This window comes from Bacillus ndiopicus (genome assembly GCF_000612805.1).
In the GTDB taxonomy this organism is placed as follows: domain Bacteria; phylum Bacillota; class Bacilli; order Bacillales_A; family Planococcaceae; genus Metasolibacillus; species Metasolibacillus ndiopicus.
Genome location: NZ_HG964406.1, coordinates 287,819 through 345,489 on the forward strand (window position 1 = coordinate 287,819; position 57,671 = coordinate 345,489).

Below are 57,671 nucleotides of genomic sequence, written 5' to 3' on the forward strand. Positions count from 1 at the left end.
AAAAATAAAGCATTTCATCACCTTCAAAAAGGACACTGTGTTATAAACATGCCAAAGCGAATTTGCGCCCTCTATTTTATAGCGCTCTGTTCTTCTCATAAGCTTTACCCTTTCACAATTGTTAATAAATCTGTCATATGCTGTAGCATATAGGTTGGAGAAAATTGCTGTAAATAATCCTCTCCCTTAAAAGACCATGCTACACCAGCAGTTTTTACTCCCGCATTATGTCCCGCTTCAATATCATGTGAATTATCACCAATCATAATAACATCCTCTTTTGCTAATTGCATTTTTTGCAATGCTAATAAAATTGGCTCTGGATGTGGTTTTACATGCTGTACACTATCATACCCAATAATATGCTCAAATAATTGCTCAATACCTAACACATTTAAGCCACGCTTAACCATTTCACTACGCTTCGTTGAAACAATGGTCAATCTTATGCCTTGTGCATGTAGTTTCTCTAATGTAGAAACGACACCATCATATTGAGTTACGAGCTGATCATGATGCTCCAAGTTCCATTTACGATAGCTTGCAACCATTTCATCTACAGCATCTGGTGCAATTTCATTAAACGTTTCATGTAATGAAGGTCCGAGAAATTTTATGCAATCTTTTGGCGAATATTGCCCAGGAAATTTTTCTTCTAATACATGCATAAATGTTTGAATAATTAATTCATTCGTATTCAATAAAGTACCATCAAAATCAAATAATAATGCTTTTACCATCGTTAATCGCTCCTTATTTATCTAAATAACGTACAACAGGCTTCACTGTCATTCGACGATAAATAATTAGTGCTAAGCCTATTACAACACCGAGAATCGACACAACTTGTGCAGATCGTAAATCGCCGATTAAATACAAGCTGTCTGTACGCAGCGATTCGATAAAGAAACGCCCGATAGAATACCAAATAATATAAAAGAAAAACATTTCTCCACGACGCCAATTAAATTTACGTGCAATTATTAAAATAATGAAGCCAACTATATTCCATAACGATTCATATAAAAACGTTGGGTGTACATAAGAGCCTAAATCTTCAATATACATTTGCTCGATAAGCCAATTAGGTAAAAATAAATTTTCTAAAAAGCTGCGTGATACTTCCCCACCATGTGCTTCTTGGTTGATAAAATTGCCCCAACGTCCAATAATTTGACCGACTAAAATACTTGGTGCAGCAATATCTGCAATACGCAAAAAGCTTACATTACGTCTTTTAGTAAATATATAAGCAGTAATAAATGCCCCAATTAGCGCTCCATGAATCGCTATACCACCATTCCATATTTCAATAGCTCTCATTGGGTTTGCCTTGTAAACATCCCATTCCATCCCTACATAATAAATGCGTGCACTAAGAATGGCAATTGGTACTGCCCAAATAAGCATGTCCGCAATAAAATCTTGGTGAATACCAAGTCGAACTGCCTCTCGCTGTGCTAAAAAATAAGCTAATACGATACCAAGTGCAATTAAAATACCATACCATCGAACTGATATAGGACCGATTGAAAATGCAACCGGGTTAATCGTCATCATAATAAATTCCATTACTTTACTCCTTTACTACTTAAAATCGTCCATTTCTCCATTTGATGCGATAACTGCATCTAATCTACGGGAAAATTCCTCCGCTGCGTTAACTCCCATTTTTTTCAATCGATAATTCATCGCAGCTACTTCAATAATAACCGATACGTTACGTCCAGGCTGCACAGGGATTGTTAGCTTAGTTAGCTCTGTATCGATAATTTTCATTTTTTCTTCATCAAGCCCTAAACGGTCATATACTTTATCAGGGTCCCAAATTTCCAGCTCTACTACAAGCGTAATCCTTTTATATGGTCTAATAGCACTCGCACCAAATAGCGTCATAATGTTAATTATACCAATACCACGAATTTCTAATAAATGCTCTAATAATGGTGGCGGGCTTCCAATAATCATATTTTCAGATTCTTGACGAATTTCTACAGAATCGTCTGCTACAAGGCGATGTCCTTTTTTTACAAGCTCTAGTGCGGTTTCACTTTTCCCTACACCACTTTTACCAAGAATAAGGACGCCGATTCCATAAATATCAACGAGCACCCCGTGAATTGCAGTTGTAGGTGCTAATTCGCTTTCTAAATAATTAGTTAACCGACTCGAAAAATGAGTTGTCGTTTGCTTTGAAACTAATACAGGTACATGATTTTCATTTGATGCCTCAATTAATTCTTTCGGCACTTCCATATTTCTCGAAATAATAATAGCTGGTGTATTGCGTGCACATAGAAGACGCATACGCTCACTTTTCACACTTTCAGGAAGCATTTCAAAAAAAGAAAGCTCTGTTTTTCCAAGTAGCTGTACACGATTTGCTGGGTAGTGAGTAAAATAACCAGCCATCTCTAGCCCTGGTCTTGATATATCGCTCATTGTAATGTAACGCCCAATGCCTTCATGACCACTAATAATTTGCAAATTAAACTTTTCAATTACATCCCTTGTCGTAACTTGAACCATTGGCACAACCTCTCGTTCCTCTATAGTCTTTCTTTATTGTAACATGTTCCAGCTATATTACGGAAAGTGAAGCTCCATAACACACAAAAAAGCCGCTCAGAAAATAGATTCCAAACGACTTTCCATTCATTATTTTTGCTCAGCAAGCCACGCAGCCGCTTTTTCGGCTTCTTCACCTTTAATTAAACCTGGAGGCATACCGTTTGATGTACCATTTAAAATAACATTTAAAATTTCTTCCTCTGATAAACGAGCACCTACATCATTTAATGAAGGTGTATTACGCATACCTTGTAATTGACCACCGTGACAGCTCGCACAGCTTTGCATCACAATTTTTTCACCTTCTGCTTGTGGTGTAGCACTACTATCTTCCTTTTCATTTCCACCGCATGCAACTAAAAATAATGCAGAACCAAAAGCTGCTGTTAATAATAGTTTTTTCATTTAATTTTCTCCTCCTACAAATTACTCCACACAAGTATAGCAAACTTATACACGTTTGAAACCTTCTCCAAGTACCTCATATGCATCTGAAACAACTACAAAAGCAGTTGGGTCGACCATCTTAACAACTTGTTTCAATTTAGTGAACTCAGTCTGATAAACAACAACCATTAACAATGTTTTCTCTTCTCCAGTGTAACCACCGAAGGCAGGGAGTTTTGTTACGCCACGATCCACTTCCTTGTATATTGCATCGCGCATTTCTTTCTCTAGATTAGTAATAATATAAGCCATTTTCGATTGGCTAAAGCCTAGCTGAATAATATCAATTGTTTTCGTCGTTACATATAAACCGATGATCGCATAAAGCCCCTTTTCTAAATCAAATACAAGTGCCGCACTAACAGCAATAATGCCATCAATCATTAATACGCTCGTACCTAAAGTAAGCCCAGTAAATTTTGTAATAATTTGCGCTAATAAATCCGTACCACCTGTCGAAGCTTTTCCTTTAAAAACAAGTCCAAGCCCTGAACCAACAACGATTCCTCCAAAAATGGCTCCTAGTAGCGGATTTAACGTCCACGGCTCCCAGCCACTTGTTGCTATAACAAAGGCTGGTAAGGCAATTGTACCAATAAATGATTTAACACCGAATTTTTTTCCTAAAATCAATACCCCTGCAATAAATAAAGGAATATTAAATGCATACTGAACAATACCTGCATTCCAACCGAATAAACCATTTAAAATCGTACTAATACCACTTACGCCACCTGAAGCAACTTGGTTTGGTAATAAAAAGACATTAAAACCAATTGCAATTACTGCTGCTCCTACAATAACAAATAGATATTCGCTAATTGTATCTTTCACTGTCGACTGTTCACTATTGTTCACAAGGCTTCCTCTTTCTTCATACAAATTTCTCTTTCTTACAAAAATAGTTAACTAATAACCTCTCTTGCCCATTGCTCTGCCTCATCATAAATTTGAAAAACTGTTTCTTGCTTCAAGCCCAATTGAGGTGACAATTCTATTAATTTGTCCCAATCTAATTTATACAATGCTTCACTAAATTGTAAATAAGGCGTCATCTCTGTTTCTACGCCATTAATTGTTTGAAGGATTTCCTCTGATAATGGCATTTTTCTTAAAATTAAATACATTGGGCGCTTTAACAATGCATCAATTAACGATAATAAGCCAATTAAGAAATATTCTGAAAAATTCTTTTTGTAATTAAGTTTTGCAATTTTTTCACATGCTTTTGCGCGAAATAAAGAAGCTGCTACTAATTCATTAAATGCATCTGTTTTTTCGAAATTTTTCAATTCACGCATTGCTAGTAAGTAAACAAGCTTTCGTAGCTCTGATAGCCCTAATAATACAATTGCTTGTTTAATAGACCGCACTTTAGACTTTCTGCGATTTTTTGAACTGTTAATCAGCTGTAAAAGCTTATAGGAAACTGAAATTTCCCTCTCAATATTTGCGGCTAAAATATTGATATCTGGTTCTTCATCTTTTAAAATCGAGATAATTTGGAAATAATTTATTATGTTAGCTGGGATATCGATTGCCTTCATAATTTGCGGCTTTTCAAAGAAGTATCCTTGAAACAACACATAACCAGAATGTATGGCAACATCATATTGTTCACGTGTTTCTACTTTTTCTGCCAAAAGCTTAATATGAGGGAATTTCGACTTTACTTTATTTTCAATTTCCATCCGGTTTAATAATGGAGTAATTAAAAAATCTACCTTGATGTAGTCTATATAATTAAATAACTCATCATAAACAGTTACCCCATCCTTCAAAATAAAGTCATCAAGTGCTATTTTAAAGCCTTTTTCCTTCAGCTCTTTTACACGTTTAACGAGACTCTGTGTTATATTAACGTCCTCCAAAATTTCAATTACAACTTCTTTCGGACTTATATAATCTACTAAAGGACTAAATAATAGCTTCTCTGTAAAATTAATAAATGCAGGTGCACCTTCTGTTACTTTATCTATGCCGATTGTTAAAAATGAATTAATAATAACATCGATTGTTGCCGCATCTGCATCTGTTCCCTCTAGCGGAAATGCATTCATATTTTTACTGCGATATAGTAATTCATAAGAGACAACTTGTTCTTTTTCATTAAAAATCGGTTGCTTACCAATAAAAACTTCCACGCTAAACTCCTCGCTTTTTTATTACTTAATAATTTTATTCATTGTAACCAAACACTCGGACGACTACTTCATTTACAAATGGGATTACTGAAATATGTATACAGCTTTTAATTTACTGATTACAAAATAATATTATTTTCAAAAAAATTATAATATCAATTATATTGAATCTTAATTTAAAAGCCCTTCCTATCAATTAAAATAGGTGCTAACGTACAAATAATAGCAAATTAATAGTCATATTTCAGCAAAATTTTTTAGTTCATTTAATGTTGTTTCTATTATACTTCACACATTGCTCAATTGCTAATTGCCTATATATTCCGAGACATGTAATATAATATTATAGCATATTTAAGGGGGAATTTTTTATTTATGAGCATCATTGAGTATGAGCAACAACAATCTATTGCCTATGTAAAACTAAATCGACCTGATGTCCTAAATGCTTTTAATTTCGAAATGTTAACAGAGCTTCAAGCTATTGTAGAATCAATTCGTATACACCCTGATATTCGCCTTGTCATTATTACAGGCGCTGGCGATAAAGCCTTTTCTGTCGGCGCTGATTTGAAAGAGCGTCAAACGCTACCTGAACCTTTAGTAAAACGAAATTTAAATAAATTCGCTGAGGTATTTAATGCGATTGAAGCATTGCCACAGCCAACTATTTGTGCGCTTAATGGCTACGCCTTTGGTGGTGGCCTTGAATTAGCTCTTGCCTGTGATTTTCGTCTCGCTGCGGAAAATGCTGTTGTCGGTCTAACAGAAACAAAGCTAGGAATTATCCCTGGCGCAGGTGGAACACAGCGTTTACCACGATTAATTGGAGAAACGAAAGCCTTAGAGTTTATTTTGACAGCCAAAAAAATATCCAGTGAGGAAGCGTTAGCTTGTGGATTATTTACTCAAGTAGTAGAGTCGAACAATTTAATGCAGGCTGCTGAAAGCTTTGCAAATGCCATTTTACAAAATGCTCCTATCGCCTTACAGCAAGCAAAATTTGCTGTTAAGCAAGGGATGAAGGTTGACTTGCAAACAGGCCTACAAATCGAGCGTAAAGCATATGAAATTACATTACCAACTGAAGATCGCTTAGAAGCATTAAATGCTTTTGTTGAAAAGCGAGCTCCACAATTTAAAGGGAAATAAACAAAACTAGGAAGTGCAAAAAACGCACTTCCTAGTTTTACTTTTACTCTGCAAAAATCGTTGACCACTCTGCACGTTTTTCAAGCATTTCACGCGCTAATTGTTGTGCACCTTCTAAGCTATGGTTTGCAGCCCAACCACATTGTACTTCATTACATGCTGGCACTTCTGTTGCGTTCACAACATCTTGTAATGTTTTCTCTAAAACATCTAAAATTTCATCGTAATTATCGTGGTTAATGACAGATAAATAGAAGCCTGTTTGGCAGCCCATGGGACTAAGGTCAACAACATGGTCAGAGTGATTGCGAATATTTTCCGCCATCAAATGCTCTATTGAATGAAGAGCATCCATTTTCATAAACGCTTTATTCGGCTGTTTGAAGCGGATATCATATTTATGTACAACATCCCCGTTTTTCCCCTCTTTTACCCCAGCTAAACGTACATACGGAGCAGCTACTTTTGTATGGTCTAAATTAAAGCTTTCTACATTCATCTTTGTCATTTTTCATAACCTCGCTTATTTATTTTTTTCTTCTTGAATTAATTGCACCAATAACCGCTGGTATCACAGAAATGAAAATAATTAATAATAGGACTGTCGAAAAGTTTTCTTTAACAACAGGGATATTACCGAAAAAGTAACCAAGTAATGTACAAATGAATACCCAAGCAAGCGCCCCTACAACATTATACATGATAAAATATTTGTAATTCATACGGCTTGCCCCTGCCACAAACGGAATAAATGTCCGAATAAACGGCATAAAGCGCGCAATGACGATTGTTTTACCACCATGCTTGTTGAAAAATCGCTGCGCTGCGTCCATCCGCTCTTTATTAATTACTCTCCCTAAAAAACTATCAGGTGGAATGGATAAACCAACTGCTCGCCCGATATGGTAATTCACTGTATCTCCAATAATCGCAGCTGCAATAAATACCGCCATTAATAATGGTAAATTAAAGGAGCCTAACGCCGCAAACGTACCTGCTGCAAATAGTAAGGAGTCCCCAGGTAAAAACGGCATTATAACAACGCCCGTTTCAACAAACACAATCGCAAATAAAATTCCATAGGACCAGCCACCAAATTGCTGAATAATTTCCTGCAAATGCTGGTCAATGTGCAAAATAAAATCTATCAAGCCTTGAATAATCGCCATTTATATACTCACTTTCTAATTAATTTATACTCTCTCATTTTAGCATAATATGATTTACTATGCCTTTTATAACATTAATTAGAACGAACTTTTTCATAATATGTTTCAGATAGAAAAAAACTGCATCTTCAAATTTATGAAGTGCAGTTTTTCTTTATTCTTCAAGGGGCTTCAATCCAAATAGGAAGCGTATTTTTCAAGTGCCTGCTGTTTAACCATATCCTCACGTGCCCATTCGGATAATTTTTCTGTAGCATAGCTTGTATTTGCCTTTTGTACAGCCTCTCGTAAAGCGCTCGTTTCATTTTGCAAAGGTACTTTCCTGTAATTATATAATAAGAATCTTTCATTGATTTTCTTAAGAATAACAAGTATTCATTAACTCATAACCCGCGATATAATACGTAATATCTTCGCGTTTATTGTATGCCTCGTTTTCTAAAATTGTTATTTCCATACCACTTTGGACTTCATCACCACTTATAACTTTTTGGACCAAAAAATTAGATAAAGTATAAGCAACATCGATTCGGTCTTCTTGAACAACCTTCTTTCCAATAGCAATCATTTCCGCCCTTTTTCTATAGATGCTAAATCTGGCGTTACATCTGCTTTGGCATCTACAATTAAATTTCGCCCAAATAAACGTTCTTCCATCCCATTATTTATTTCCAAAGATGAACCATCCAATTATAGAAATACATATAACTCCAATAATAATTACTAAGCTTTTTTTCATCAGAGTGCACTACTTTCTAAATTGCAGATTCACATCAACAATTTTCCCCTATAAAAGTGGTATTTAATATTTTCTACCATTATTACTTTATATAAAAAAACAGATTCAGAAAATAGAACTTTTCCGAATCTGCTTTTTTATTTAGGTAAAGATTTTTATATTAAATATACTTCTCAAACCAACCAACAATTTGCTCAAGGCGTTGGATACGTAGGTTTGGTGTTCCTGTGCGTGATAAATTGTGATCGCAATCAGGGAAACGCACGAAGCCTACTTCTTTGCCCATTGATTTTAACGTAATGTAGAATTGCTCTGCCTGCTCGATCGGGCAGCGGAAGTCCTTTTCACTGTGTAAAATTAATAACGGTGTTTCTACATTTTTCGCATATTTTAATGGAGAATGATTCCATAGCTTTTCTACGTCCGTCATATCGCCACCAATTTGCCAATCTGTGAAGTAGTAGCCAATATCTGATACACCAAAGAAGCTGATCCAGTTTGAAATCGAACGCTGTGTTACTGCGGCTTTAAAGCGATTTGTATGCCCTACCGCCCAGTTTGTCATAAAGCCACCGTAGCTACCACCTGTTAAGCCTAAGCGCTCCGCATCAATCCAGTCATAATTTGCTAATGCATAGTCTGTTCCTAGCATAATATCCTCAAAGTCGCCACCGCCGTAATCACCACGAACAGCATCTACAAATGCTTGGCTATAGCCATGGCTTCCACGTGGGTTCACATATAGTACACCATAGCCTTGTGCCGCTAGTAGCTGCATTTCATGGAAGAATGTATTCGCATATAATGTATGAGGTCCACCATGAACTTCTACAATTAGTGGATACTTTTCGCCTTCAACATAGTTCGCAGGCTTCATAATCCAGCCATGTACATCCCAATCCTTAGCGCCTTTATAAACAATTGGCTCTGCTGCTGATAGTGTTATTTCTGCAAGGAAAGCATCATTGAAATGCGTTAACTGCTTGCGCTCACCTGTTGTAATATTATGCTTAAATAATTCACCAGGGAATGTCGGATTGGATACAGCAATTATTGCTTCATTACCGCTTTTCGCTACCGCATAGCCGTAAACATGCTCCATTTCAGGTGTTGCAGGATAAAGCTCCCCTTCTAATGTCGCGTAGTATAAACGAATATCGCCCATTATTGATACTTGGAAATAAAGTGCATTTGTTTCTGTCCATACAACTGCTGGAGCTGCCGCGCCTTGCTGTAAATCTGCAACCGCATAATCACCAACAGGTGCATCTAAACCTTCCGTTAAAGCAATTGTTTGTGCTGTTTCTGTATCATATACATACACTTTGGAATGCGTAGCATTTTTAAATGTTGCATCGCCACCTACATACGCAATATAGCGGTCATCAAACGAATAAGTCGCACCGCCATAGTAGCCGTCCTGATTTACTAAAACTGTTTCTTCCTTTGTCGCAATATCAACTATGTATAATGGTTGACGGAATTCGAAATCTTGATTTTCTGAGCGATTCACACCGATTACAAGCTTTTTCCCATTATGAGAAACACCGCTTAATGAATAATCATGATTACCTTCAGTAAATTGTGTAATTGTGCCATCTAGCGTTACTTCAGCAATATGTGTACTCATTCCTTGCTTGCGTAAACCATTGCCACCTACACCGTCCATTTTATGCTTCATTCTATCAACAATATAAGCTTCTGGTAGCTTTTTATCTTCTTTTTCAACTGCATCGGTAAATGCTGTACCATTTTTTAAGCTTGCTGTTACCCATAGCTTTTCACCGCATGGGCTCCAAAGGTAAGAGCTAACTCCATAAGGGAAATCAGCTACTTTTTTAGCCTCTCCACCGTTGCGATTTAAAATATAAAGTTGATTTTTTTCTTCACGACTAGATAAAAAGGCTACTTGCTTACCATCTGGTGACCATTTTGGACTGCTGACGCGCTCCTTACCAAATGTCCATTGTGTTACTTCTTCACTAGCAAGCTCTACATGGAAAAGGTGCGCATAGTATTTATTATCTTCTTTATCAATCAATGTGCGTACAAACACAGCCTCCTGTTCATTTGGTGCTAACACTGGGGCTGTTACAGATTGCAATGCGTATAAATGCTCTTTTGTTAAAAATTCTGTCATTTAATATTCCTGCTTTCTTGTTGTTATTTCGACCTTCGTAATATTAAGTTTACCACGATACAAATATGTGTCAATATTCTAATAATTATTACTAAAGACTTTTTTTCGGTATCATCACATTTAATCGCATCGATAACAGAGAATAATGCAGAATTCGAGTTATTGTATCTATAGACTAATTTGAAAATATATCAGTGGCTTCTTTGATTTATCGGCGACTTTTTGAATATATCAGCGGCTTTCTTTGATTTATCAGCGAAATTTAAAATATATCAGCGACTTTCTTTGATTTATCAGCGAAATTTAAAATATATCAGTGACTTTCTTTGATTTATCAGCGAAATTTAAAATATATCAGCGACTTTCTTTGATTTATCAGCGAAATTTAAAATATATCAGCGGCTGCCCCCAATTTAACAGAAAAAAAGCTGTCGGGAAAGTTATTGCTTTTTCCGACAGCCTAAACTTCATATTTGCTAAAACAGGTGTTGATTATTTCACTGCCTGTTCTTTTAATGAACGACGTAAAATTTTTCCAGTTGTATTTTTCGGAAGCTCATCGATAATTTCGATGACTTTTGGTACTTTATATTTTGCAATATGCTCGGCACAATATTGCTTTAGCTCCTCAATCGTTGTGCTTTGCTCTTTTAGCACAACATACGCACATACCGCTTCGCCGAAATCGGGATCTGGCAAGCCAATGACAGCGGCCTCCACAATATTCGGATGTGCATAAAGCACTTCCTCAACTTCACGTGGATAGACATTGTAGCCACCTACAATAATCATATCTTTTTTGCGATCAACGATGTAGAAATAATCTTCCTTATCTTTTCTCGCTAAATCGCCTGTATAAAGCCAGCCGTCCTGAATTGCCGCTGCTGTGTCCTCAGGCATTTTATAATAGCCCTTCATAACGTTTGGTCCGCGCACGATTAATTCTCCAACTTCACCAACAGGGACTTCATTCCCTTCAGGATCAACAACTTTATTTTCAACATTAACAATCGACTGACCAATTGAACCCGGCTTGCGCTCTTTATCTAATGGATTAAAGCACGTTACTGGCGAGGCCTCTGATAATCCGTAGCCTTCTGAAATGCGAACATTAAACTTCTGTTCGAAATTATGCAATAGCGATACAGGTAAAGAGGCACCACCTGATACTGCTAAGCGCAATGTTTTAAATGCCGCCACATCCCCTTCAGCAAATTGGTAAAGGAAATTATACATTGTTGGCACACCTGCAAAGACTGTTGCCTCTTGTGCTTTGGCAAGCTCAAAAATTTCGGCTGGGCTAAAGCGTGGTGCTAATAAAATTGTAGCACCTTGTACTAAAGGCGCGTTAACTACAACCGTTAATGCGAAAACATGAAATACTGGCAATGTCGCAATAAATTTGTCTTTATCAGTTACTTTCAAATATGTACCTACATCACGTGCATTTGAATATAGGTTACCATGTGTTAAAATAGCCCCTTTTGGATAGCCTGTTGTACCCGATGTATATAAAATAACTGCATTATCATCTGTTTCTAATGCTACTGGTTGTGCTGTGCCTTCTGTTGTTCTTAATAAAGCTGTAAAAAGAACTGTTTTTGCTTTTGCATTATCACTTAATGCAGCAACTTTCTCCCCTGTGTCTGCTGCTGTTTCGCAAATAATATACTTTTCTACGTTCATAAATACTTGTACACCTTTGTCTACAAGCGGTAACAACATATCAAGTGCCACAACTATTTTGACATCACCGTTTTGAATAATGTATGAAATTTCATCTGGTGTATAAATTGGATTAATCGGAATTACTGTTGCACCGATACGCATCGCACTATAAAGAGAAATTAAAAAATGAGGCGTGTTCCCCAATAATAACGCCACATGATCTCCCTTTTGTACCCCCATATCTTGCAAAGCTTTTGCAAAACGACCTACTGTTTGCTCAAACTCGCTATAGCTTGTATTCTTCCCCATAAAATGATAAGCCGTTTTTTCTGGTTGTTCGAGAGCTTGCTGTCTTACCTTTTCAACTAAATTCAATACACCCATCCCCTTTATCAATTGTGTGCATAGTTAATGCTTTTAGACGAAATTCTTCCTATTTCAGCTAATACCCCTCTGCTGAATCTGAAAAATGAATTATCATTCATTTTATATTATTTTAAAATAAAAATTTCGATATTACAATAGTTTTCAAGCGATTGTGCAAAAATTCTGTCGATAATACCATTTTATGATCGTACATGTGCAATATAGCGCCATCTAATCAAATAAAAATAAATGACTTGAATCATAACTATAAAGGTGAATGCCAGGACAATCTCTTTCCCAAGCGATACATTCATTACATTTTTTAAAATAGCTTGTAATACTAAAAAAGCGAATATACTATGCACAAGTGCTAGCCCCCAAGGTAAGAAAAATTGTGGAAATAAATAGCGTGTAATTAGGTTTTTTTGCTCGCTATCTGTTAGCCCCATGCGCTTTAATACGTCAAACTGTTTCTTTTCTCGCTCTAAGCTCGTATATAGCTTGAAGTAAATGAAACTCCCTGCTGCCAGTAAGAATACCGCAACAACTAACAAGCCAACTAAAGTAAACAATGAATAGGCAGCTAGTATATAAGAATAATTTAACCCCGCATTTTCAAAGTAAAATGGCAGTGTATAAGAATCCTTTAAATACGCCTCAGCAACAGCATAATGTAGCTCTAAACCAATATTGGCGGCTTCTGCCCAATTGGCTATATCAAATGCATACAAATGATAGCTTGGCATAACAATATCTGCGAGCTCAAACGGTTTAGTAATTCTTTCAAAATCCTCATCGCTTACGATAATGGCATTGCGACTAATAATCGCATCAGGGAAAATAAGCTTTGGATAAACGCTATTTATAACAAGATCAACATTATTTTCTTTTAATGTTGTTCGCACAGTTGTATTTTCAAGCTCTTTTATCGAATCATCTGAATAAGCGATGAACATTGCTTCTCCTTGCTCAAGACGTACCATCGAATAACCATATGAGAAGAGTAACTGATTAATATCCGTTGCACTAAATACTTCGACAGAGTTGGAAGTATGTGTAGATGTTTGCCTCTTCACAACAAAACGCGTTAAATTATACGATAATCCAGCTTCCTCCAGCTCATAAATCAATGAAGAAATATGTGCAACTTCATACGGATTATCTACATTTCCTTTATAAATAATGCCTAAAGGATTTAGCTTATCGTATTGAGATGTATAAGATGATAAAGCAGATAACACACCTACACATAAAAAGGCTAGTGTTGAAACAAGAGTTACAACGACAAACATCTTTCGATTGCTATACATAATATGCCCTTGCTCAGCAAGTGATAGCATTCGTGTTTTTCTCCAATATACCTTCTTGCGTTTCTTTATTCGTTCAATAAAAGCTAATATCGTATCAGTAAATAAAAAATACGTACCGATTGTGGAGATGATCGGGATGATTAATAGCAAAATTGGCAATGTCATAAAAGTTGTAATAATCGCTAATATATAGCCAAAACCAATTAAAAATATACCTAAAAATGCGCGAATTTTTGAATATCCACTTGATACATTAATATATTGTTGACCTTTTAATAAATCAATAAGCTTTGCCTCACGCGTCATTAACACACTTATAAAAGAAATAACGACAAAGGCGCTAATAAACACCGTTAACGTTAAAACAAATGGCTCCCACGAAAAATACAGTGGTAGCTCATCTAAATATAAAATTTCACGAACAATCATAAAGAAAAACTTTGAAAAGGCATAGCCAAATGCGATACCAAATATGCTAGAAATAGTGCCAATTAACATTGTTTCTAAAAAAACAAGCTTGCTTAATTGCTTTTTTTCCATACCGAGATGTAGCAAAATTGCAAACTCTTTAGAACGTGCCTCTAAAAAAGCCTTCATCGAATAGAAAATAAAAAACCAAGAAAAAAGCATCAAAATAACTTCTGCAACAAGCATTCCAAGTAATGAAACATTCCCTAAAAAGCCCTTTTCACTTGCTGGATGAAACATTAGCATCGAGTAAATGAAAAAAACAAAAACGGAGAAAAAACTAGCCATAAAAAAGGCTGCATATACGCGAAAATTGCGAAAAACGTTACGGTAAGCGAATTGTTGAAAGGTCACCCACTTGCCCCCCTAATAAACTTAAAACATTTAAAATGCGCTGGAAAAATGTTTGGCGACGGTCATCTGAATAAATTTCATTAAAAAACTCGCCATCTTTAATAAATAGCACACGGTCACAATAGCTTGCGGCAATTGGGTCATGCGTTACCATCACGATTGTTGCCTGGCGCTCCTTATTAATTTTACTTAATAACTCCAGCACCTCTCTTGATGCATGTGAATCAAGGTTTCCAGTAGGCTCATCAGCTAATATGATGGAAGGCTGATGAATCAATGCTCTAGCAATTGCTGTACGCTGTGCCTGTCCACCTGAAATTTCATTCGGACGCTTTTCTAAAATTGATTCGATGCCTAGTTGCTCAGCTAAAACAGCTAGCCGTTTTTCCATTACTTGCAAAGGCTGATTATCTAGCGTTAATGGTAAAACGATATTTTCCTCCACTGTTAGCATAGGCAATAAATTAAAGTCTTGGAAAACGAAACCGAGCTGACGACGACGAAAATAAGCAAGCTCCGTTTTATTCAAATTTTGAGGCTTTATTTTTTCTAAAATAATTTCCCCTGATGTCGGATGGTCAATTGTCGAAATAATATTTAATAATGTTGTTTTTCCGCTACCAGATGGTCCCATAATCGCTAAAAACTCACCTTTTTCCACTTCAAAGCTTAGCTGATTGAGCGCGCGATGTGTTACTTTTCCTTCATATACTTTTGTTACCTCATTAATTTGTAAAATCGCCACAATTATCCCCCATTCCGCTCGCTTGAAAATGTGATACGCACTGTTGTACCAACACCAACTTCCGATGTAATCATAAGCTGATGCCCTAATTTTTCGCATATTTCATTTGCTAAATATAGCCCCATTCCAGTTGATTCACCTGTTTTACGTCCATTTTCTCCTGTGAAGAAAGCTTTTGTTACCCGTGATAAATCTGATTTAGGTATACCTATTCCCTCATCTCTAATCGTTAAGGCAATGCTTCCTTCTTGCTGCTGTGCACATATTGTAATTTTTTTATTTGGCTCAAACGTGTACTTCACAGCATTGGTAATAAATTGTCCTAGTGCAAATTGCAGAGACTTTGAATCACTTGCAACAACTAACTCATCATCTATATGGACTTCTGGAAAAACACGATTCGTAATAAATAAGCGCTTATGCTCATTTACCACAGTTGTAACAATCGCCCTTAATGATACTTGTTCAACTTGCATATCATCCTCAAAGCTATCAAGGCGCGCGCTCATCAGCACCATATCCAACCCTCGCTTCAGGCGCTCAACTTCCTCCTGCACGCTTTTTTTATCTAACGGGGCATCTTCTTGTAGCAATAATTCCAAAACTGCAATTGGCGTTTTCATTTGATGAATCCATTGATTCATAAATTTATATTGGCGTGTTTGTTTAGCGTACAAGGTTTGCACCTCGTTTTGATAAACATAATAAAGCTGCTGCATATATTTTTCCGTTTGCATATATTCCATTGTTTTTGCATTTTTTTGTAACGCTTCTTCCATTGTGATTGGCAACTGCATAATTTTGCTTAAATAACGACGGCGTAACATATAGCGTACAGCTAAAAATGAAATTATCAATATCGTACTAATCACAATGCTATAAAGTGCTGTTTCAAAATTGCGAAAGCCATCTAGCCAATAAAGAAGTAACACAAATAATACGAGCAACAACTGAAAAATAATATAAGAAATATGTTCCTGTAAAAAAAGCTTTAGCCCCATTACACTTCCTCCGCGCTAAGCATAAAGCGATAACCCGCACCACGAACTGTTTCAATAACTGATTTCACATGATAATCAGATAGCTTTTTACGAACACGGGTCATATTAACATTAAGTGTATTTTCATCAACAAATGCTTGATCATCCCATAATTGCTCTAGTAATGCATCCCGTGATACAACCTTTGGTGCTTGCCCAAGGAGTAAATCTAAAATGATACATTCTTTTTTTTGTAAAGGGATAACAATATCTTTAACATGCAGCTCCATGCTTTCTAAGTATAAAGTTAGTGCGCCTTGCCTTACTGTGCGCTCCTCCTGCCTTGCAGCGTACTCCCCGTATGTACGACGTAAATGACTGCGAATTTTTGCCAACACAATTTCATAATTGAATGGCTTCGTAATAAAATCATCCCCGCCATTTTCAAGCGCAAAAATTTGATCCATTTCCCCAGAGCGCGCTGAAATAAATAGAATCGGACATGTTGTATGCTGTCTTAGCTGACGACACCAATAGTAGCCATCATAGGCAGGTAAATTTATATCAAGCAGCACCATATGAGGTGCAAAAGCTAAAAATTCATCAAGTAACGCATCAAAATCTTGTACTGTCGCTACTTCATATTGATATTTACGCAACGTTTCAGCAAGCAAGGAAGCTATTTTTTTATCATCTTCCACAATAAAAATTCGATGCTTTTCCATTTGTAAACCTCCTTCAATGTGCTATACGCACAATTTACATAGACGATTTGGTAACCGAGAAGTTTCTAAACTCCCCCTCTTTAAGCTTACATGATTTCATGCTAAAAATAAAAGTATTGAAAAAAGTTGTCCGACAAGCGGCGCATCAGCCTACTTTTCGGACAACCCACACAGCCTACTTTTAATAAATTAGCTGTAAAAAATCTTCGTTTGTAATACCACCAAAGTATTTGGCGATATCGATTTCTTTTAACGCTTCGGCAATTGCTGCGCGGTCATATTTACAGTCAATTAAAAGCTGCTCTATCTCCGCCACATCGCCAACACCAAAGAAATCCCCGTAGATTTTTATTTCTTCAATAGTGCCACGATTCACCTCTAAGCGAATATCAATTCCACCTGATGGGAAGCGATGTGTTTTTTGAATATTAAAGCGTGGCGATTTGCCATAGTTCCATTCCCATTTTTGATAGCGTTCTGCCGATAGCTCGTGAATTTTAGCCCAATCCTCATCTGTTAATTCATAGTAGCGAATATTTTCTTCGCCATCGAAAATAGATTTTAAAATGTCCATACGGAATTGTTCAACAGATATTTTTTCTGTTAAAAACTCAGAAATATTAGCAACGCGCGAGCGCACCGATTTAATCCCTTTTGATTCGATTTTATCCTTCTTCACCTTTAATGCTGATACAACTTGATCAATATCTGTATCGAACATTAGTGTACCATGGCTAAACATACGGCCGCGTGTTGCATATTGCGCATTACCTGATACTTTACGGCCTTCCGCCAAAATATCATTGCGTCCAGATAATTCTGCGTTTACTCCTAATTTAGCCAAGGCATCTACTACAGGCTGCGTGAATTTTTTATAATTGTGGAAGCTATTGCCGTCATCCTTTGTTAGGAAGCTGAAGTTCAAGTTTCCTAAATCATGATAAACAGCGCCACCGCCAGATAAGCGGCGCACAACAATAATCCCATTATCCTCTACATAGTCTGTATTAATTTCTTCAATTGTATTTTGGTTTTTGCCAATAATAATGGATGGCTGGTTGATATAGAACAGCAAAAAATCATCCTGCTCAATATCCATATTGCGCAATATGTACTCCTCAATCGCTAAGTTAATACGTGGGTCTGTAATGCCTTTATTATCAATAAAATACATGCTGTATCTCCCTTTCATCAAGTACTCATATTTATTTTAACTTAAACTGGGCGTTTTGTGTTGACGAATGCATACTGTTATAATACACTAGTTAATAATAAGTCAGTATTATAACAGTTAACTCAAGGAGGGGAAAATGCAAATGTTAGAAAACGTTGTGGAATTTTTCAGAAACTTACCAGAGAAAACTTGTGTACAATGCGGCAAAAAGATGGAAGAGCAAAGTGAATGCTACAGCCATACTTGTGAAAATTGCAACAAACTTTAATCCTGTGAATCGCATCCCTATGATGATTCTATAAATGAATTGCTTACGCTTAAAGGCAGTAGGTGGGCAAATGAAAACTTGCCTCCCTACTGCCTTTTTGCATTTTATTTTCTCATAATGTGATACATGAACGCTACAAACTGCGCTCTTGTGACAGCTTTATTCGGTCGGAAATCCCCATTATTATCAAACACAATCACTTTGCACCCTTGTACAGCAATATACACTTATCGTTATACCATATTTTTTATATTTCGTTGCTCAAAGCAGAATCAACCATTATGGCCATTTAAAAATTTATTCAGAAAGTCAAAATCTCCTATTATACATTGGCTCTACTTATTCTTTTTTAAATGAAAGGAAATATCGTAGAAACCAGTGTTTTCAACCTTATAAATAATACTTAAAGTTAATATTTCAATAAAACAGAAAAAAAATTACCCGAAAAGTGGCGCTAGCCAGCTTTTCGAGTAATTTCTTTTTTTATGCTTGTTGTTGCTTTGAATAGCGACGCGTGAAGACTAACGCGAAGTAGCCTAGTGTAATTGCTAAGCATACAAGTGTAAAGCCTGCTAATACGGCAAAGTTAAAGCCTAAGAATGCATTATCACCTGTAGAGATTGCTACTTTAAATGCTTGCACTGAGTACGTCATTGGGAAGAATGGGTTGAATGCACGTAATGGCATTGGCACTAATTCTAGTGGGAACGTACCCGCGCTTGTTGTTAATTGGATGATTAAAATTAGGATAGCGACAAAGCGTCCTGGGTCACCCAAAATTGATACAAGCATTTGAATAATAGCTAAGAATGTGAAGCTTGTTAATACTGTCGTTAATATGAACGATGGTAAGCTTTCTACTTCAATTCCTAAAAGACCAACCACGATTGCAATTGTAATAGCTGATTGGATAATACCAACTACCGCTAATACTGATACTTTACTAAAGAACCATGCGATAGGATTTGTCGGACGTACTGCAGGCTCAACAAACGGGAACACGATTGAAATTAATAATGCCCCTACGAATAATCCTAGTGAAATAAAGTATGGTGCAAAACCTGTACCATAGTTAGGTACGTGGTTTACTACTGTTTTTTCTACATCAACAGGCTGTGCGACCATTTCATAATTGGCATCACCTGAATCAACTTTTGCCTCTTCACTTGCTTCTTGTAATTTTGAAGTTAATGTTTCTGTACCATCAACAAGATCTTTCGTGCCATCAGCTAAAGTTGTAGATCCTTCAGCTAGTTCACCTGATTTTTCAGCAAGTAAAGATGTACCATCATTTAATTTGCCTGTGCCAGAAACTAAAGTATTTAAACCTGTTGCTAATTCATTAGCACCTGTCTTAGCTGCACCAGCACCTTGTTTTAATTCGCCTAATTTTTCAGCGATTGTTGCATTTCCGCCAACAATTGTATTGATACCGTTGCGTAAAGCATCGCTGTTTGCTACTAGGTTGTTTGCACCTGCTGCAATTTGTTGTTGACCTGCAAGTAGCTGACCGCTACTTTCATTTAACTTCGAAGCACCTTGCTGTAATGAGCCTGTGCTTGTAGCTAAATTATTTAAACCACCAGCTAATTGTGCACTACCTTCATTTAACTGTGTTAATGTTGCTTGTAAGGCTTGCGCTTTTTCTTCTGGAAGTGTAGCTAAAATTTGTTGCATTTGCTCAGATAGTGAGCCAATACCTGCATTTAATTTTGTTGCACTTTCACTTAATTGATTTGCACCAGCTTGTAAGTTACCTGTGCTTTGCGTTAAAGAATTTAAACCTTCATTAAATGCTTGTTGCTTCTCTACTATATTCTTTTGACCTTCAGCAACTTTCGCTGCACCGTCAGTATAATTATTAATCCCTTGCGCTAGTTGTTTTGCACCTGTTGATAACTCTCCTGCACCAGCTGCTAATTGTGAGCTACCTTGCTCCAACTTCGCTACACCATCCGCTAAGCTTGTTGCACCTGTTGCTGCCTTTTGTGCACCTTGCTTTAATTCGCTAGTACCATCAGCAAGTTCAACTGTGCTTGATGCTAACTGCTCTAAATAGCCTTGTAAATCGCCAGCACCGTCCTTAATTTTTTTGGCACCCTCGTCTAATTTAGATGCTCCATCAGCCGCCTCTGCAAAACCATCACCTAGCTTCGTAATCGAAGTAAATAATTTTTCAGCATATGTTTTTGATACTTGTGAGTTGACCTCAATTTTGATCTTTTCCATTGCTGTTTCACCAATTTGAGCACTTAAAAAGTTAAAGCCCTCGTTTGGTATATAGTCAATTACTAGTTTCGACGGTTTTTCATCTAGTAATGTAGTAGCATGTTGAGAGAAGTTTTCAGGAATACGGATAAGCATGTAATAATTGCGATCCTGCAATTGCTTTTCTGCATCCTCTGTTGCTATCTCCACAAATTTAAATTGCTCACTTGAGACGAGCTTATCTGTCAGCTCTTCACCAAGGTGCATTGTTTCTCCTTCAAATGTTGCACCAGCATCCTCGTTTACTATCGCAACTGGTAAGTTCGTTAATTGTGCATATGGATCCCAAAATGCCCATAAAAACATACCGCTGTATAGTACCGGAATGAATAATACTGCAACGATTGATACTAACATTTTACGTGTCTTGAAAATTTGCAACCATTCAGATTTAAACACTGTCATCACCTTTCTTTTTTATACGGAGTGACCATAAACGTCATCCGGTCATTTGTTGGCAATAAAAAATCAGATTTTCCAAAGTGAAAACTGATTTTTCCCCTTATTGCCTTTGTAAGCCTCTAAAAATCGTCTGCTTAAAGATATCCAAAATTTGGTCTTCGCTCATCGGCTCATCATGTATTTGCTGCCAATCTACAACAAATGCTAAATAAGATTTAAACAATAAATACGCGACGAGTGGTGGATTGCATTCGTGCACTTCACCTTTTGCCATACCCGTTTCAATACGGCTAGCAATATAAGAAATTCCCTCACTTTCGATGTCTTGAAGCATTTGCTTAACTGCTGGTGTTCGTAACTCCTTTTCCTCTTCAATTAATTTTGCGAAAAGTACATGGCGTTCTCTAAATTCCAGCATTTTCATTAATACGCTATGACCGTTTTCCGTAAACGACTTATTCGTATCAATTGTTGCGTCCATCGCTACCTTCATTTCTTTAATAAGCGATAAAACAACCTCTTTTAAAATTTCTTCTTTATTAGAGAAAAATGTATAAATCGTTCCTTTTCCGACATTTGCAATTTTAGCAACTTGTTCCATTGTTGTTCCTTTATAACCGAATAAAGAAAACGACTTTGTTGCGGCCTCCAAAATTTCTTGTCTACGATCCAATTCATTTCCCCCCTTTGCATAAAGAATAGATTTTAAATTAAAATGACCAGAAAACCATTTCGGTCATCTGGTCATTATTATACACGCCATTTAAAATATTGCAAGCATTTATTCGAAAGTTTTTTCAGTTTAATGCTTTTCTTCGGCATCCTCTTCTTTATGGTTGTTGTGATCACCTTTGTTCATTGAGTTATCGCTTTTATCATCCAGTACTTTACTCATATCTGGGCTGCCAACAATAATTTGTTGTTTCGGCATTACATGTAAACTACGTGCCGTTGTATGTGCAAACATATAATAGACACCATCATGCTCAAATTTAAACTTTGCTTTATATACACCATCTTTATCCAACTCACCATCAATCATATGCCCTTCATCTTTTAATCCAGACTCCCATACTTCAAACTGAACGCTTGCATCATCTACAGCTTCCTCGCCCTGTGTCACATAAGCAATTAAATCGATTTCCTCATTTACTGCTACCGCTTCTGGCGTTTGAATTTCAACAACAATTTCCTGTGGCATAATACCACTATCTAAAGTGTCCACTTCTGGCTCGTCATTACAAGCCGCTAAAATCATTGGTACTGCTAATAAACTTAAAAACCATTTTTTCATTATTTATTCCTCCATTAATGGTATTTTCACATTTACACATGTGCCTTTTCCTACTTCGCTCTCTATCGTTAGTTGTCCTTTATGCTGTTTAATAAGCTGCTCAACAATTGATAAGCCTAAGCCACTGCCACCATCTGACCGACTCCTTGCCTTATTCACACGATAAAAGCGCTCTGTTATATGAGATAAATCTTCCTTTGGGATACCAATACCAGTATCCTTTATCGAAATCATTGCAAAATGTTCAACAATGGAAGTCGTGATTTGTACATTGGACTCAGCAGGAGAATAGCGAATCGCATTCTCTAAAATATTAATCAAGATTTGCTTTAGCTTCTCCTCATCTCCTAAAACAATCAATTCCTCATTAAGCGTTTCACTAATGTCAATTTGCTTTAACTGTGCCGTAGCATGTAAAATAGCGGTCACTTCACGCACTGTTTCAGCAAGTACAATTGGGTAAAGCTCAAGCTTTTCCTGCTCTTGCGAAGTACGAGCTAGCTGTAACAATTCATTAGTTAAACGCTCCATACGACTAGCTTCTCTCGTAATAAGCTGAATTGCCTCGCGTTGTTCTTCCTCCGTCATATAATTTTGCCCAATCGCCTCACTATAGCCTTTAACATAGCTAATAGGTGTTCTTAGCTCATGTGAAACAGTTGCTAAAAAAGTCTTTTGCTGCTCATCCTCTTGTTGGATTGCCTGTGCCATTTGATTAAAAGCCTCAGCAAGCTGACCTACTTCATCTTTAGAAGCGACATTAACTCTTGCCTCGTAATTACCTTCAGACATTATTTCTGCTGCCTGCTGTACTTCATGAAGTGGCCGCATAATACGACGTAGTCCCTGTGCTATAAAAAAAGCTACACATAGTGAGAACAGTGCTGCCCCACCAATTAATAAACCTACTTCTGTATTTGCTAGCTCGCTAATTTTCGTTAGTGGATAGTATAAATAAATAATGCCCTCTAAGCGATTTTGCTCAGTAAATGGCAATATAACAGAAATAATTGGGCGATCAAAGCGCTTTTCATAGCCTACCTTTGTCACTGTTTGTCCTTTCAGCAATTGCTCGCGCTCATTTGGTCCGATGAGCGTATCGTAATCTATGTCAAACGGTACACAGGCACTTAATTCACGTGGATTGCGTACCGCAAATATTTGAAAATGAGAATATGCATTAAAATCTTCAATGCGTGCGATTAATGCATCGTCAACTTTCCCGCCACGATACATTGTTTGTAGCTTTTCTCCAACCTCTATCATCGACTGCTCCATATCAGATACATACAGCTCTTCATAAATGAAATTTGACAAAATATACATAAAGGCAATTGTCGCAACAAGTAAGCTACACATCAATACCCAAATTTTTGTCGTCAGCTTTTTCATAACGGTTCTCCGAATCGATAGCCAATCCCCCAAACAGTTTGAATATATTCACTTGCTTCCTTTAGCTGCTTGCCAAGCTTTAAGCGCAATGTTTTAATATGCGTATCGACAGTACGTGTGCCACCTGCGTAATCCATATTCCAAATACGCTCAAGCAATTGTTCACGAGAATAGACAATATTTGGATTCTGCATAAACAAATAAAGAATTTCATATTCCTTTAATGTAAGTGGTACTGGCACATCTTGTACCAATACTTTTCTTGATACTTCATCTATTTTAATAACACCATGCACAAGTAATTTTTGCACTGCCTGTAAATCCATTGTTTCAGTACGTCTTAGTACAGCAAAAATTCTTGCAACGACTTCATTCGCAGTAAAAGGTTTGACGATATAATCATCACCACCAATTGTTAAACCATTAACTTTATCTTCATTAGCATCCTTAGCTGTTAGAAAAATAATTGGTACATTGGATGTTTGGCGAATTGTTTTGCAAACGGTAAAGCCATCTACTTCTGGCATCATCACATCTAACAGTATTAGATCAATTGAATGTTTATTTAATTGTTCATATGCCTCGTAGCCGTTCGCTGCTGTAACCGTTTGTATTTTCTCTTTGCGCAAAACTACTTCTAGTAAGTTTCGCATATCCTGCTCATCATCTACAATTAATACAGTTGTCACTTAGGAATCCCCCCTCACAAGCAATTGAAACGGTCCTTTATCTACTGAAATAGTTTCATCTATATGACCATGCTGTATAAAATATATTTTATTATCATCATAGCCTGCAACGATAATATGGCTATTAAAATATGCAACAGCAAATGGGTTTGCCCCTACTTCTAATTGCCATTTGGGCTTGCCCGTTGGCTCTGTTACATAGAGCATATTACTCCCATGACTTATAACTGCAAGCTCATCCTCTTTCTGCGCAAAGCCAATTGGCATAAGTGGCATTGTCATAGTGGAAAGCTCTTTGCCAGATGCTAAATCTAATACCTTCACCGTCTCGTTTGAATGCATTCCTTCGCCATGACCTCCAATTAATAGTGTATCTTCCACTATCGCAAAGCCATGTGATGATTTTTCAATTGGCCACTCTGCCTGTAGTGATAAATCTTCTATTGAAACGACAGATAAAACAGTATCTTTATAATTGACAACATATAGTAAGCCTTCATGTGCAATCATCGACATTGGATAATTGCGTAAAGCAAGCTCCCCATCTGGCTCACCATATAAGTTATAGCGCATTAAGCTATTCGAACGACTATTCGTTAAAAAAATCATTTGCTCATCCACAGCATAATATGCGTTCGTTGTTCCAATACCTGTTTCTATTGTTGCTAGCTTTTTCCCTGAAGATAGCTCATAAATATCAGCCTCTGTTAGTTGATGTCCATATAATAAAACTCGGTCTTGTTGAATTAATACTGCACCAGTATACGCTTTTTCAAACGCCCAATTGGCAATTAGTTCACCTTGGCGGTCATAGAACGTTAACGAAGGTTCCAAAATATTCATAGACGCTACGAACGATTGATGCGTATTTATACCTTGGAAGCGTTCACCCGTACAGCCTACTAATAACAAGACAAAAGTAAAGATACATACGATTTTATACTTCATCATTAGCCCTCCAAATCTATCGTACTGGATAATTGTGAAATAATAATGAAATACTTACGGTAAATTTATGAACAATGATGAAAAGCGATTTAACCAAAATAAAAAATGAGCAGGGGAAGCGTGTCTTTCCCTACTCACTTTTAAGATCATACTCAAATAGCTTGGCAAGCACGTTTTGTGCCGCTTCTTTTCCCTGTGCGACACATTCGGGTACACTTATCCCCTCATAGGAGCTACCTGCTAATTGGACAGAAGGGAATTGCTGCATTAATTCCTCTTGCATCGTATGAAGTCTTTGTTCATGCCCTACTGTATATTGCGGCATGCCTTGCTTCCAACGTGTTACAACTGTAAATATAGGCTTGTCCTGTATGCCTAATAAACGTGATAAATCTTGTAAAACTGTTTTCTCTATCTCCGTGTCTGAAAGCTCTACAACAGCTTCATCACCAACACGTCCGATATAAACGCGTAATAAATCATAGTCATCAGGTGCTACATTATCCCATTTTCGGTTGCTCCACGTACAGGAAGTAATAACGAAATCGCTATTTCTAGAGACAAAAAAGCTCATTGCATCTTTGTATTTTTCAATTTGCTCACGCTTAAATGCCATCGTTACGGTAGCAATTGTTGCATAGCTCATATTTGGTAAATCTTGCATTAAATCATGCGCTTTAAATACTTCTTTCGCAACATTAAAAGGAGAAGTCATAATAATAGAATCTGCCTGTATCGGTTCTCCATTATTTACGCGTATACTTAGAGAGCCATCTGAGCCTTTATCAATCGATTCTACGCGCACCCCTTTTAAAATTGTGCACACATCTAATTGCTCTTCTATTGCTTCCACTAAAGCTTCCAAGCCATTTTGGAATGTTTCATAATAGGCTTGTTCACCAATTACATGTGGATATAAGTGCTTACCATTTTTCTTTAAACCTAATAGTAAGCTACGATGCTCCTTCTCTAGCTGAAAAAATTGTGGGAACATTGCTTGTATGCTTAAATGATCAATATCACCTGCAAATGTCCCAGCTAATAATGGCTCCACTAAATTTTCAACTACTTCTTTCCCAAATCGGCGTCTAAAAAAATCTCCGATAGGCTCATCCTCTTTTTCAGGTGATTTAGGTAATAATAAATCACCAATTGCTCGGATTTTACCTGTAAGCGAAATTAAGCCAGATGTTATTAATGAAGATACTTCAGGCGCTCCCCCTAGTAAAATACTACTTGGAATAGGATACAGCTCTCCACCAACTGCAACATATGTTTGCCCAGTATTATGGCGGACGATTTCGTCTTCAATTCCTAAATCAACAGCTAAGCTACGCACACTACCAGATTGATCGAAAAACGATTCGGGACCTCGCTCAATTATAAAACCATCTTTACGCAATGTTTGAATTTTTCCCCCAAGACGCAATGATGCTTCAATCAGTATAATTTCTATAGGTAAATTATATTTTTTAGCTTCTTGCTGCAAATAAAAGGCTGCGGATAATCCAGTGATGCCTCCACCAACAACAACAATCCTCCGTTTTTTTCTTTTCGTCACTTTCATCACTCTCTTATTTATCTTGATTTAGTAGAAAACCCCCACCTCTACAGGTGGTGAGATTAATGCTATGTATTGTTTTCTCTAATTCAGTGGGCGTACAAACACTCACTGAATCAAGATAAACGCCCAGGTGAATGTCACAGTTTTTTCGAGCAAGACCCAAAAAAGTTAGACAAAAGTTAACCAAGGCGTAATTGATAAGTATCGCATGCCATTCAAATAGTGATACCTACCATAGTAGCAGCCACACTAAAATCTAATAGTTAAATATTAATATATAAGGTAAAAATCCACAAACATATTGCGAGTGGATTTTTACCTTCATTCAACTATTTACTGTTAAAGGAATTTTATTTTGCTTCAGCGATTCTTTTATCAATTGCGTCTACCATTGCATCAATAAACAATGTGTGTGTGCTTGGCATTGCTGGTCGATAATAGCCTACACCTAACTCATCACATACGACTTTACATTCAATATCGTTGTCATATAGAACCTCTAAATGCTCCGTTACAAAGCCAACAGGTGCATAAATAAATGCCTTATAGCCATGCTCCTTGAATAAATCGCGTGTTAAATCCTGCACATCAGGACCTAACCAAGGCTCTGGCGTTTTTCCTTCTGATTGCCAGCCTACGGCAATATTATCAATTGCTGATGCTTCTTTAATTAAACGTGCTGTTTCAATTAATTGATCTTCATATGGATCGCCAGCAAGCTTAATTTTTTCAGGTAAGGAATGATTTGAAACAATTAAACAACAGTTTGCTCGTTCTTCCTCTGACATTTTAGCTAATTCGCCATCGATTGCTTGCTGCCAGTATTTAATAAATTTCGGCTCATCATACCAAGCTTCCACAGACGTAATTTTTAAAGTGCCACCTAGCTGATTCGCCGCCTCTTGTGCACGTCCATTGTATGATTTAATTGAAAATGTTGAGAAGTGAGGTGCTAATACAATGGAAACAGCCTCTGTAATGCCTTCCTTCACCATTGCCTCAACAGCATCCTCTACAAATGGCTCAATATGCTTTAAGCCAATAAACACTTTATATTCTACTTCATCCTGTACTTCATTCAAGCGTGCACATAATGCGTTAGCCTGTGCCTCTGTCATTTTCGCTAATGGTGAAATACCACCAATTGCACGATAGCGTTCCGCTAAATCATCGATATCCTCTTGTGCTGGCTTTCGTCCATGACGAATATGTGTATAATAACGCTCAATATCCTCTTCCTTGTATGGCGTACCATATGCCATTACTAATAATCCTCGTACTTGTTTCATCTTTGTCACCTCTTCTAAAGTTACTTATCCGCGCTTTGCAATTTGCTTACGGCTATATTCATGAATAAATGTTGTTAAGCGTTTTAAGACCGCTGGATCGACTTCAGGGAATACGCCATGACCTAAATTGAAAATATGCCCTGGTGTTTCTAAGCCTTGATCAATAATATCCTTAGCTCTCGCTTCAAGGACATCCCAGTTCGCTAACAGCATTGTTGGGTCTAAATTCCCTTGAACAGGCTTTGTAATCCCTTTAGCACGTGCTTCTTGGATAGATAAACGCCAATCCAAGCCTACTACGTCAATCGGCAAATCATGCCACTCGTTCACCAAATGGCTTGCGCCTACACCGAATTGAATAAGCGGTACATTTAATTTACGTAGCTCGCTAAAAATACGCGTCATAACAGGCTTAATAAAGATGCGGTAATCAGCTACATTTAATGCGCCTACCCACGAATCGAAAATTTGAATCGCCTTAGCACCCGCTTCAACCTGCGCTGTAATATCTACAATAATCATATCTGCAAGCTTGTCCATTAAAGCAAACCATGCTTGTGGCTCTGACACCATAAATGATTTCGTTTTCGCATAGTTACGTGAAGGGCCGCCTTCAATCATATAGCTTGCTAAAGTAAATGGCGCACCACCAAAGCCAATTAACGGTACGTTCAATTGCTCTTGTGTTAGCATTTTAATTGTTTCTAGCACATAAGGTGTGTGCTCCTGTGCATTAAATTCCCCTAGTTTTTCTACATCTTGTGCTGAACGAATCGGGTTAGAAATAACAGGCCCAATACCAGCTTTAATTTTTACATCCACACCAATCCCTGGTAATGGCGTCACAATATCCTTATAAAGAATCGCAGCATCTACGTCGTATTGCTCTACAGGTAAACGCGTTACATAGGCACATAACTCAGGCTGCATTGTAATTTCTTCAAGTGAATACTTCTCTTTAATTTCACGATATTCAGGCTGCGAACGTCCAGCTTGTCGCATATACCATACTGGTGTATATTCTGTGCGCTCACCACGTGCCGCTCTTAGCAATGTATCATTTAATGTTTTCATATCAATTTTAAATTCCTTTCCCCTCAAATATAAAAAAATATTTTAAACGATTGATACCCATTATCAATAGTAAGCTGTCCACAACCTATTGTATAGTTTTCTTATTAAAATGTCATAAAAATGTTGTTTCTATAAGCACTGTTTTGACAAAGATTGTTTCAATAGCTTTAAATGAAGGTAATAATGTAAAACGGAGGCGATTAAATATGTATATTTATTTTACATCGGGTACAGCTGATTTTATGGAAAAAGTTCGGGCGAAAAAAGTGAATGAAGCAATTTTTATTATGCATGGTGAAGGCAATACGGTGCTTTTACAAGAAAGCGACAAAAAAAAATCTGTTTTTGCGGTACCACGCAAATATGAGGTGTTAGATGCTGTAGGTGATTTACAGCAAAAAGGCTATTTTGTCATGAATAATATTCCCGTTTCTGATGAAGGGCGCCCTGTTTTTGAACATCGCTTTTTAAATCGGGCTGGTGCAATCGAGCAGGAGCCTGGCTTTATCGCGTTCAGATTACTTCGACCATTAGACTCTGATACGTATATAGTTTTAACGCAATGGGCAGGACCAGCATCTTTTGAAGCATGGCAATCCTCGCAAGCCTTTAAAAAAGCTCATAGCGAGCGGCCAGCCACATCACCTGCACAAAATATTTTTAGTGGCAAGAGCTATGTGACAAAATATAGCGCACCAGTAGATGAGGAATAACAGCCTGAGCACGAGTTTTCGATAAACTCGTGCTCATTTTAGTTTTATTCTATGTTTTTTGAGTTTTATTCCACGATTTCATAAGTTTATTCCACGTTTTTTGGGTTTTATTCCACGTTTTCAGCAGTTTATTCCACGTTCCCTTATTTCTTCGACAACCGTAGCGTTAATTCACTAACAATAATCACAATAACTGGAATAACATAAAAATATGGCTGCATCATTGCACAAAGTGTTACAATGATTGCTTGCACAACACTTGTGATACGCAGCAGCTTTTCAACAGCTTGTGAGCGCTGTGTCGGAGCAATTGGGAACAGCATATCCATACGAAACTCGCTATTTGATAGCAATGCTACCTTTAACTGCAATGTTGTTGCAAAGGCAAGTGCAGCTACAACAATCCACGCAACAATCGCAATATCAACAAACGCTGTAATAATTGCAGCAATTGCTGTTAAGCGTACCCATAAATAAAAATGATCGTCCGTACGAATAAAAGTACGGAACACCAAATAAAGCTGTGTATTTTTTCTAGCGAAAGGAATCCATTTATAAACGCTATCTAACCAAGCTCGATGACGAATTGTACCTCGCAAATGCGGCACGTCTGTAAAATAGTTCGCAAAGCGGTAAAAACGCAGCATTCGATTTTGCTCTAGACGCACAAAATGCTCGTATGGTACAGGCTGCCCTGCAGTACGTTTTTGTAGAGACATCTTATAAGCAAAGAACAATACTAAATAAATAGCAGCTACATATATACTAGATGTTAAAGCTGTTTCAATCGCTAAAATTGATAATACCCCACGCGCTAATCGATCAATTGCAATTGCCTGTCCACGATTAGCAAAGCGATAATTAAATTCGATTACTACATTTAAATACTTTAAAATAATGATAAAGGCTAGACCCAGCCAAACTTGCTGTGACGAAAGCTCTGTCACCGTATTTAAAAGCGGTATCGCAACAATATAAACAACAGCAGGTATAATAAGCTGTGACCAAAACGTCCACTTCACAGCCTTTTTAAAATAAGCAGGCATCTGTGTTTCTAGTGGCAATAAATACACTTGATCGGGCTCTCTAATAAGCGTTGTTGGACGACTAAATGCTAGTAAAATGCCAACAACAGCAGCTACTAGCCATTCAGCAGGAAAGCTAGCTGGCGCTACCTTTAACCATTCGCTATATTGATAGCCGGCCGCTCCTGCTACAAAAACGAAAACAATCGCAATATGCCCAGTTACAATAAAGCGCATATATTTTTGCACTTCATTTACATAATGAAGGAAGCGCTCCTTCCATATATTATGCATGTTGTTCATTGTCCTGCTCCTTCGTCATAGCGATATATAAATCGTCTAAGCTCGCATTTGGCATATTAAAGGCTGCACGCAAATCGTCCATCGTTCCTTGTGCTCGCACACGTCCCTCATGTAATAAGATAATGCGATCACAGTATTTTTCTGCCGTTGATAAAATATGTGTTGACATTAAAATTGAAGCGCCTTCTTGCTTCTTTGCATCCATTTGCTCTAAGAGTGATTGTATACCAAGTGGATCTAATCCAACAAAAGGCTCATCGATAATATAAAGAGGAGGATTGATTAAAAATGCACACATAATCATCACCTTCTGACGCATCCCCTTTGAAAAATGCGACGGGAACCAATTTAAGCGCTTCTCCATTCTAAATTCCTTTAATAAAAAATCAGAGCGCTCCTTCAAAGTTTTTTCATCTAAGCCATAAGCCATCGCAGTAAGCTCTAAATGCTCTTTCAACGTTAGCTCATCATATAAAATAGGCGTTTCGGGAATATAAGAAAAGGACTTTCTGTAGTTGTCCATGTTTTCTTTTAAAGTTACACCATTTAAACGTATCTCCCCATCTTGTGGTAAGAGCGTGCCTATAATATGTTTAATTGTCGTACTTTTCCCTGCACCGTTTAGTCCAATTAAGCCAACTAATTCCCCTTTTTCAATTGTAAAAGATAAATTTTTAATAACAGGCTTGCGTGTATAACCACCTGTTACATTCGATACTTGTAAAATTGTCATAAATGTCACTCCTATCTCTTCCCTTAGTTTAACAAAAATAAGCAGAACAAGCAGTCTATATATGCTAAAATATATGTACAATTTGATTATTTTATATGAAGGAGTGTTAAAACGATGAGTGATTGCTTATTTTGTAAAATTATTGACGGGTCTATCCCAAGCACTAAAGTGTATGAAGACGAGCATGTTTATGCCTTTATGGACATTATGCCATTAACAAAAGGTCATACTTTATTAATTCCGAAAAAGCATTGCCGCGATTTATTTGAAATGCCAGAGGATGTGGCAAGCCATTTATACGCAGTAGCACCAAAAGTAGCAAAGGCGATTCAATCAGCATTTAATCCTGTTGGTTTAAACACTATAAACAATAACGGAGCTGCTGCTGGACAAACTGTTTTCCATTATCACCTACACCTCATCCCACGTTACGATGAGAACGATGGCTTGCGCTTAGTTTGGACAACAACGCAGCCTTCTCAAGAAGAGCTAACAGAGGCTGCTGGAGCTATTCGAGAATTCATTTAAACTTTTTATTGCTTTTTACTAAACTTATCCTTACAATCAAATATAAGTTTTCGCTAATAGCAACGAGTGCATATTAGGAAAACGCCAAATTAGATGAGCTTAGAGGAGACGAGACAGATGAATACAAAAAATTTAGTATTAATGGCACTTTTAGTTGGGATTGGTGCCACGCTTTATGTGATTATTCCAGGCTTTAATGGTGGCATGAAGCCAGACTTTATGCTGACAATGATGTTTATCGGCATTGTGCTATTTCCAACATTCAAGGAAACATTTTTATTATCGCTAGCTACGGGCGTGCTTTCTGGACTTTTTTCAACATTCCCAGGTGGTTTCGTACCGAACATTATTGATAAGGCAGTAACAGGCTTTATTTTTTTAATAATCGTGCTTATTTTGCGTCATGCAGTACAAAAAACTGCTGTAAATATTGGCTTAGTAGCTGTTGGAACAATTATTTCTGGATCGACATTTTTAGCAATGGCGTTATTGTTAACGGAAGTTCCAATTAATTTTTCAGTATTATTTGCAACAGTCGTATTACCAGCAACAGCTTTAAACACAATTGCGTTCTTAATTATTTTCCCGATTATTTGCAAATTATTAAAACGTTCAAACTTTAAAACATCCGTATCACATGCGTGAATAGAAGCTAAGAAAGTACAAATGTACTTTCTTAGCTTTTTGCATTTCTCAGGATTAACATACCCAAAGAAAATACATACTATTGTGACAGTCTCAAAAAATATTCCTTTTTGGATTGTCATAGCTTCTATATTAGATAGTTGCAGTAAACTCTTTGTTCCTACGGTTACCCATCGCACGGGCGTATCTCAAAATTGCTTTTCAGACACGTCCATGTAATGATTTAATATAATGTATGAGCTAACATGCTTATTATTGAATAGTTAAAGGAGAGATGCTTTATGAAAGCGAAGCCATTTTTAATCGGGTTAACTGCTGGTATTGTTGGTGGTGCTATTGCTACTATTTTATCCACTCCACAATCGGGCAAAGAACTCCGAACTAATATTACGAACTTCTCAGCCAATGCAAAAGAGAGATTAAACGATGTCAATTTTAAAACAAAAAACACCAAACAATCTTTGAAAAATTTATCAAATGAGGTTAAAAACAATATCCCACAAATAATAAAAGAATTATCTCAGTCATTAACAAGCTTTAAACAGCAAATTGAACCAGAAACAGCTCTGTTAAAACAAGAAATCGAGGGATTACAGAAATCTATTAGCGAAATCGAGCAAAATGTATCTCAATTCACCGATAAAGACAAAAAATAATTTTAGGTATTAAAAACTATTTTATGAAATAAAAATATTTAAAACTATATTATTTTTAGTACTTTTCAGCTTTTCTTTTTATTAATTTAATTATTTTATTTTTCAAACTTTAAACTTTTTTCTTTTATTGCTATAATATTTTAAAGTTGCATTGAAAGAAGAAGGTGAATATTTTGTCCGAACAATTATATACAACTAAAGAAGCGATGCTTTATAGCCAAAGAACCGCTCAACTGTCCAAAGCGTTATGGAAAGCTGTTGAAAAAGACTGGCAACTCTGGATTAAACCATATGATTTAAATATTAATGAACACCATATTTTATGGATTTCATTTCATTTGCAAGGTGCGTCTATTTCAGATGTTGCAAAATTTGGCGTAATGCACGTTTCTACAGCTTTTAATTTTTCGAAAAAATTAGAAGAGCGTGGCTTATTAAAATTTTCAAAACGTGATGATGACAAACGCAATACATATGTTGAGTTAACCGAAGCCGGCTCACAGCTAATTATGCAGATGAATGAACATTATCATGATACACCGCACTGTATTCTAGATGGCTCCCTACCTTTAAGAGAGCTATATGGTAGATTCCCAGAGTTTTTAGATGTTATGGCGGTTGTTCGAAATATTTATGGCGATGATTTTATTAAAATTTTTGAACGTTCATTTAAAAATTTTAAAGATAATTTCGATCAAGTACACTCGTCTTCCCAACTATAGTACGTCTTATAGGCAAAGCGATAATGGCTTTGCCTATTTTTTTGTGCATTGAATTGAAAAAATAGCTATTGATTCACTTTTTCTTTAAAATAGTTATACTGTTAACATATCTATTATAAATTAGAAAGAAGGTGCGTTATGCACTGCTGGAAAACAATTAATATTGTCTCTGAATACGGCATTGTACGGCTGACATTATTAGCTGTCCTAACATTTGTTGCGATTTTTTGCTCGTCTTATGCAATTACAAGCTTACAATTCCGCGCTCCACATACGGATCAATATTTATTTTTATTTTTTATAGCAATTTTCATTTTATATCCAGCCCATAAAGCAAGTCATTATATAGCCTTGTTAAAATACCGAAAAAAAGTAAAATTTCGCTTGAGGGCTACGTTCCGTGTCATTCCTATTATTCGATTACGCTTAAAAGAGCCTATTCCTAAAAAACATTACGTACTCGCATTGCTTACACCACTTTTATTGCTAAATAGCCTGTTGCTAGCGATTGCGATTTATTTTCCTCAATACTCACACTATGCTTGCCTACTACTAGGTTTTCATAGTAGCATATGTTTAATTGATTTATTAAAAGCCAAATATTTATGGCATGCACCTGCAAATTCGTTAATTGAAGAAACACCGAAAGGCTATGAAATATTAGTACCACCCGGATTGTAGCTATAGCTTGTCTTATTAGTTATATATTTGGTATGCTTGACGATGAATCGAAAGAGAGGAGGAATAGGCTTGCTATTAGTAGTAATCATACTATTCTCTGTATTTTACTTATTCCAAATAAACCGCATGACCTATGCCCTTTGTATGCGTAAAGAAATTCCAGAAGAAAAGCAACCGAAAATCTTTCGTACGATTAATGTTCTTATAACGATTTTATTAGTTTCTTTTTATATGGAAGTATTGTTCACTTTTTAATGGCTTAAAAAGAGGAGATATTAGAGGAGTTAAAAATCCCCTAATATCTCCTTGCCACTTTGTTAACTATTTACAGAAAACATCGGAAGTTGCCTGAAAACACGCGCTAGCTTGCTTTTCAGGCAACCTCTTTTTCTTTTAATTAGTAAAGATATGCAGCACCGACAATGATAAGTAAAATGAATAATACAACGATTAGAGCGAAACCTGCGCCATAACCGCCGCCGCCGTTGTAGCCTCCACCGCCCATTGTGCTCCCTCCTTTCGCCTTTCTATCATCTATCGTATGCATCGCTTGCTTTAAATCTTAGGCACTTTTGGTATGCAACCATTTTGTTTTTTTTTCGTTTATGTTATAGTAACTAATGCATTCAAAAGAAAGTTAGGAGCGTATATTTCACATGAAAAAAACATTTTTAGCAATAACGTTAGCTGCTTCATTAGGATTAGCAGCATGCAGTAACTCAGGTAAGGAAGTAGTTGCTACTTCAAATTTGGGGGATATTACACAAGATGAATTTTATAAAGAAATGAAAGACATAGCAGGTAAACAACTATTACAACAAATCATGGTTGAAAAAATCTTAAATGACAAATACAAAGTAACAAAAGAAGAAATCGAAAAAGAATTTACTTCAATAAAAGAAGAAGCTGGTGAGCAGTTTGAAACAATACTTGCTCAAAATAGCCTAACAGAAGAAGGCTTAAAGGAAAATATTCGTGTCAACTTATTAAGCCAAAAAGCATTGGCAGATATGGAAGTATCAGATGAAGATGTCCAAAAATATTATGACCAAGCTAGCCAAGAATTAAAAGCTCGCCATATTTTAGTGAAGGACAAAAAAACTGCTGAAGATGCAATTAAACGCATTAAAGATGGTGAAGATTTCGCTAAAGTAGCAGAAGAGCTTTCAACTGACCCTGGTTCAGCTGCAAAAGGCGGAGACTTAGACTGGTTCTCAGCTGGTACAATGGTGAAAGAATTCAATGATGCTGCATATGCACTTGAATTAAATACATTAAGTGAGCCTGTAAAATCACAATTTGGCTACCATGTAATTGAAGTAACTGAAAAACGTGCTAAAAAGGATTACGGAACGTTTGAAGAGAAAAAAGACGAAATTCGTGAAAGCCTAAAAGCACAATATAGTATGGATGATGTAGTTGCAAAATTATTCAAAGATGCAAAAGTTGAAGTTAAAGACGCTGACTTAAAAGACGCATTTGACAAATTCTCAACAAAATAAGAGCTTAAAAAGCTGACAGGACAACAATATGTCCCTGTCAGCTTTTTGTACTTTTAAACTCTTAATCTACTCTCCCACAGCTCTACATGTACTAATTTTTCTTAACAAATTCAGACTTTAATTTCATTGCACCAAAACCATCAATTTTGCAGTCGATATTATGGTCACCTTCTACTAAGCGGATGTTTTTCACTCGTGTCCCGATTTTTAATGTAGAGGAACTTCCTTTTACTTTTAAATCTTTAATTACAGTGACTGTATCACCATCAGCTAATAAATTGCCGTTTGCATCACGAACAACTAGCCCTTCTTCTACAGCTACATCCTCTGTCGCAGACCACTCATAAGCACATTCTGGACAAACATACATTGCCCCGTCCTCATATGTATACGCCGAATTACACTTTGGGCAATTTGGTAAATTTTCCATTTAAATTCCTCCTTTACTAATCTCCTCTATACTGGCATATCCATTCAATAAATTCAAGCTATGCACTAATATTACTTGCTATAACTGATGAAACATTCGTGTTTTACACAAAAATTTCACTCTTTTTTGCTTTTTATAGAAGGAATTTTAAGAATTTTGCCATAATATTAAAAGAACAGTGTATTATATACTTATTCTTTCAATATAAAAAGGGAGTGTTTACATTTGAAACGTGTATTTAACTTTAATGCGGGTCCATCTGCATTGCCTTTAGAAGTGCTACAAACTGCTCAGGAGCAATTAGTTAATTTCAATAACACAGGTATGTCTATTATGGAGCTTAGCCATCGTAGTAAGGATTTTGAGCAAGTACATAATGAGGCAATCGAGCGCTTACGCAAAATTTACGCTGTACCTGACAATTATGAAATCATCTTTTTACAAGGTGGCGCAAGCTTGCAGTTTTCAATGATTCCGATGAACTTTTTACAGCCAAATAAACAAGCTGACTATATTTTAACAGGCGTATGGTCTGAAAAAGCATTGGAAGAAGCAAAGCTATTTGGGACACCTGTTGCAGTTGCCTCAACAAAGGACAATCATTATAAAAATATTCCTACAGCTAATCAAATTCGTTTTAACAATGATGCTGCATATGTGCATATTACATCAAATAACACAATTTACGGTACACAGTGGCAGGAATTCCCGACAACAACTGTTCCATTAATCGCAGATATGTCGAGCGATATTTTGTCAAAGCCAATTGATGTTAGCAAATTTGCACTTATTTATGCTGGAGCACAAAAAAACCTAGGTCCTTCAGGTGTAACAGTAGTTATTATTCGCAAAGATTTACTAGAAAAAACGAGTAGCAATATTCCTACAATGCTAAAATACTCAACATTTACATATAATAATTCTTTATATAACACACCGCCAACATTCGGAATTTATATGCTTGGGGAAGTGTTGAAATGGGTTGAAAAGCAAGGTGGTCTAGAAAATATCGCTGAGCATAACGAGGCTAAGGCTAAGCTAATTTACGATGCAATTGATGAATCGGGTGGCTTCTACATTGGACATGCAGAAAAAGAAAGCCGTTCGCTTATGAATATTACATTCCGACTAGCAGATGAGGAGCTAGAAAAGCAATTTTTAACTGAGGCTAAGGAGATGGGCTTCGTTGGCTTAAACGGACATCGCTCAGTTGGTGGCTGCCGTGCATCGACATACAACGCTGTACCTTATGAGACATGTAAAGCACTGGCAGACTTTATGATTAAGTTTCAGGCGAAGCATTAGTAAATTTCCACTATAAAAAAAGCTGTCGGACGATGTAAGTCTCGACAGCTTCTTCACTATTTTTATTTCCCTTTTTCCCAGCATTCTGTATTTTTTAAGCCTGAAATATTTTCAGCGTAAAAGACAGGGTCCTTCCCTTCGCGCTTTTGTTTTATATAGTCATTTAGCGCAGCAAAGGCAAATTTACTTAAGAGGAAAATAACGATTAAATTTGTAATAACCATAAGCCCCATAAATATATCCGCTAAATTCCATACCGTTTGAAGCTGTGCAACTGAGCCGAATAAAATCATCGCCAGCGCGCATACACGATAAATATTAATAAGCTTCTTACTATTTTTCACAAATGAAATATTCGTTTCACCATAGTAGTAGTTTCCTAAGAGAGAACTAAATGCAAATAAGAAAATAATAACTGCTAAAAATGTACCTGCCCATGAGCCAACATGTGAGCTTAGCGCCTCTTGTGTAATGACGATTCCTTCTAAACCAGGAATTAAATATACATCAGAACATAGGACGATAAATGCTGTCGCAGTACAGATTAAAAATGTATCAATAAAAACACCTAATGCCTGCATTAAACCTTGCTTTACAGGATGTGATACGTCCGCAGTTGCAGCAGCATTTGGCGTGCTTCCCATCCCCGCCTCTGTCGCAAATAGACCTCGTTGAATACCACTTTTCATCGCTACACCAATACCGCCGCCAATGGCCGATTCAAGACCGAATGCACTTTTTACAATTAACATTAACACATCAGGCATAATGCTAATATTTGTAATAACAACATAGGCTGCTACGATAATATAAACGATGGCCATTGGAGGTACGATTAATTCAGATACACGCGCGATGCTTTTTACGCCGCCAAAAATAATAATTCCTACAAGAATTGCTAAACCAATCCCAACAATTGTACGATCTAAGTGAAATGTATTATTAAAAGCTAGTGTCACCGTATTTGCTTGTACTGAATTGAAAATTAAACCGTACGTAATTGTAATTAAAATAGAAAACCAAATACCTGTTTTACGACTATTTAAACCTTTTTCCATATAGTAAGCGGGACCACCGCGGAACCCGCCTCTTCCATCTTTGATTTTATAAATTTGTGCTAAAGTACATTCTACAAAGCTCGTTGCTGCACCAACAAGCGCAATTATCCACATCCAGAAGATTGCTCCTGGTCCACCGATTGAAATAGCTAATGCAACACCAGCTAAGTTTCCAACACCAATACGAGCCGCCGCACTAATACAGAACGCTTGAAACGGTGAAAGCCCTGCCTTATCCTTCTTTCCACCCTTAGCAATGATACGAAGCATTTCTGTTAGCTTTGTAAACTGTACAAACTTTAATTTAAAAGTAAAGTAAATTCCTAATCCAATAATGACAAAAATTATAAACTTTGACCATAGCTCATCGTTAATAAGCTTGATTATATCGTTAAAAACGTCTATGATACGTCACTTCCTTTCTCTATTACGAAAAATTATAATAAAAAAGTATATTGTTCTCAATGCGTTTAGGAACAAACGGAAGCTTTCGTATATTTCGAATATTAGAATTAGAAATATATAGTTAAAGAAGATTGGCATCTACCTAGGCATTTTTATCTTATTTCAACTAGTCAGTCCAAAAAATCTGAACCAGAGTTAACCAAGCTATAATACTTTAAAAATCCATGCTTGCACGAACCTTTTGAGGGATCATTACAACTTCTGTTTTTAAATCAATAGAGCCATAGCTTGCATCGATACATTCATCCCAATATTGAAGATGCTTTTTGTCAATCCAATGTGTCGATTCTTCAACCTCTATTCCACCCTCACCGCGAACGGAGTACCAATACAAATACTCATCCCCATTTAAATGTTCTCGCAATATAGTTTCTACATACATTTTTTCGCCTTCAAGAGTGACAAGAACTTCATCCATATGCCTATTAAGAAAATCTAGCCATTCATCTACTTTGGTTGATTTCCCTTTTTTGACGCGATAACGCGTTAATTCCACCTTCATACCCATTTCTCCCTTCAATGATTATTTCGCACTATAAAAACATACTTGTTTATGATAAAAATTTACTTTAAACATTTAATCTAATTCAAAGTTTTTTAATATGTATTATCATCTGCCCTCCAAAATCAAATAACGATATCCCCCAAATCACAACTATAAACATTTATAATATAAATCTATGTAAATGTAAACAAATAAATAAAACATTTACAAAAAACTATTTCTCAATAGAACACAGTATATAAACATTGTTGATAAATAAGATAAAAATCCTGTACAAAATAATATTTTATTAAAAGTCAAAAGTTAATGTAATTCACTTGTTACAGCAGTATTCTTTATGAAATGTACAACATTATGATGAATTATTTTAAGAAGTATTTGCGAAATGAAAGTGTAATATAATTGAGTTGTTAAATTGTACCTTGTTCGGACTAACAACGCAGATAGTTAAACAAGAATCACTAAAATTGGGAATACAAACGGAGGAAGATATTTTAATGGTAATTAAAGAATTTGCATCAAGTCTTTTACTTATAATTAGTTTGTTTATATTTGCTATAAGTGCATATTTACTTTATTGGACAATGATTATGCCTCTAATTGCAATCATTCCTTTGCTTGTTTCTTTAGTTTCTGGTTTATTATGTTTCTACTGTTCAAGAAAGAAAGCTTGTTGGTAGAAAAAAAGACAATTAGTTATTTTTATTGAACTACCGGGGTGCTTTAGTTGAGTAAAAAGGCTAAGATAGCTTTGTTAAAAATAATCTAACAAGGCTATCTTGCAACTTCATTACATATCCATTTAAAGCGTCTCTAAATACCTTTTGATAATTTAAAATGTTGCACACATTATAATCACTTGATGATGTCATGTACAATTACTTTTCTTTAATATTACAGAGTATCTGTATAGAATTGATTATGAACAATATATTAGGAATTTTCTACCTTACTTAAAAAGGTCGACAATCGTATAAATGCATACGATTGTCGACCTTTCGATTATATTTTTGGTTTATAAAATGATCGATTATCAAGTGGGAATAGACGCTCTGTGAATTCGCCTGGCTTCGTTTTGTCTAATGCTCGCGTCAGCATGTTCATTTTTGCATCGATATTGTCGATGTAATGTAAAATTTCTGCTTCCTGAATCATTGGCTTTTTCGGGCTACCCCACTCTTCTTTTCCATGATGTGATAATACAAGATGTTGTAGCAGCATGACTTCTTCGCCTTCAATATCAAGCTCAACTGCTGCTTGCCCGATTTCGTTTACCATAATTGTAATATGACCAAGCAAATTACCTTCTATTGTGTAAGCTGTCGCAATTGGTCCTGTTAATTCAACAATCTTTCCGATATCATGCAAAATAATACCAGCATATAGTAAATCTGTATTTAAAGATGGGTATAATTCAGCAATCGCCTTTCCTAAGCGCAGCATCGAAACTACGTGATCAAGTAAGCCTGATACATAGTCATGGTGATTTTTTGTCGCTGCTGGATGTACAAGTAAATTTGGCTGATGCTTTTTAATTAAATGACGTGTAATACGTGAAATACTAGGGTTTTTGATTTCAAAGAAAAATTGTGTTAACTCCTCTAGTAGCTTTTCTTTCGGAATAGCTGCTGCGGGCACTAAATCGCTAATTTGCACACCTTCTTCTGGTCGCGCTACACGAATTTGCTTAATGCGTAGTTGGCTTTTTCCGCGGTAATCATGGATTTCTCCACCTACTCGGACAATCGTCTCTGCTTTATACATATTTTCATGCTCTTCATTTGTATCCCACAGCTTTGCCTCAATATCGCCGCTCTTGTCTTGTAAAATAAGGGACATGAAAGGTTTTCCAACTGTTGTTACACCTTTTGTAGCCTGTTTAATTAATAAAAATTGGTCAACCTGCTCCCCAACTTGAAGCTTAGTAATTCCTTCCATCTCGAAATCACTCCTTTTCTTGACATTCATCGTTTTCAGCACGATCTATTACCTTTATTGTACCATGATTCAATTAAATAATATCAAAAATTGTCAATGAAGCAGGCAAATTGAAGAAAACAATAGACATGAAATGAATGTTCATTCATAATGTATTTATAATAATATACCTTATTCTAAAGTGAATTTACACAAAAGGTGGGAGATTTTATGGAAAATTATCGCTTTACTGCATTTGAAAAAACAGGGGAAACATTATTTGACGAAGTTTGGACATTTAACAACGATGACGCTGCCAAAATCGAGGGACAAAAACAAATCGATGAAAAGGGCCTTTCTGATAAAACGCATCGCCTAGTTAACTCAGCGGGTAAGCTTATCTTATTCCACGTCTAGGAAAAAGCTGTAGGCAAATGAGACTAACCTACAGCTTTTGCACTTCTATTTAACTGCTTTTACCCGCTTTTTTATAATGAAAGCGGGTAAAGTACTTCGTATATTTCTTCATTTGTTGGTACATGTAAATACATGCGCAACTTAATAATACGTGTTAGCTCACGATGAATTAATTCATCAGCAAATTGCTGCTGATCCTCCGATGAGTACATTTCTATTAATGTTTTCGGCATGTTATGCAAAACCTCAAAATCATGCAAAGCTTGCTCTAGCTCTTCCTCATTTAATAAATATTCTTCAGCTAACGTCGATAAGCGGTTATTGAAAATATCTAGCATTTGCAAAGCATCATCACGAATGAATAAATCGAGAACGCGCTTCGTTATTCTGCTTGCCAAGCTACTACCAATAATTAATCCAATAACGCCCCCAATGATGCTTATAATAGCTGTGCTTACATTTGGAATCGATAAACCGATGCCGCTACCTAACAATGTGCCAGCAATGCCTCCTGCTACACTTGCTGCCGTTTTAGCAACATTTTTAAATAATTGCTGTGAAGACATTTTCCCTTTTACTGTTCGAGCAATATCCACTGCTGACATCATCCCGGTTACTAACGCTCCTGTCACAACATTAGCATTTAATAACATAATCCCTTTTTTCGTTGCAGCAGAGCTAATCATCGCTTTTTTTGTGATAGATGCAGCCATTTTTTTAGACGCCATTTTCGCACCACCCGTTTTCAGGGCACTGCTTATGTCTGGATTTAAGTCAAAATCGGCTGTAATATCATCATGATTATTTAACTGTAATGAGATGACTTCCTCAGCAAATGTTTCTCCTAAAACGGCTATTCCTGTATAAATGCCATTTTCTATTGCCACTTTACGTGCAGCGCCATTCCACTTGCTTTGTGCAAAAGCTGTAACAGCACTTATACTAATCGCATCATTAATGAAGTTAATACGCCCTTGCTCATCCATTATTAGGCCATGGATATTTCTTGCAAGGGTCATATGCTTTATTTGTGCATATGTAAATGCACCTTTTTTAATCATCTGTGTTAAATCTTTTGTTGCATTATCTCGTTTCCTAATTGCTTCCACAATGTCTTCATATTGCTCAAATGGCACTTCTAACAAGAGTCGCTCACTATTTGTTATGTATTGTAGACAAATTTCTGTTGTGCTTTCCACTGTAGGGCAATAAACATTGACGCTCTTAGATGTACTATATTTGGATTCCATATATATTTCCCCCGACTTTATCCATTCTATAATAATCATCTTCGGCGTATATGTACAGTGAATTACATTAGAATAGTGAATTTATCCTTTTTTCGTCTTGATAAGAGTTAAGTGCATCAATATAAATACACACTTATCACAAAAAGATTGACGGTATATTGGCGGTATATGTCGGTACAAAAAACTAATTATTTTTGATATACTCAAAATAACCTAAGGATTACATTATTACAAGTAAATGTAAAATTATAATTTAACTTATAAAAGTACTTATATGAATTAAACAAAACACTAAGATAGCTAGGAGGATACAATATGAGACAAAATAAACTTTTATATTTAGGAATAGTTTTAAGTGTTCTGCTTCTTAATTTTTCAACTAATATAAGAATTGCATCAGCAGACTTTTCTAATAACATTAATTATGAGTCTAATGGAGAAATTATAATTAAATATTCAGCCCCCGATATGGATTGGACAAATGCCACTGAACAACAAAAGTATATACTTACGAAAATTGGTTGGGAGATTGAAAATGATATTCCTGTACTTTATAGAAAAACTTCAGATATTTTAAAAAATAATGATCATAACCCAAGTCTGATGAATATTCAAAATGCGCATCATGAAGAACAAGGAATGGTACTAAGTGTTAACAATAAGGTACAACGGTCATTTGACGGAACATTTTACGTGGATGAAAAATATGATGAAGCTTATATAGAAATTAATGGTTTTAATCATAAAATTAATGCAAAAAAAATTCTGACGGGATATTTCAAGCAATAATTGAATTAAACCTTAGTGAAATAATTGATTCAATGGGCAATGCCCCAAATAGTTTAGGAGTGGTTCCATTATTTTCTCCTCCACCTCATGGAACCTATAAGTATCAAGTAGGGGATCAAGTTCACTGCAATCGCTTTAATGGACCTTATACCGACCACTACCATTACGCTAAAACTCATCCACAAGCTTATATTAACTTTTATATGAGCGATTGCGAACATGGAGTTGCAGCATTTATATGTAATTCATATGGAAATGATCCATGTAATAGAGATAAACAATTGGCATATTGCTCATTAATGATTTATCATATCACAAGATATCATTTACATTAATTATGAATCTCTTTTTTAAAGGGGGATGAATTTTGTTACCATTATTTATAATCACCTTTTTAATTATTATATGTACTGTTATTGCTTGGCTTTTTATAAAAAATGATAATTTAAAACCAACTTTATTAACGTATATTTTCTTTGGAAGTACGATAATCGTTTGGGGATTATTTATTACTGGCTTTTTTACTCACTTCTCAAATGAGGTTGGGAACATATTGTGGACTTGCAGTTGGATCTATTTATTAATTTTAGGTGTTTCATGTTTTATATATGAAACAAAAAATAGTAGACTGTATGCCGTATCCATTTTATTAATTAGTGCCATCAATTTAAATTTTTATATTTTCTCTACGTTTCTTGGTAGAATGTGAAAAGACGAAAAACCTATTTTGGTTTTTCGTCTTTTGTATTTTAGCAAGTTTGCTTACTACTGCCCTATAAAATTAGGCTGGCGTTTTTCCACAAATGCTGTAATACCTTCTTGATGGTCTTTTGTTGCTCGCATTTTTGCTTGTGCACTAGCTTCAGCTTGTAGGATACGCTCTAGTTCGGGTAGCTTTTCTGCGTGTAAAATTTGTTTCGTTGCAAGCATTGCTGCAATTGGTGATGCGAGCACTTTGCCAACAATTTGATCCACAGTTGCAGCAGATGCGCCATCGGATACAGCATAGTCGATTAATCCTTGCGCAAATGCCTCCTGTGCCTCCATTACTTTGCCTTCCCAAATTAACTGCTTTGCCTTTGCTACACCTAAACGCTCCTTCATAAAGAAGTGCCCACCACCATCAGGCACAAGCCCGATACCGATAAAATTCATTGCTAGCTTTGAGGATTCCTCTGCCACAATAACATCACTTGCAAGTGCAAGGCTTAAGGCTAACCCAGCAGCTGCACCATGAATTTGGGCAATTGTTAGCATAGGTAATGTGTAGTATGCTTTCGTAAATCGTGTAATATATGACATCGTCGCTTCAAAATCAATCGCTTCGTTTGCACTAAGCATCATTTTGATATCACCGCCAGCTGAAAATACACGACCTTCCCCTTTTACAATCAAGACTTGGACGTCTGGCTCTTGATGTAACTTTTCTAAACAGTCAGCCAACTCCTGCATCATCATAATATCCATCGCATTCATCGCTTGTGGTCGATTCAATGTTAAAACTGCTTTTCTCTCTAATATTTCTAATTCAATTGTTGTATAGCTCATAAAAAATCCCCTCCAATAATGAATAACCATTCACTTTTATTATTCTACTTTTAATTTCAAATTCCTTTTTTATTCAACAAATTTGTGACTGATAAATTTAGTAATTATCGAACATAATAATTCAACGCCGCTATTATCTTAATATTCCGTAAACTATGATATAACAAGCTTTCCCTAAAATGATAACGTTTCCAATAAACGAACATTATAAATCTATTTTCAATATTTCGTTCGTTTTTTATAAACCAATTTGATTTTTTTATTATATTTTTTTGTTTTTTTTCGGAAAAATGCGTTGACAAAGGTTTATTCTCGGCTTATGATGTTATCAAATTTAATTACACAAAATATTGTGATGGAGACATGCTCATCGTACTTGTTCTAAAGAGAGCTGATGGTTGGTGCAAATCAGTGAAGAATACGAATGTAGTTCCACTCCTGAATAGATAAGTGGAAAAATATAGTATACTTATCCGTGTCATGCTCGTTACGCATAGTGAAGATTGCAACTATAATTTCCGGAATATTTTTGCAATGAATAAGGGTGGTACCGCGCAAGTATGTTCATTATAGCCTTTCGCCCCTTACATTTTTATGTGAGGGATGGAAGGCTTTTTTATTTTATATTGATTTTTATTAAAAGGAGAGAATAAACAATGACAACAAAAACATTAGAAAAAGCAACAAAAGCAATTACGGTGTTTATCGCAGACCCATTAAGTGAGGATGGTATATATCCACTAGTACAAGAAACCGAATTAAATTTAAACATCATTGTGGATACAGGTTTATCTCAGGAGGAATTAATAAGAAAAATCGCGGATATTGAAGTGCTATTAGTGCGTTCACAAACAACTGTAACACGGGAAGTTATTCAAGCAGCTAAAAAGTTAAAGCTAATTGGTCGCGCTGGTGTTGGTGTTGATAATATCGATTTAACTGCTGCAACTGAGCACGGTATTATCGTTGTTAATGCACCAGACGGTAATACAAATTCAGCGGCTGAGCATACTATTGCTATGATGACAGCTCTTGCACGCTTTATTCCTCAAGCATTTAACACATTAAAAAATGGTGTTTGGGATCGCAAATCGTATGTAGGAGTTGAGCTAAAAAACAAAATATTAGGCGTTATTGGTATGGGGCGTATTGGTGCTGAGGTTGCTTATCGAGCGAAAGGGCAACGTATGCAAGTCATCGCCTATGATCCATTTTTAACAGAGGAGCGCGCACAGGAGCTAGGTATTTCAAAAGGGACTGTTGACGAAGTCTGTGCAGCTGCTGATTTTATAACAGTGCATACACCTCTATTACCAGAAACACGTAATCTTATTAACAAAGAACGCTTCGCGATTATGAAAGATGGTGTACGTATTATTAACTGTGCACGCGGCGGTATTATTAATGAGGATGATTTATACGATGCGATTGTAGAGAGAAAAGTTGCTGGTGCTGCGTTAGACGTTTTCGTAACAGAGCCTGCAACAGATCATAAACTTTTAACATTACCTGAAGTTATTGCTACACCACATTTGGGAGCATCTACTGTAGAAGCACAAGAATCTGTTGCAGTGGATGTGTCAAATGATATTATTAAGTTTTTCAAAACAGGTACTGTCACAAACCCTGTCAATATGCCATCAATTTCAAAAGAGAAACTTGCGCAAATCGAGCCATTCTTTGAGCTTGTTGAAAAGCTTGGAAAATTCCTTATTCAAGTAGCGGATGAAACTGTTAAGGAATTAAATATTTCATATGCTGGAGACGTTGCAAACTTTGATGTACGTCCATTAACAGCAAATGCTATTAAAGGTTTACTATCAACAAACCATGGTACACATGTGAACAATGTCAATGCCCGTTATCTTGCCGAACGTATCGGCATGAACATCAACGAGCATAAAACAACGACAGCAAAAGGCTTTACAAATTTAATTACAGTAGAAATTAAAACAGCAAATGAAACACATACAGTAGCTGGTACTTTACTAAATGGTTTAGGTGCACGTATCGTGAAAGTAGAGGGCTTCGTAGTTGATGTAATTCCAACAGGCAATTTACTGTACATTAAAAATACAGATAAACCTGGTGCTATTGGTCGCGTAGCAACAAAATTAGCTGAAAAAGACATCAATATTGCAACAATGCAAGTAGGTCGTGATATGGTTGGCGGCTCTGCGGTCATGATGCTGGCAATCGATAATAGTGTCACTACAGAGGATTTAGTATATGTAGCACAGCTTGAGAATATCGATGAAGTAAAGGCAATTACACTATAAAGCTTTTTTCCTACTTTACAGTTCCAGGTTTTCTTTAATGTTTTCAAGCAACCGTTTTATGTTGCTTAGCTTTTGAAAAAATCAATTACGTCTCAGCGTAATTGATTTTTTTCGAACTTCCCTTTTTACTTATTTGTTACTTGTAGCATATAATTGTATGTATACAATTTTTTGGGCTGATTCTTTCTTGCAGTTCTTGACAGCCTTCTCTGCCTTTCAAAAATGCTTACCAGCTAGTAAAGGTCTGCAAATACTAAGTTTTAAGGTACTCCACTACATTTGAAAAAAAGCAGTGGAAAAGATTTTTCAGTTTTTAGGAACTGTTTGTACTGCTCCAACAGTTCTATTAGCTTAAAGGGGAGATTTTATATGAAGAAATGGCTTTATAGTTTGCTTACTGTATTATTAGTTAGTGCAGCCTTTATAAATATAAAGACAGTAGCTGCGCAAGATAAAATGGCAATTCGAACTGTTGTAGAGGAAACGTATTTATTATCAGATGACTTCGTTACGCCAATCACATCTCTGCCACCAAAGGCAATTGTTATTTTACATAATATCAACGCTGGCTGGGCACATATTGACTATAAAGGACAGCAAGGCTATGTACCTTCTACAACGCTCAAATCTGCCCAGTCAACATTAATGCTCGCAACAGCCAAAAACCCTCCGATTGTACGAGAAACAACAGAAACGCAAGCAAAGCATTTAGGCAATCTTCATCTAGACAGTGTTGTGCAAGCATATGCAACAAATGAGGATAATTGGTATTTCGTACAGTATGGCAATTTAACAGGTTATGTAATAGCAACAGCACTAAAAACACCTACTTCAAAAAAAATGCTTGTACAGGGGCAAGATGGGCTTATTGTACGTAGCATAGCTAGTAAATCAGGAGAAAATATAGCTACTATTCCTGCCAATACGAAAGTTGATATTTATACGAATTTTCAAGGCTGGGCATATGTTGTGACAGACCAAAATATACAAGGTTACGTACTAGAAAAGGGGTTAAAGGAAATTCCAGTTCCTAAGCTCGGTAGATATAGCCAAGGTGCTGCAACAAAAACAAAGCGTATCGCATTAACTTTTGATGATGGACCACATCCTACTGTTACAAAGGAAATATTAGCGACATTGCAAAAATACGATGCCAAGGCAACCTTTTTCATCACAGGGCATCGTGTAAATAAAAGTCCTAAAGTGTTAAAAGAAATATATGATGCCGGACATGAGATAGGCAATCACACATGGAACCATCCTAAGCTTACAAAAATTACGTTAGATCAAGCAAAAGCACAAATTAATGAAACAAATAAAATAGTGAAATCAATTATTGGTCAAGAGCCTACTTTATTCAGACCACCGTATGGCGCATATAATAAAGATATTTTAGGATCGCTATCTGTCCCACTAGTTATGTGGTCAGTCGATACACTCGATTGGCAGCATCGCACTCCTTCTAAAACACTAAAGGCTGTACAAAATGGTGCGTACAATGGCAGTATTATTTTAATGCATGATATTCATCAAACAACGGCAGATGCTTTAGATAGTGTTCTTAGTTATTTAACTAAGCAAGGTTATGAATTTGTTACCGTATCAGAGCTAATTACTCCTCTAAAATAAGAAGAAGCTAGCTGGAAAGGTTTTCATTTCCAACTAGCTTTTTTTAAATTTGTATCGAAGGAGAAGCTTTCTATAAAAAATCCCTAAAGCTATATACTAATAATTGGTAATCACTACTCAGATTATAGTTTTTCTACATCAATATCGATTCAGCTCTGCAAAAGTTAAATAGTGCTGTTGTTGCACAGATGCCGTTTGTAGTATATCCATATTATCTGCAATCGCTACTCCTGACAAACAAGCAATAACAAATATACCTGCCCCAATCAAAAGCGATAGCTGACGATGAACTTTTTGCATTTCACTATTAGAGGATTGTTTATCTTTGCTACGCACTAAAGTGAAAAAGCGTGCTCGTTGACTTTCTTGCGCGAGTACATAATGACAGGCAACACAAAGCTCTGCAACATGCCCTTCTATAGATAATTTATTCATTTCCACTATATTTGCTGCACGTCCGCAGTTTTCACAACAGTTCATTTTCATAAGCATTTTCCTCTCCATTAGCTATATTCTATTATATCTAAAAAATCGGAAAATTCAATATTTTGAATGTGATTCACAAAAAAATGAGTGGAAAGCAGTTACTCCCCTGCCTTTCCACTCAATTCTTATTGCTTCTTTATCAGCTCTAAAAATGCCGTTAACGAATCAACTTCATATGTAGGCTTTACCTCTACATGTGATGCTTTATTCTCTCGATTAATCCACACATTTTGCATCCCAACACGCGATGATCCCAAAATATCCGTCATTAAATTATCGCCGACCATAATAGATTTATCAGCAGTTGTACCTGCCTTCTCTAGAACATATTTAAAAATCGATGCATCAGGCTTTCCTTTTCCAAAATCACCTGAAATAATGATTTGGTCGAAGTAAGGCACTAGCTCAGGTGTAATCTCCAACTTTAAATTTTGCAAGCTAGGTGCACCGTTTGTTAACAAGACTAGCTGATATTTCCCCTTAAGCTCGTCCAATACGGCAAATGTATCTTCATATACAAATGGGTTTTTTTTACGCTCTGCTACAAAGCGCTCTCCAAGCTCTAAGCCAAATGCCTTATCTTCTATGCCGAGCTTTGCTAACCCTTGTGTCCATGCTTCTGCGCGGTATGTTGGTATGAACGATTTCATTTTTTGAAACATCTCTGTCGGGTCATCAAATGTACCCCACAGCCCTTCAAATGGATTGATGCCAATTAGCTTCGTATAATCATATGTTTCATACGATTCGTAAAGCGCTCTTGCACTTTCACGCACCGCCTGCTCCAATTGCTCTGCATCCACTGTGTAACGCTCACTTGCATAGGCACATGTACGGTCGAATGCTGTTTGCACTGATTTTTTATCCCATAACAATGTATCATCCAAATCAAAAATAATCGTTTCAATTGTCATAAGGCACTTCCTATTCTTATGTATTATTCTATTATTCTACCATACTCTGTCGACCTAATTTATGAATTTTTCTGAACATTCTTTTATAAAAAAAGAAAATAAAATTGTCTCAAGGGTGGATTAGTACGCTACCTTTGAGACAATGATTTATTCTTTAATATAAGTAAAATGAAATTTATTAACGCTTCATCTATTTTCTTTTATCACGTAACGCTCGCATCATTTGCTTAATTTTATCCTCTTGCGCAGATGTTTCTTCATTAAGTCGTTGGATGCTATAGACGCCATTCTGATAGCTAATCGTTACAATATCCCCTTCAGACAGTTGCTCGCTATATTCATTACGATGGATGATTATTTGCTCTGTTTCTTCTGGTCGCTTTAAGAAAATTGCATAATCTCCTTCGAAGCGATCGAGTGTATAGTTATTCAAGCTCACTTACAATCTCTCCCTTTGCATTTATAAGCTGCGCTGCATCCCCACTATTTGCCCATATTTGCTTTGAAGTCCATTTCAATTTGCCCCTACTATCCTTTGCGTCAGGTCCGCTTGTAATTGATAATTTATCGCTAGGCTGAAGCGTAATATTAGGAAAATTAAATACTTGGTCCCCTTCCACAGATATGAGCTTCCACCCCTGCAAAGATACAGACTCATCCCCTGTATTTTGAAGAACAACTATCTCATTGATTAAATCTTTACTTATCAATTCAATTTTTGCTTTCGATTTTGTAGTAGTTGGCTTTGCACTAATGGAGCTTGTTGCTCCAATACCTGACCACTCAGCAGCTGTTGTACTATAGCTTGTCCCATTAGTTGAAAAAACAATCGTTCCAGCTTCGGCTGTACCATAAATTTTACTTTTAACTGCAAGCGCATTTTCGATTACCTCAGCATGTGGATGTCCATATTTATTATCCTGTCCATAGCTTAACACTACAGCCTCTGGGCGCAATGCCTGCAAAAATTCTAAAGAACTGCTAGTGTTTGAGCCGTGATGTCCAGCCTTTAACACTGTCGCATTCATATTTTCCTTTAATATTTGCTTTTCAATATTAATACCTGCATCACCTGTTAATAAAAATGATACTTCACCATATGTAATTTTTAAAACGATTGATGCATCGTTATTGTCTGAAGCATTTTCGTTCGCATAAACGACTTCCGTTTTCAATTCTTTGTCAAAATCAATTACATCGCCTTTTTCTGGTACGCTATATGCGATATTTTTGTCCGAAACCAACGTTAGCATTTCCTCTAACGTTTGTGATGTATGCACTTTCCCAGAATCGATAAAATGACCGATCGCTATAGAGTTTAACACAGCAATTAAGCCACCTATATGGTCTGCATCAGGATGTGTAGCAACAACATAGTCTAATTTTTGGACTCCTTGCTCGCGTAAATAGGCGACAACTGTTTTACCAGCCCCCTTTACCCCTCCATCGATAAGCATCGTTTTGCCATTTGGTGACTGAATAAATATGGAATCTCCTTGACCTACATCTATAAAATGCACTTGCATTTCCTTGCCAGAAGTCGGCTGTTGCTCAGGCTGTTGAATTTCAATTGTACAACCTATTAATAAAAGGGCAACAACCAATATGCTAATAACTAACTTTTTCATTTCTAACCTCTTCTTTTCTACTGTGTCGCAAAAGCGATTTTAAAAGCATTGCGACCATTGCGCTTGACTACATATAATTCTTCATCTGCGGCTTTTAAAAGCTCTGTGAAATCTTCAACTTTTGTTGCATTTATCATATAAGCCCCTATGCTTATATTGATTTGTAAATGCTCTCCTTTAACTAAAAAGGATTGTGTTTTGAAAAATGAGTGAAGCTTCTCGATAATCTCTTCAAATTGCTGCACATCCTCAGTACGTACACAAGCGATAAACTCATCACCACCATAACGTACAAAGATAGCATCATATTGTGCAAATAGCTGGGCTGCGCTTGTTGCAACAAATTTAATAATATCATCACCGATTAAATGACCGTACACATCGTTTACTTGCTTGAAATAATCGATATCAAAAATAACACAACCGACAAAATGATTATTATATGCAGCTTCTAAAAGATGCTTAGGTGCTTGATGCTCCATATAACCACGATTATAAATTTGTGTCAATGGATCAATAAAAGATGCCATTTTATATTTACGTTTCTTTTCATCTAATTGGAACTTTAACAACGCTCGATTGTATGCTTCTTGCTCATGTTTTTCAAGCAACTCAATATATTCTTCTTGTGCGCTAACAAGCTTTTCTGTTTTGTTACTTTGCTTATAATAATCAATAAGGGCACGTTGCATCACCTTTACCATATAAAGGTCTCCCTGCCCAATAAAAATTTGCTTTGCTTTTTCCGCAGCTTCAATTGCCTGGTCTATACATCCTTTTGCAAATTCAAGCGCCATTTTAGCATTATATAATAATGCCCTGTTGCGATCATCTCGATTTTTGCCATATGTCCTTGTGATTTCTTGCATTTTTATATACAAATCGCTGGCTGCTTCTATATCACCAACATATGAAAAAGCAATGACTGCGTTCCCCTTTATTGGTAATAAATCGATTTGCTCATAGTCCCAACTTGGTACAGTTTCAAGTGCTTTCACTGCATATTCTTTCGCATTCTTGTAATCCTTTAAATCGTAATAAAGATTTGATAGGTTTGAGTACGTATAGCAGAGCTGCTTGTATTCTCTTTTTTCGCGAGCAATTACTTCCGCTTTGTGCATTACTTCTTTCGCCATTTCTGTATGACTTAAAACTGTGTATAAAATACCCGCTAAGCCATAGTATAAGCTGTAATGTGCATTTGAAGGGTGACTACTACATATTTGCTCAAATTGAAAAAGTGTAGAAAATGCTTCTTCGTAACTACCTGTATAAATATAAGCCATAATTCGTTGTTTTAATATTTCTAGTACATCATCCACTTCATTCAATTTGAATAATTTATTCTCAATTTCATCACTTAATATAATGATCTCCTCGTAACGCTCCTCAGCACGAAGATGTTTAATTGTTATTGCAAGCTCTTTTAATGTACCTTTATTCATCAGCGCATCTCCTTGAATCTCCACGGAAAGCGGAGGAATTATTCAATACAATCTATGGCTTAAAATTATTTTATCTTGATTCAGTATGGACGCAATTATGCTTAAGTATAATTGATTGAAGTTAAATATAACAAAACAGGGAATAACATAAAGTAAACATGCTATTCCCTGCTATTTTACCTAACTTTTACGTATAAATCATTTAAAATTTCAATTTTTTTCTTAATTGCATCCTCAAAGGTCATAATATATGCCGCAGGATCTTTAGGATTATGGAACTGCGTGATTTTTCCTGTATCAGGGTGCACAAATTTCGACGAAGCACCACAGCCTATACCTAATATCGTTTGTACCTCTTCCATAATAGCAATATTGTAAATAGACTCCTCGCCAGGCTTACAATAACCAACATTCTCCAAATTTCCTAAAATGTTTTTTTGTCGGTATAAATAATATGGAACATAACCATTCTCTTTTGTCCAATCTGTCGCCATTTGCATCATTTGGCTTACTGTATCCCGGTCCGCTACACGATATTTATCTTTGTTGCGTGTCATTTCTGATGCACGCTTAAAGCTTAATGTGTGAACAGTAAGAGATTCAGGCATCATTTTTGCAGATTCATTTAATGAATGCTCAAATTCAGCAATCCCTTCATTTGGCAAGCCGATAATTAAGTCCATATTAATATTATTCATGCCATGCTCACGCGATAACCAAAACTTATCAATCGTTTCCTGTACAGTATGATGACGTCCAATTGCTTTTAATGTTTCTTGCGTATACGACTGAGGGTTTACAGAAATTCGGTCAATACCCCATTTTTTCAATACTTCTAATTTTTCAGGTGTAATCGTATCCGGACGTCCTGCCTCTACCGTAATTTCACGAATCGTTTGCGGGTTTGGGAACGACTCGAACATCGTTTTATAAAGTGCGTCCATTTCATCGGCTTCAATCGAAGTAGGCGTTCCCCCACCCCAATAAATCGATGTAATGCGCATATTATTTTCTGTTAACCATTTCCCCATTTCACGTAATTCAATATGCAAGCCATCAATAAATTTTTCTACGCGTCCTTGCTTGCGATTACTTTGAATTGCATAAGCTGGGAAGGTACAATAAGCACACATCGTTGGACAGAAAGGTACACCGATATAAACTGAAATTTCCTGCCCTAGCTCGTCTAAATCCGGAATAATTTGCAGCTGCCTCGCAACGATTTCCTTCATTAAAGAAATTTTCGCGTCCGATAGGCGATAATCCTTTTTTAACACTGCAAAAATTTCTTCTTCACTCATCCCTGCTTTACGATATTTATGGTAAAGCTTTGTTGGACGAACCCCAGTTAAAATTCCCCATTGCTGCGTCATCCCTGTGTATTGCTCAAGTACATCAAGCATTACGTGTGATAGCGCACGCTTCATCCGAATGCTTTGCTCCTTTTCTGTACCTTCCGTTGCATAGCTAATCGCATAATCACTCGTATATTTTTCATCCTCTACTACAAGCTGTGCCTTGGTATGGATTGTAAAATCAGCGTCTATGCGGTGTGAGAAAGCAATCGCCATATCAGCGCCATCCTGTGTAAATTGAATAATTGAATCCTCATAAAAAAGATTGGCGATATGGTTTAACACACGATTCCAATCCTCTTTAAATTGCTCATTTATGTGTATCGTTTTCATTGTTTTTTCTCTACCTCATTGCATTTTAATTACACATTGGCTTCAGAGCAAAATCTAGAAAAATATGTACTCTCCGCCAAAAACAGTGTTTTAATTCAGTATATGCCGAATTATAATACTACACCTTTTAACATTGTACCAAAAAGCAGGCACTTTTTTTGTAAAATTGCTTGATGTTTTTCAAATAATCATTACATATAATTTCCAGATAGTTTATAATTCCTTATAATCTAATATTATGGAGGTAATTTAATGGAACATGTTTTATTCGAACGCGTTAAAAATACACGAGCATTTTTACGTAAAAACCTTCTCACAACAATTTTTAAGGAATTCGATGAGCAATGCATGGAGCTAACAGTTGAACAACGGCGTACAAAATATGAAAAAATGTTAGAAAGTCCATTTCGTTTTTTCAGAGGAAGCGCCTATTTATTTTATTTTGATTTAACAAAAATTCCATCAATATTCCATACTCCAACAGTAAAGCCAACTTGGATTCAAGGCGATATGCATATGGATAATTTCGGTGCCTTTCAAAATGAATCTGGCACAATCGTTTATGATATGAACGATTTTGATGAAGGCTATGTTGGCTCTTATTTGTATGATATTGTTCGGATGAGCGTTAGTATCGCGCTACATCTTGAGGAGCAAGGCTTGCATCAAGCAACACAGGAAACAGCGATTCAATCATTTTTAACGAGCTATATTCGGCAAATGAAGCGATTTCAGGAAAAGAAGGATGATCCATTTACATTAATTTTCACAAAGGACAATACGAAAGGTCCTATTAAAAAAATATTAAAAAAGCTAGAAAAACAACAAAGAGAACAATTTTTACAAGGAATTGCGCAAACAACTGAGGACGGACAGCATGTTTTTCAATGGTCCGAGGAATTACAGCCAATCTCTGTGGACGAATATAATTCAATTGTAAATGCACTACCTAATTACAAAGTGAAGGACATTGCTATTAAATATGGCTCTGGTACAGCATCTATCGGCTTAAAACGCTACTATATTTTAGTCGAAGGTGGCAAAGATGAGTTACATACAGACGATTTAGT

Annotated in this window: 59 protein-coding genes and 1 other annotated feature (2 of these 60 running past the window's edge); of the genes, 16 read left to right on the plus strand and 43 right to left on the minus strand. The window is 36.3% G+C overall.

The window, feature by feature from the left end:
- The 7 genes from TY13_RS12790 to TY13_RS12820 form a co-directional block, all read right to left on the minus strand.
- On the minus strand, positions 1–99 hold the beginning of the coding sequence (locus TY13_RS12790) for an acyltransferase (RefSeq protein WP_042476579.1). It extends 408 nt beyond the left edge of the window; only the first 99 of its 507 coding nucleotides appear in the window; it begins with the start codon at positions 97–99; the stop codon falls past the left edge of the window.
- Positions 100–104: 5 nt separating this feature from the next.
- The gene (gene ppaX, locus TY13_RS12795) at positions 105–740 is read right to left on the minus strand and encodes a pyrophosphatase PpaX (RefSeq protein WP_042476580.1); all 636 of its coding nucleotides are present in this window, start codon (positions 738–740) and stop codon (positions 105–107) included.
- A 13-nt stretch (positions 741–753) separates the two neighbouring features.
- Complete coding sequence (gene lgt / locus TY13_RS12800) at positions 754–1,572, minus strand: prolipoprotein diacylglyceryl transferase (RefSeq protein WP_042476582.1); 819 nt, start codon at positions 1,570–1,572, stop codon at positions 754–756.
- A 15-nt stretch (positions 1,573–1,587) separates the two neighbouring features.
- Positions 1,588–2,529, minus strand: coding sequence for an HPr(Ser) kinase/phosphatase (hprK, locus tag TY13_RS12805; RefSeq protein WP_042476584.1), 942 nt, complete (start codon positions 2,527–2,529; stop codon positions 1,588–1,590).
- A 129-nt stretch (positions 2,530–2,658) separates the two neighbouring features.
- Positions 2,659–2,976: a c-type cytochrome gene (locus TY13_RS12810; protein ID WP_042476586.1), complete on the minus strand. Its 318-nt coding sequence runs from the start codon at positions 2,974–2,976 to the stop codon at positions 2,659–2,661.
- A gap of 45 nt (positions 2,977–3,021) precedes the next feature.
- Positions 3,022–3,876 (minus strand): YitT family protein, encoded by an 855-nt coding sequence (locus TY13_RS12815; protein ID WP_042476588.1) that lies wholly within the window; start codon positions 3,874–3,876, stop codon positions 3,022–3,024.
- 47 nt (positions 3,877–3,923) lie between these two features.
- A complete protein-coding gene (locus TY13_RS12820) occupies positions 3,924–5,162 on the minus strand; it encodes an EAL and HDOD domain-containing protein (RefSeq protein ID WP_042476590.1) in 1,239 nt (412 codons plus the stop codon).
- Positions 5,163–5,537: 375 nt separating this feature from the next.
- Here TY13_RS12820 and TY13_RS12825 point away from each other — a divergent pair, with 375 nt between their 5' ends.
- Positions 5,538–6,314: an enoyl-CoA hydratase-related protein gene (locus TY13_RS12825; protein ID WP_042476593.1), complete on the plus strand. Its 777-nt coding sequence runs from the start codon at positions 5,538–5,540 to the stop codon at positions 6,312–6,314.
- 43 nt (positions 6,315–6,357) lie between these two features.
- Here the strand turns inward: TY13_RS12825 and TY13_RS12830 are convergent, their stop codons facing one another.
- The 11 genes from TY13_RS12830 to TY13_RS12875 all read right to left on the minus strand — a co-directional run bounded on the left by TY13_RS12830 (position 6,358) and on the right by TY13_RS12875 (position 18,152).
- Positions 6,358–6,822, minus strand: coding sequence for an S-ribosylhomocysteine lyase (locus TY13_RS12830; protein WP_042476596.1), 465 nt, complete (start codon positions 6,820–6,822; stop codon positions 6,358–6,360).
- Between the two features lie 19 nt (positions 6,823–6,841).
- Positions 6,842–7,483, minus strand: coding sequence for a DedA family protein (locus TY13_RS12835; protein WP_042476597.1), 642 nt, complete (start codon positions 7,481–7,483; stop codon positions 6,842–6,844).
- Positions 7,484–7,654: 171 nt separating this feature from the next.
- Positions 7,655–7,795 (minus strand): hypothetical protein, encoded by a 141-nt coding sequence (locus TY13_RS20740; RefSeq protein ID WP_154661604.1) that lies wholly within the window; start codon positions 7,793–7,795, stop codon positions 7,655–7,657.
- A gap of 46 nt (positions 7,796–7,841) precedes the next feature.
- Positions 7,842–8,051 (minus strand): hypothetical protein, encoded by a 210-nt coding sequence (locus tag TY13_RS12840; protein ID WP_042476600.1) that lies wholly within the window; start codon positions 8,049–8,051, stop codon positions 7,842–7,844.
- 331 nt (positions 8,052–8,382) lie between these two features.
- Positions 8,383–10,362: a S9 family peptidase gene (locus TY13_RS12845; protein WP_042476604.1), complete on the minus strand. Its 1,980-nt coding sequence runs from the start codon at positions 10,360–10,362 to the stop codon at positions 8,383–8,385.
- A gap of 492 nt (positions 10,363–10,854) precedes the next feature.
- Positions 10,855–12,405 carry a fatty acid--CoA ligase family protein gene (locus TY13_RS12850; protein ID WP_042476610.1) on the minus strand — a complete coding sequence of 517 codons (1,551 nt, stop codon included), beginning with the start codon at positions 12,403–12,405 and terminating at the stop codon, positions 10,855–10,857.
- A 191-nt stretch (positions 12,406–12,596) separates the two neighbouring features.
- The gene (locus TY13_RS12855; protein ID WP_042476612.1) at positions 12,597–14,528 is read right to left on the minus strand and encodes an FtsX-like permease family protein; all 1,932 of its coding nucleotides are present in this window, start codon (positions 14,526–14,528) and stop codon (positions 12,597–12,599) included.
- Complete coding sequence (locus TY13_RS12860) at positions 14,500–15,273, minus strand: ABC transporter ATP-binding protein (protein ID WP_042476618.1); 774 nt, start codon at positions 15,271–15,273, stop codon at positions 14,500–14,502. Before TY13_RS12860 ends, TY13_RS12855 begins: the two co-directional genes overlap by 29 nt.
- 2 nt (positions 15,274–15,275) lie before the next feature.
- The gene (locus TY13_RS12865) at positions 15,276–16,274 is read right to left on the minus strand and encodes a sensor histidine kinase (RefSeq protein ID WP_042476623.1); all 999 of its coding nucleotides are present in this window, start codon (positions 16,272–16,274) and stop codon (positions 15,276–15,278) included.
- A complete protein-coding gene (locus TY13_RS12870) occupies positions 16,274–16,978 on the minus strand; it encodes a response regulator transcription factor (protein ID WP_042476626.1) in 705 nt (234 codons plus the stop codon). Before TY13_RS12870 ends, TY13_RS12865 begins: the two co-directional genes overlap by 1 nt.
- A gap of 181 nt (positions 16,979–17,159) precedes the next feature.
- Positions 17,160–18,152, minus strand: a complete 993-nt coding sequence (locus TY13_RS12875) for a lipoate--protein ligase (protein ID WP_042476628.1) — start codon at positions 18,150–18,152, stop codon at positions 17,160–17,162.
- Positions 18,153–18,294: 142 nt separating this feature from the next.
- Here TY13_RS12875 and yhfH point away from each other — a divergent pair, with 142 nt between their 5' ends.
- The gene (gene yhfH / locus TY13_RS20215; protein ID WP_074432967.1) at positions 18,295–18,420 is read left to right on the plus strand and encodes a protein YhfH; all 126 of its coding nucleotides are present in this window, start codon (positions 18,295–18,297) and stop codon (positions 18,418–18,420) included.
- 104 nt (positions 18,421–18,524) lie between these two features.
- Here the strand turns inward: yhfH and TY13_RS21330 are convergent, their stop codons facing one another.
- The 10 genes from TY13_RS21330 to hemE all read right to left on the minus strand — a co-directional run bounded on the left by TY13_RS21330 (position 18,525) and on the right by hemE (position 29,340).
- On the minus strand, positions 18,525–18,647 hold the full coding sequence (locus TY13_RS21330; RefSeq protein ID WP_154661605.1) for an S-layer homology domain-containing protein: 123 nt from the start codon (positions 18,645–18,647) through the stop codon (positions 18,525–18,527).
- A gap of 256 nt (positions 18,648–18,903) precedes the next feature.
- The gene (locus TY13_RS12880; RefSeq protein ID WP_230199438.1) at positions 18,904–21,093 is read right to left on the minus strand and encodes a YhgE/Pip domain-containing protein; all 2,190 of its coding nucleotides are present in this window, start codon (positions 21,091–21,093) and stop codon (positions 18,904–18,906) included.
- 97 nt (positions 21,094–21,190) lie between these two features.
- Positions 21,191–21,763 (minus strand): TetR/AcrR family transcriptional regulator, encoded by a 573-nt coding sequence (locus TY13_RS12885; protein WP_042476633.1) that lies wholly within the window; start codon positions 21,761–21,763, stop codon positions 21,191–21,193.
- A 129-nt stretch (positions 21,764–21,892) separates the two neighbouring features.
- On the minus strand, positions 21,893–22,384 hold the full coding sequence (locus TY13_RS12890; protein WP_042476634.1) for a FixH family protein: 492 nt from the start codon (positions 22,382–22,384) through the stop codon (positions 21,893–21,895).
- Between the two features lie 3 nt (positions 22,385–22,387).
- The gene (locus tag TY13_RS12895; protein WP_042476638.1) at positions 22,388–23,776 is read right to left on the minus strand and encodes a sensor histidine kinase; all 1,389 of its coding nucleotides are present in this window, start codon (positions 23,774–23,776) and stop codon (positions 22,388–22,390) included.
- The gene (locus TY13_RS12900; RefSeq protein ID WP_074432964.1) at positions 23,773–24,465 is read right to left on the minus strand and encodes a response regulator transcription factor; all 693 of its coding nucleotides are present in this window, start codon (positions 24,463–24,465) and stop codon (positions 23,773–23,775) included. Before TY13_RS12900 ends, TY13_RS12895 begins: the two co-directional genes overlap by 4 nt.
- Positions 24,466–25,416 carry a YncE family protein gene (locus TY13_RS12905; protein WP_154661606.1) on the minus strand — a complete coding sequence of 317 codons (951 nt, stop codon included), beginning with the start codon at positions 25,414–25,416 and terminating at the stop codon, positions 24,466–24,468.
- Positions 25,417–25,543: 127 nt separating this feature from the next.
- A complete protein-coding gene (gene hemY / locus TY13_RS12910) occupies positions 25,544–26,980 on the minus strand; it encodes a protoporphyrinogen oxidase (RefSeq protein ID WP_042476644.1) in 1,437 nt (478 codons plus the stop codon).
- Between the two features lie 347 nt (positions 26,981–27,327).
- The gene (gene hemH, locus TY13_RS12915; RefSeq protein WP_042476648.1) at positions 27,328–28,266 is read right to left on the minus strand and encodes a ferrochelatase; all 939 of its coding nucleotides are present in this window, start codon (positions 28,264–28,266) and stop codon (positions 27,328–27,330) included.
- Positions 28,267–28,290: 24 nt separating this feature from the next.
- Complete coding sequence (gene hemE / locus TY13_RS12920) at positions 28,291–29,340, minus strand: uroporphyrinogen decarboxylase (protein WP_042476650.1); 1,050 nt, start codon at positions 29,338–29,340, stop codon at positions 28,291–28,293.
- A gap of 206 nt (positions 29,341–29,546) precedes the next feature.
- On the opposite strand from hemE, the gene TY13_RS12925 reads away from it, so the two are divergent.
- Positions 29,547–30,053 (plus strand): antibiotic biosynthesis monooxygenase family protein, encoded by a 507-nt coding sequence (locus TY13_RS12925; protein ID WP_042476652.1) that lies wholly within the window; start codon positions 29,547–29,549, stop codon positions 30,051–30,053.
- A gap of 143 nt (positions 30,054–30,196) precedes the next feature.
- Here TY13_RS12925 and TY13_RS12930 read toward each other — a convergent pair whose 3' ends face one another.
- Together TY13_RS12930 and TY13_RS12935 are read right to left on the minus strand one after the other, a co-directional pair.
- The gene (locus TY13_RS12930) at positions 30,197–31,381 is read right to left on the minus strand and encodes an ABC transporter permease (protein WP_042476655.1); all 1,185 of its coding nucleotides are present in this window, start codon (positions 31,379–31,381) and stop codon (positions 30,197–30,199) included.
- Positions 31,365–32,114 carry an ABC transporter ATP-binding protein gene (locus TY13_RS12935; RefSeq protein ID WP_042476658.1) on the minus strand — a complete coding sequence of 250 codons (750 nt, stop codon included), beginning with the start codon at positions 32,112–32,114 and terminating at the stop codon, positions 31,365–31,367. Before TY13_RS12935 ends, TY13_RS12930 begins: the two co-directional genes overlap by 17 nt.
- 114 nt (positions 32,115–32,228) lie before the next feature.
- Between TY13_RS12935 and TY13_RS12940 the strand changes: the two genes are divergently transcribed.
- The 6 genes from TY13_RS12940 to TY13_RS12965 all read left to right on the plus strand — a co-directional run bounded on the left by TY13_RS12940 (position 32,229) and on the right by TY13_RS12965 (position 35,601).
- Positions 32,229–32,642 (plus strand): HIT family protein, encoded by a 414-nt coding sequence (locus TY13_RS12940; protein WP_042476662.1) that lies wholly within the window; start codon positions 32,229–32,231, stop codon positions 32,640–32,642.
- Between the two features lie 117 nt (positions 32,643–32,759).
- The gene (locus tag TY13_RS12945) at positions 32,760–33,287 is read left to right on the plus strand and encodes a tryptophan transporter (protein ID WP_042476665.1); all 528 of its coding nucleotides are present in this window, start codon (positions 32,760–32,762) and stop codon (positions 33,285–33,287) included.
- A 281-nt stretch (positions 33,288–33,568) separates the two neighbouring features.
- The gene (locus TY13_RS12950; RefSeq protein ID WP_042476668.1) at positions 33,569–33,943 is read left to right on the plus strand and encodes a YtxH domain-containing protein; all 375 of its coding nucleotides are present in this window, start codon (positions 33,569–33,571) and stop codon (positions 33,941–33,943) included.
- Positions 33,944–34,116: 173 nt separating this feature from the next.
- A complete protein-coding gene (locus tag TY13_RS12955; protein WP_042476671.1) occupies positions 34,117–34,665 on the plus strand; it encodes an HTH-type transcriptional regulator Hpr in 549 nt (182 codons plus the stop codon).
- A 138-nt stretch (positions 34,666–34,803) separates the two neighbouring features.
- A complete protein-coding gene (locus TY13_RS12960) occupies positions 34,804–35,346 on the plus strand; it encodes a DUF3267 domain-containing protein (protein WP_042476674.1) in 543 nt (180 codons plus the stop codon).
- A 69-nt stretch (positions 35,347–35,415) separates the two neighbouring features.
- Positions 35,416–35,601 carry a hypothetical protein gene (locus TY13_RS12965; protein ID WP_042476677.1) on the plus strand — a complete coding sequence of 62 codons (186 nt, stop codon included), beginning with the start codon at positions 35,416–35,418 and terminating at the stop codon, positions 35,599–35,601.
- A gap of 142 nt (positions 35,602–35,743) precedes the next feature.
- On the opposite strand, the gene TY13_RS20220 is transcribed toward TY13_RS12965, so the two are convergent.
- Positions 35,744–35,851, minus strand: coding sequence for a YjcZ family sporulation protein (locus tag TY13_RS20220; protein ID WP_074432965.1), 108 nt, complete (start codon positions 35,849–35,851; stop codon positions 35,744–35,746).
- A 151-nt stretch (positions 35,852–36,002) separates the two neighbouring features.
- Here TY13_RS20220 and TY13_RS12970 point away from each other — a divergent pair, with 151 nt between their 5' ends.
- Entirely contained in the window at positions 36,003–36,848 is an 846-nt protein-coding gene (locus tag TY13_RS12970) for a peptidylprolyl isomerase (protein WP_042476681.1), read from the plus strand.
- Between the two features lie 91 nt (positions 36,849–36,939).
- Here the strand turns inward: TY13_RS12970 and TY13_RS12975 are convergent, their stop codons facing one another.
- On the minus strand, positions 36,940–37,278 hold the full coding sequence (locus tag TY13_RS12975) for a zinc ribbon domain-containing protein YjdM (protein ID WP_042476684.1): 339 nt from the start codon (positions 37,276–37,278) through the stop codon (positions 36,940–36,942).
- A gap of 225 nt (positions 37,279–37,503) precedes the next feature.
- On the opposite strand from TY13_RS12975, the gene serC reads away from it, so the two are divergent.
- Entirely contained in the window at positions 37,504–38,583 is a 1,080-nt protein-coding gene (gene serC / locus TY13_RS12980; RefSeq protein ID WP_042476686.1) for a 3-phosphoserine/phosphohydroxythreonine transaminase, read from the plus strand.
- Positions 38,584–38,645: 62 nt separating this feature from the next.
- Here the strand turns inward: serC and TY13_RS12985 are convergent, their stop codons facing one another.
- From TY13_RS12985 to yhaM, 3 genes are all read right to left on the minus strand, one after another.
- Positions 38,646–40,049 (minus strand): alanine/glycine:cation symporter family protein, encoded by a 1,404-nt coding sequence (locus tag TY13_RS12985; RefSeq protein ID WP_042476689.1) that lies wholly within the window; start codon positions 40,047–40,049, stop codon positions 38,646–38,648.
- 211 nt (positions 40,050–40,260) lie between these two features.
- The gene (locus TY13_RS12990) at positions 40,261–40,608 is read right to left on the minus strand and encodes a DUF6176 family protein (protein WP_042476693.1); all 348 of its coding nucleotides are present in this window, start codon (positions 40,606–40,608) and stop codon (positions 40,261–40,263) included.
- 1,005 nt (positions 40,609–41,613) lie between these two features.
- Entirely contained in the window at positions 41,614–42,549 is a 936-nt protein-coding gene (yhaM, locus tag TY13_RS13000) for a 3'-5' exoribonuclease YhaM (protein ID WP_042476698.1), read from the minus strand.
- 210 nt (positions 42,550–42,759) lie between these two features.
- Here yhaM and TY13_RS13005 point away from each other — a divergent pair, with 210 nt between their 5' ends.
- Complete coding sequence (locus TY13_RS13005; RefSeq protein WP_042476701.1) at positions 42,760–42,945, plus strand: YhzD family protein; 186 nt, start codon at positions 42,760–42,762, stop codon at positions 42,943–42,945.
- A 71-nt stretch (positions 42,946–43,016) separates the two neighbouring features.
- On the opposite strand, the gene TY13_RS13010 is transcribed toward TY13_RS13005, so the two are convergent.
- Entirely contained in the window at positions 43,017–44,195 is a 1,179-nt protein-coding gene (locus tag TY13_RS13010; protein WP_042476704.1) for a hypothetical protein, read from the minus strand.
- A gap of 315 nt (positions 44,196–44,510) precedes the next feature.
- On the opposite strand from TY13_RS13010, the gene TY13_RS13015 reads away from it, so the two are divergent.
- Positions 44,511–44,984 (plus strand): hypothetical protein, encoded by a 474-nt coding sequence (locus TY13_RS13015; protein ID WP_042476707.1) that lies wholly within the window; start codon positions 44,511–44,513, stop codon positions 44,982–44,984.
- 765 nt (positions 44,985–45,749) lie between these two features.
- Here the strand turns inward: TY13_RS13015 and TY13_RS13025 are convergent.
- Positions 45,750–46,532 (minus strand): enoyl-CoA hydratase, encoded by a 783-nt coding sequence (locus TY13_RS13025; RefSeq protein ID WP_042476713.1) that lies wholly within the window; start codon positions 46,530–46,532, stop codon positions 45,750–45,752.
- Between the two features lie 343 nt (positions 46,533–46,875).
- Positions 46,876–47,120 (plus strand) — a binding site (T-box leader).
- A gap of 68 nt (positions 47,121–47,188) precedes the next feature.
- Here TY13_RS13025 and serA point away from each other — a divergent pair.
- Positions 47,189–48,811 (plus strand): phosphoglycerate dehydrogenase, encoded by a 1,623-nt coding sequence (serA, locus tag TY13_RS13030; protein WP_042476716.1) that lies wholly within the window; start codon positions 47,189–47,191, stop codon positions 48,809–48,811.
- Positions 48,812–49,180: 369 nt separating this feature from the next.
- Entirely contained in the window at positions 49,181–50,440 is a 1,260-nt protein-coding gene (locus tag TY13_RS13035) for a polysaccharide deacetylase family protein (RefSeq protein WP_042476719.1), read from the plus strand.
- Between the two features lie 138 nt (positions 50,441–50,578).
- On the opposite strand, the gene TY13_RS13040 is transcribed toward TY13_RS13035, so the two are convergent.
- The 6 genes from TY13_RS13040 to TY13_RS13065 all read right to left on the minus strand — a co-directional run bounded on the left by TY13_RS13040 (position 50,579) and on the right by TY13_RS13065 (position 56,601).
- On the minus strand, positions 50,579–50,926 hold the full coding sequence (locus tag TY13_RS13040; RefSeq protein ID WP_154661607.1) for a hypothetical protein: 348 nt from the start codon (positions 50,924–50,926) through the stop codon (positions 50,579–50,581).
- Between the two features lie 125 nt (positions 50,927–51,051).
- Positions 51,052–51,840, minus strand: a complete 789-nt coding sequence (locus TY13_RS13045; RefSeq protein WP_042476724.1) for an HAD family hydrolase — start codon at positions 51,838–51,840, stop codon at positions 51,052–51,054.
- A gap of 190 nt (positions 51,841–52,030) precedes the next feature.
- A complete protein-coding gene (locus TY13_RS13050) occupies positions 52,031–52,279 on the minus strand; it encodes a DUF3006 domain-containing protein (RefSeq protein ID WP_042476726.1) in 249 nt (82 codons plus the stop codon).
- Positions 52,266–53,468 carry an MBL fold metallo-hydrolase gene (locus TY13_RS13055; RefSeq protein WP_042476730.1) on the minus strand — a complete coding sequence of 401 codons (1,203 nt, stop codon included), beginning with the start codon at positions 53,466–53,468 and terminating at the stop codon, positions 52,266–52,268. The genes TY13_RS13050 and TY13_RS13055 overlap by 14 nt, the downstream gene beginning before the upstream one ends.
- A gap of 17 nt (positions 53,469–53,485) precedes the next feature.
- Positions 53,486–54,913, minus strand: a complete 1,428-nt coding sequence (locus TY13_RS13060; protein WP_042476733.1) for a GGDEF domain-containing protein — start codon at positions 54,911–54,913, stop codon at positions 53,486–53,488.
- A gap of 176 nt (positions 54,914–55,089) precedes the next feature.
- Positions 55,090–56,601, minus strand: a complete 1,512-nt coding sequence (locus tag TY13_RS13065; protein WP_042476736.1) for a coproporphyrinogen III oxidase — start codon at positions 56,599–56,601, stop codon at positions 55,090–55,092.
- Positions 56,602–56,853: 252 nt separating this feature from the next.
- Between TY13_RS13065 and TY13_RS13070 the strand changes: the two genes are divergently transcribed.
- Positions 56,854–57,671, plus strand: partial view of a DUF2252 domain-containing protein gene (locus tag TY13_RS13070; RefSeq protein ID WP_042476738.1) — the 5' portion only. It continues 475 nt past the right edge of the window; the window shows 818 of its 1,293 coding nt (coding positions 1–818); its start codon is at positions 56,854–56,856; its stop codon lies off the right edge, out of view.

What these genes read in the sequence shown, in the direction of transcription:
- TY13_RS13015 (WP_042476707.1), top strand. Translation starts at nt 44,511, where the DNA reads ATGAGACAAAATAAACTTTTATATTTAGGAATAGTTTTAAGTGTTCTG.
- TY13_RS12960 (WP_042476674.1), top strand. Translation starts at nt 34,804, where the DNA reads ATGCACTGCTGGAAAACAATTAATATTGTCTCTGAATACGGCATTGTA.
- TY13_RS12835 (WP_042476597.1), bottom strand. Translation starts at nt 7,483, where the DNA reads ATGGCGATTATTCAAGGCTTGATAGATTTTATTTTGCACATTGACCAG.
- TY13_RS12930 (WP_042476655.1), bottom strand. Translation starts at nt 31,381, where the DNA reads ATGAACAACATGCATAATATATGGAAGGAGCGCTTCCTTCATTATGTA.
- TY13_RS13045 (WP_042476724.1), bottom strand. Translation starts at nt 51,840, where the DNA reads ATGACAATTGAAACGATTATTTTTGATTTGGATGATACATTGTTATGG.
- TY13_RS13040 (WP_154661607.1), bottom strand. Translation starts at nt 50,926, where the DNA reads ATGAAAATGAACTGTTGTGAAAACTGCGGACGTGCAGCAAATATAGTG.
- TY13_RS12890 (WP_042476634.1), bottom strand. Translation starts at nt 22,384, where the DNA reads ATGAAAAAATGGTTTTTAAGTTTATTAGCAGTACCAATGATTTTAGCG.
- TY13_RS12865 (WP_042476623.1), bottom strand. Translation starts at nt 16,274, where the DNA reads ATGGGGCTAAAGCTTTTTTTACAGGAACATATTTCTTATATTATTTTT.
- TY13_RS12940 (WP_042476662.1), top strand. Translation starts at nt 32,229, where the DNA reads ATGAGTGATTGCTTATTTTGTAAAATTATTGACGGGTCTATCCCAAGC.
- lgt (WP_042476582.1), bottom strand. Translation starts at nt 1,572, where the DNA reads ATGGAATTTATTATGATGACGATTAACCCGGTTGCATTTTCAATCGGT.
- TY13_RS20220 (WP_074432965.1), bottom strand. Translation starts at nt 35,851, where the DNA reads ATGGGCGGTGGAGGCTACAACGGCGGCGGCGGTTATGGCGCAGGTTTC.
- TY13_RS12970 (WP_042476681.1), top strand. Translation starts at nt 36,003, where the DNA reads ATGAAAAAAACATTTTTAGCAATAACGTTAGCTGCTTCATTAGGATTA.
- TY13_RS12895 (WP_042476638.1), bottom strand. Translation starts at nt 23,776, where the DNA reads ATGAAAAAGCTGACGACAAAAATTTGGGTATTGATGTGTAGCTTACTT.
- TY13_RS12950 (WP_042476668.1), top strand. Translation starts at nt 33,569, where the DNA reads ATGAAAGCGAAGCCATTTTTAATCGGGTTAACTGCTGGTATTGTTGGT.
- TY13_RS13025 (WP_042476713.1), bottom strand. Translation starts at nt 46,532, where the DNA reads ATGAGCTATACAACAATTGAATTAGAAATATTAGAGAGAAAAGCAGTT.
- ppaX (WP_042476580.1), bottom strand. Translation starts at nt 740, where the DNA reads ATGGTAAAAGCATTATTATTTGATTTTGATGGTACTTTATTGAATACG.
- TY13_RS12870 (WP_042476626.1), bottom strand. Translation starts at nt 16,978, where the DNA reads ATGGAAAAGCATCGAATTTTTATTGTGGAAGATGATAAAAAAATAGCT.
- TY13_RS13035 (WP_042476719.1), top strand. Translation starts at nt 49,181, where the DNA reads ATGAAGAAATGGCTTTATAGTTTGCTTACTGTATTATTAGTTAGTGCA.
- TY13_RS12975 (WP_042476684.1), bottom strand. Translation starts at nt 37,278, where the DNA reads ATGGAAAATTTACCAAATTGCCCAAAGTGTAATTCGGCGTATACATAT.
- TY13_RS13065 (WP_042476736.1), bottom strand. Translation starts at nt 56,601, where the DNA reads ATGAAAACGATACACATAAATGAGCAATTTAAAGAGGATTGGAATCGT.
- TY13_RS12880 (WP_230199438.1), bottom strand. Translation starts at nt 21,093, where the DNA reads ATGACAGTGTTTAAATCTGAATGGTTGCAAATTTTCAAGACACGTAAA.
- TY13_RS12945 (WP_042476665.1), top strand. Translation starts at nt 32,760, where the DNA reads ATGAATACAAAAAATTTAGTATTAATGGCACTTTTAGTTGGGATTGGT.
- TY13_RS12810 (WP_042476586.1), bottom strand. Translation starts at nt 2,976, where the DNA reads ATGAAAAAACTATTATTAACAGCAGCTTTTGGTTCTGCATTATTTTTA.
- hemE (WP_042476650.1), bottom strand. Translation starts at nt 29,340, where the DNA reads ATGAAAACATTAAATGATACATTGCTAAGAGCGGCACGTGGTGAGCGC.
- TY13_RS12905 (WP_154661606.1), bottom strand. Translation starts at nt 25,416, where the DNA reads ATGATGAAGTATAAAATCGTATGTATCTTTACTTTTGTCTTGTTATTA.
- TY13_RS13055 (WP_042476730.1), bottom strand. Translation starts at nt 53,468, where the DNA reads ATGAAAAAGTTAGTTATTAGCATATTGGTTGTTGCCCTTTTATTAATA.
- TY13_RS13060 (WP_042476733.1), bottom strand. Translation starts at nt 54,913, where the DNA reads ATGAATAAAGGTACATTAAAAGAGCTTGCAATAACAATTAAACATCTT.
- hemH (WP_042476648.1), bottom strand. Translation starts at nt 28,266, where the DNA reads ATGAAACAAGTACGAGGATTATTAGTAATGGCATATGGTACGCCATAC.
- hprK (WP_042476584.1), bottom strand. Translation starts at nt 2,529, where the DNA reads ATGGTTCAAGTTACGACAAGGGATGTAATTGAAAAGTTTAATTTGCAA.
- hemY (WP_042476644.1), bottom strand. Translation starts at nt 26,980, where the DNA reads ATGAAAGTGACGAAAAGAAAAAAACGGAGGATTGTTGTTGTTGGTGGA.
- yhfH (WP_074432967.1), top strand. Translation starts at nt 18,295, where the DNA reads ATGTTAGAAAACGTTGTGGAATTTTTCAGAAACTTACCAGAGAAAACT.
- TY13_RS12845 (WP_042476604.1), bottom strand. Translation starts at nt 10,362, where the DNA reads ATGACAGAATTTTTAACAAAAGAGCATTTATACGCATTGCAATCTGTA.
- serA (WP_042476716.1), top strand. Translation starts at nt 47,189, where the DNA reads ATGACAACAAAAACATTAGAAAAAGCAACAAAAGCAATTACGGTGTTT.
- TY13_RS12825 (WP_042476593.1), top strand. Translation starts at nt 5,538, where the DNA reads ATGAGCATCATTGAGTATGAGCAACAACAATCTATTGCCTATGTAAAA.
- yhaM (WP_042476698.1), bottom strand. Translation starts at nt 42,549, where the DNA reads ATGGAAGGAATTACTAAGCTTCAAGTTGGGGAGCAGGTTGACCAATTT.
- TY13_RS12875 (WP_042476628.1), bottom strand. Translation starts at nt 18,152, where the DNA reads ATGTATTTTATTGATAATAAAGGCATTACAGACCCACGTATTAACTTA.
- TY13_RS13010 (WP_042476704.1), bottom strand. Translation starts at nt 44,195, where the DNA reads ATGGAATCCAAATATAGTACATCTAAGAGCGTCAATGTTTATTGCCCT.
- TY13_RS12990 (WP_042476693.1), bottom strand. Translation starts at nt 40,608, where the DNA reads ATGAAGGTGGAATTAACGCGTTATCGCGTCAAAAAAGGGAAATCAACC.
- TY13_RS13005 (WP_042476701.1), top strand. Translation starts at nt 42,760, where the DNA reads ATGGAAAATTATCGCTTTACTGCATTTGAAAAAACAGGGGAAACATTA.
- TY13_RS12840 (WP_042476600.1), bottom strand. Translation starts at nt 8,051, where the DNA reads ATGATTGCTATTGGAAAGAAGGTTGTTCAAGAAGACCGAATCGATGTT.
- TY13_RS12925 (WP_042476652.1), top strand. Translation starts at nt 29,547, where the DNA reads ATGTATATTTATTTTACATCGGGTACAGCTGATTTTATGGAAAAAGTT.
- TY13_RS12935 (WP_042476658.1), bottom strand. Translation starts at nt 32,114, where the DNA reads ATGACAATTTTACAAGTATCGAATGTAACAGGTGGTTATACACGCAAG.
- TY13_RS12830 (WP_042476596.1), bottom strand. Translation starts at nt 6,822, where the DNA reads ATGACAAAGATGAATGTAGAAAGCTTTAATTTAGACCATACAAAAGTA.